This window comes from Fibrobacter succinogenes (genome assembly GCF_902779965.1).
Lineage (GTDB): Bacteria > Fibrobacterota > Fibrobacteria > Fibrobacterales > Fibrobacteraceae > Fibrobacter > Fibrobacter succinogenes_F.
Map to the genome: position 1 here is coordinate 1 of NZ_CACZDK010000011.1, position 57671 is coordinate 57671.

The 57671-nt window shown below is 46.9% G+C and carries 50 protein-coding genes and 1 riboswitch (1 of these 51 running past the window's edge); of the genes, 35 read left to right on the forward strand and 15 right to left on the reverse strand.

The genetic code is table 11. The features are described from left to right. Positions 1-135, reverse strand: a 135-nt coding sequence (locus HUF13_RS06855) for an AAA family ATPase (protein WP_304038934.1), incomplete at its 3' end; no start/stop codon positions are given. A gap of 400 nt (positions 136-535) precedes the next feature. Between HUF13_RS06855 and HUF13_RS06860 the strand changes: the two genes are divergently transcribed. The 16 genes from HUF13_RS06860 (at position 536) to HUF13_RS06935 (ending at position 16030) form a co-directional block, all read left to right on the forward strand. Next, positions 536-946 carry a NifB/NifX family molybdenum-iron cluster-binding protein gene (locus HUF13_RS06860; protein WP_014545824.1) on the forward strand — a complete coding sequence of 137 codons (411 nt, stop codon included), beginning with the start codon at positions 536-538 and terminating at the stop codon, positions 944-946. Position 947: 1 nt separating this feature from the next. Continuing rightward, the gene (locus HUF13_RS06865; RefSeq protein WP_085491309.1) at positions 948-1448 is read left to right on the forward strand and encodes a GNAT family N-acetyltransferase; all 501 of its coding nucleotides are present in this window, start codon (positions 948-950) and stop codon (positions 1446-1448) included. Between the two features lie 15 nt (positions 1449-1463). Beyond that, entirely contained in the window at positions 1464-2450 is a 987-nt protein-coding gene (locus tag HUF13_RS06870; RefSeq protein ID WP_173474433.1) for a PLP-dependent cysteine synthase family protein, read from the forward strand. Between the two features lie 243 nt (positions 2451-2693). After that, positions 2694-3446, forward strand: coding sequence for a hypothetical protein (locus HUF13_RS06875; RefSeq protein WP_173474434.1), 753 nt, complete (start codon positions 2694-2696; stop codon positions 3444-3446). A 17-nt stretch (positions 3447-3463) separates the two neighbouring features. After that, entirely contained in the window at positions 3464-4561 is a 1098-nt protein-coding gene (locus HUF13_RS06880; RefSeq protein ID WP_173474435.1) for an ABC transporter substrate-binding protein, read from the forward strand. A gap of 168 nt (positions 4562-4729) precedes the next feature. After that, entirely contained in the window at positions 4730-5815 is a 1086-nt protein-coding gene (locus HUF13_RS06885; protein WP_173474436.1) for an ABC transporter substrate-binding protein, read from the forward strand. 84 nt (positions 5816-5899) lie between these two features. Beyond that, positions 5900-6886, forward strand: coding sequence for a PLP-dependent cysteine synthase family protein (locus HUF13_RS06890; protein ID WP_173474437.1), 987 nt, complete (start codon positions 5900-5902; stop codon positions 6884-6886). A 69-nt stretch (positions 6887-6955) separates the two neighbouring features. After that, a complete protein-coding gene (locus tag HUF13_RS06895) occupies positions 6956-7918 on the forward strand; it encodes an ABC transporter permease (RefSeq protein ID WP_173474438.1) in 963 nt (320 codons plus the stop codon). Next, positions 7912-8715 (forward strand): ABC transporter ATP-binding protein, encoded by an 804-nt coding sequence (locus tag HUF13_RS06900; RefSeq protein ID WP_173474439.1) that lies wholly within the window; start codon positions 7912-7914, stop codon positions 8713-8715. The genes HUF13_RS06895 and HUF13_RS06900 overlap by 7 nt, the downstream gene beginning before the upstream one ends. A gap of 116 nt (positions 8716-8831) precedes the next feature. Beyond that, entirely contained in the window at positions 8832-10043 is a 1212-nt protein-coding gene (locus tag HUF13_RS06905; protein WP_173474440.1) for a MalY/PatB family protein, read from the forward strand. A 145-nt stretch (positions 10044-10188) separates the two neighbouring features. After that, on the forward strand, positions 10189-11133 hold the full coding sequence (locus HUF13_RS06910) for a LysR family transcriptional regulator (protein ID WP_173388713.1): 945 nt from the start codon (positions 10189-10191) through the stop codon (positions 11131-11133). Between the two features lie 43 nt (positions 11134-11176). Beyond that, on the forward strand, positions 11177-12007 hold the full coding sequence (locus HUF13_RS06915; RefSeq protein WP_173474441.1) for a ThiF family adenylyltransferase: 831 nt from the start codon (positions 11177-11179) through the stop codon (positions 12005-12007). Between the two features lie 283 nt (positions 12008-12290). Further along, complete coding sequence (locus tag HUF13_RS06920; RefSeq protein ID WP_173388715.1) at positions 12291-12719, forward strand: DUF4418 family protein; 429 nt, start codon at positions 12291-12293, stop codon at positions 12717-12719. Continuing rightward, positions 12700-13890, forward strand: coding sequence for an ABC transporter permease (locus HUF13_RS06925; RefSeq protein WP_173474442.1), 1191 nt, complete (start codon positions 12700-12702; stop codon positions 13888-13890). Before HUF13_RS06920 ends, HUF13_RS06925 begins: the two co-directional genes overlap by 20 nt. Beyond that, a complete protein-coding gene (locus HUF13_RS06930) occupies positions 13890-14573 on the forward strand; it encodes an ABC transporter ATP-binding protein (protein WP_173474443.1) in 684 nt (227 codons plus the stop codon). Before HUF13_RS06925 ends, HUF13_RS06930 begins: the two co-directional genes overlap by 1 nt. 17 nt (positions 14574-14590) lie before the next feature. Then, positions 14591-16030: a sodium:solute symporter gene (locus tag HUF13_RS06935; RefSeq protein WP_173474444.1), complete on the forward strand. Its 1440-nt coding sequence runs from the start codon at positions 14591-14593 to the stop codon at positions 16028-16030. A 92-nt stretch (positions 16031-16122) separates the two neighbouring features. Here the strand turns inward: HUF13_RS06935 and HUF13_RS06940 are convergent, their stop codons facing one another. Continuing rightward, positions 16123-18240, reverse strand: coding sequence for a glutamine synthetase III (locus HUF13_RS06940; protein ID WP_173474445.1), 2118 nt, complete (start codon positions 18238-18240; stop codon positions 16123-16125). 291 nt (positions 18241-18531) lie between these two features. Here HUF13_RS06940 and HUF13_RS06945 point away from each other — a divergent pair, with 291 nt between their 5' ends. Then, positions 18532-19671 (forward strand): sigma-54-dependent Fis family transcriptional regulator, encoded by a 1140-nt coding sequence (locus tag HUF13_RS06945; RefSeq protein ID WP_173474446.1) that lies wholly within the window; start codon positions 18532-18534, stop codon positions 19669-19671. A 69-nt stretch (positions 19672-19740) separates the two neighbouring features. On the opposite strand, the gene HUF13_RS06950 is transcribed toward HUF13_RS06945, so the two are convergent. Then, the gene (locus HUF13_RS06950; RefSeq protein WP_173474447.1) at positions 19741-20823 is read right to left on the reverse strand and encodes a YncE family protein; all 1083 of its coding nucleotides are present in this window, start codon (positions 20821-20823) and stop codon (positions 19741-19743) included. 70 nt (positions 20824-20893) lie between these two features. Continuing rightward, positions 20894-22939, reverse strand: a complete 2046-nt coding sequence (locus HUF13_RS06955; RefSeq protein ID WP_304038936.1) for a TonB-dependent siderophore receptor — start codon at positions 22937-22939, stop codon at positions 20894-20896. Between the two features lie 71 nt (positions 22940-23010). Beyond that, a riboswitch (cobalamin riboswitch) is annotated at positions 23011-23227 on the reverse strand. A gap of 107 nt (positions 23228-23334) precedes the next feature. On the opposite strand from HUF13_RS06955, the gene HUF13_RS06960 reads away from it, so the two are divergent. After that, on the forward strand, positions 23335-24456 hold the full coding sequence (locus tag HUF13_RS06960; RefSeq protein WP_173474449.1) for a radical SAM protein: 1122 nt from the start codon (positions 23335-23337) through the stop codon (positions 24454-24456). A gap of 29 nt (positions 24457-24485) precedes the next feature. Then, the gene (locus tag HUF13_RS06965; RefSeq protein WP_173474450.1) at positions 24486-24710 is read left to right on the forward strand and encodes a hypothetical protein; all 225 of its coding nucleotides are present in this window, start codon (positions 24486-24488) and stop codon (positions 24708-24710) included. Between the two features lie 4 nt (positions 24711-24714). Here the strand turns inward: HUF13_RS06965 and HUF13_RS06970 are convergent, their stop codons facing one another. Then, positions 24715-25671: a DMT family transporter gene (locus HUF13_RS06970; protein ID WP_173474451.1), complete on the reverse strand. Its 957-nt coding sequence runs from the start codon at positions 25669-25671 to the stop codon at positions 24715-24717. A 35-nt stretch (positions 25672-25706) separates the two neighbouring features. Beyond that, positions 25707-26849, reverse strand: coding sequence for a hypothetical protein (locus tag HUF13_RS06975; protein WP_173474452.1), 1143 nt, complete (start codon positions 26847-26849; stop codon positions 25707-25709). Between the two features lie 241 nt (positions 26850-27090). Here HUF13_RS06975 and HUF13_RS06980 point away from each other — a divergent pair, with 241 nt between their 5' ends. Further along, positions 27091-28368, forward strand: a complete 1278-nt coding sequence (locus tag HUF13_RS06980) for an O-acetylhomoserine aminocarboxypropyltransferase/cysteine synthase family protein (RefSeq protein ID WP_173474453.1) — start codon at positions 27091-27093, stop codon at positions 28366-28368. 121 nt (positions 28369-28489) lie between these two features. Continuing rightward, entirely contained in the window at positions 28490-29485 is a 996-nt protein-coding gene (locus tag HUF13_RS06985; RefSeq protein WP_173474454.1) for a bile acid:sodium symporter family protein, read from the forward strand. A gap of 98 nt (positions 29486-29583) precedes the next feature. Here the strand turns inward: HUF13_RS06985 and HUF13_RS06990 are convergent, their stop codons facing one another. Next, positions 29584-31092 (reverse strand): hypothetical protein, encoded by a 1509-nt coding sequence (locus tag HUF13_RS06990; protein ID WP_173474455.1) that lies wholly within the window; start codon positions 31090-31092, stop codon positions 29584-29586. A 243-nt stretch (positions 31093-31335) separates the two neighbouring features. Then, positions 31336-33000, reverse strand: a complete 1665-nt coding sequence (locus HUF13_RS06995; protein ID WP_173474456.1) for a putative transporter — start codon at positions 32998-33000, stop codon at positions 31336-31338. 307 nt (positions 33001-33307) lie between these two features. Between HUF13_RS06995 and HUF13_RS07000 the strand changes: the two genes are divergently transcribed. The 5 genes from HUF13_RS07000 to HUF13_RS07020 all read left to right on the forward strand — a co-directional run bounded on the left by HUF13_RS07000 (position 33308) and on the right by HUF13_RS07020 (position 38130). After that, complete coding sequence (locus tag HUF13_RS07000; protein WP_173474457.1) at positions 33308-33856, forward strand: NUDIX domain-containing protein; 549 nt, start codon at positions 33308-33310, stop codon at positions 33854-33856. A gap of 92 nt (positions 33857-33948) precedes the next feature. Further along, a complete protein-coding gene (locus tag HUF13_RS07005) occupies positions 33949-34815 on the forward strand; it encodes a patatin family protein (protein ID WP_173474458.1) in 867 nt (288 codons plus the stop codon). Between the two features lie 167 nt (positions 34816-34982). Then, positions 34983-35849 carry a TIGR02147 family protein gene (locus HUF13_RS07010; protein WP_173474459.1) on the forward strand — a complete coding sequence of 289 codons (867 nt, stop codon included), beginning with the start codon at positions 34983-34985 and terminating at the stop codon, positions 35847-35849. Continuing rightward, the gene (locus HUF13_RS07015; protein WP_173474460.1) at positions 35846-37171 is read left to right on the forward strand and encodes a carboxypeptidase-like regulatory domain-containing protein; all 1326 of its coding nucleotides are present in this window, start codon (positions 35846-35848) and stop codon (positions 37169-37171) included. Before HUF13_RS07010 ends, HUF13_RS07015 begins: the two co-directional genes overlap by 4 nt. Then, on the forward strand, positions 37171-38130 hold the full coding sequence (locus tag HUF13_RS07020) for a methyltransferase domain-containing protein (protein ID WP_173474461.1): 960 nt from the start codon (positions 37171-37173) through the stop codon (positions 38128-38130). Before HUF13_RS07015 ends, HUF13_RS07020 begins: the two co-directional genes overlap by 1 nt. Before the next feature lie 54 nt (positions 38131-38184). Here HUF13_RS07020 and HUF13_RS07025 read toward each other — a convergent pair whose 3' ends face one another. Continuing rightward, the gene (locus HUF13_RS07025) at positions 38185-39396 is read right to left on the reverse strand and encodes a hypothetical protein (protein WP_173474462.1); all 1212 of its coding nucleotides are present in this window, start codon (positions 39394-39396) and stop codon (positions 38185-38187) included. An 84-nt stretch (positions 39397-39480) separates the two neighbouring features. Continuing rightward, on the reverse strand, positions 39481-41073 hold the full coding sequence (locus HUF13_RS07030; RefSeq protein ID WP_304038910.1) for a hypothetical protein: 1593 nt from the start codon (positions 41071-41073) through the stop codon (positions 39481-39483). Between the two features lie 368 nt (positions 41074-41441). On the opposite strand from HUF13_RS07030, the gene hisE reads away from it, so the two are divergent. The 9 genes from hisE (at position 41442) to HUF13_RS07075 (ending at position 48404) form a co-directional block, all read left to right on the forward strand. Then, the gene (gene hisE / locus HUF13_RS07035) at positions 41442-41702 is read left to right on the forward strand and encodes a phosphoribosyl-ATP diphosphatase (RefSeq protein WP_014545870.1); all 261 of its coding nucleotides are present in this window, start codon (positions 41442-41444) and stop codon (positions 41700-41702) included. Next, positions 41699-42538 carry an ATP phosphoribosyltransferase gene (gene hisG, locus HUF13_RS07040; RefSeq protein WP_173474464.1) on the forward strand — a complete coding sequence of 280 codons (840 nt, stop codon included), beginning with the start codon at positions 41699-41701 and terminating at the stop codon, positions 42536-42538. The genes hisE and hisG overlap by 4 nt, the downstream gene beginning before the upstream one ends. Positions 42539-42719: 181 nt before the next feature. Then, a complete protein-coding gene (locus HUF13_RS07045) occupies positions 42720-43628 on the forward strand; it encodes an EAL and HDOD domain-containing protein (protein WP_173474465.1) in 909 nt (302 codons plus the stop codon). Next, the gene (gene recR, locus HUF13_RS07050; RefSeq protein ID WP_072829507.1) at positions 43625-44221 is read left to right on the forward strand and encodes a recombination mediator RecR; all 597 of its coding nucleotides are present in this window, start codon (positions 43625-43627) and stop codon (positions 44219-44221) included. The genes HUF13_RS07045 and recR overlap by 4 nt, the downstream gene beginning before the upstream one ends. After that, the gene (yihA, locus tag HUF13_RS07055) at positions 44218-44865 is read left to right on the forward strand and encodes a ribosome biogenesis GTP-binding protein YihA/YsxC (RefSeq protein WP_173474466.1); all 648 of its coding nucleotides are present in this window, start codon (positions 44218-44220) and stop codon (positions 44863-44865) included. Before recR ends, yihA begins: the two co-directional genes overlap by 4 nt. Beyond that, the gene (locus tag HUF13_RS07060; protein WP_173474467.1) at positions 44846-45724 is read left to right on the forward strand and encodes an ABC transporter permease; all 879 of its coding nucleotides are present in this window, start codon (positions 44846-44848) and stop codon (positions 45722-45724) included. The genes yihA and HUF13_RS07060 overlap by 20 nt, the downstream gene beginning before the upstream one ends. Before the next feature lie 3 nt (positions 45725-45727). Next, on the forward strand, positions 45728-46552 hold the full coding sequence (locus tag HUF13_RS07065; RefSeq protein WP_304038912.1) for an ABC transporter ATP-binding protein: 825 nt from the start codon (positions 45728-45730) through the stop codon (positions 46550-46552). 46 nt (positions 46553-46598) lie between these two features. Then, entirely contained in the window at positions 46599-47627 is a 1029-nt protein-coding gene (gene pyrC, locus HUF13_RS07070) for a dihydroorotase (protein WP_173474468.1), read from the forward strand. Between the two features lie 162 nt (positions 47628-47789). After that, a complete protein-coding gene (locus HUF13_RS07075) occupies positions 47790-48404 on the forward strand; it encodes an OmpA family protein (RefSeq protein ID WP_173474469.1) in 615 nt (204 codons plus the stop codon). A gap of 144 nt (positions 48405-48548) precedes the next feature. On the opposite strand, the gene HUF13_RS07080 is transcribed toward HUF13_RS07075, so the two are convergent. From HUF13_RS07080 to HUF13_RS07100, 5 genes are all read right to left on the reverse strand, one after another. After that, positions 48549-50579 (reverse strand): tetratricopeptide repeat protein, encoded by a 2031-nt coding sequence (locus HUF13_RS07080; protein WP_173474470.1) that lies wholly within the window; start codon positions 50577-50579, stop codon positions 48549-48551. 2 nt (positions 50580-50581) lie between these two features. Beyond that, positions 50582-52228, reverse strand: coding sequence for a hypothetical protein (locus HUF13_RS07085; protein WP_173474471.1), 1647 nt, complete (start codon positions 52226-52228; stop codon positions 50582-50584). A gap of 59 nt (positions 52229-52287) precedes the next feature. Continuing rightward, positions 52288-55815 (reverse strand): AAA family ATPase, encoded by a 3528-nt coding sequence (locus HUF13_RS07090; protein WP_173474472.1) that lies wholly within the window; start codon positions 55813-55815, stop codon positions 52288-52290. Between the two features lie 9 nt (positions 55816-55824). After that, positions 55825-57093 carry an exonuclease subunit SbcD gene (gene sbcD / locus HUF13_RS07095; protein ID WP_173474473.1) on the reverse strand — a complete coding sequence of 423 codons (1269 nt, stop codon included), beginning with the start codon at positions 57091-57093 and terminating at the stop codon, positions 55825-55827. A gap of 102 nt (positions 57094-57195) precedes the next feature. Continuing rightward, on the reverse strand, positions 57196-57671 hold the final stretch of the coding sequence (locus HUF13_RS07100) for a DNA recombination protein RmuC (protein ID WP_173474474.1). 661 nt of this gene lie beyond the right edge of the window; only the last 476 of its 1137 coding nucleotides appear in the window; its start codon lies off the right edge, out of view; the stop codon is at positions 57196-57198.

The window sequence follows — 57671 nt, forward strand, 5'->3', positions numbered from 1 at the left end:
CTTGGGGTCGCAACCGACAACAAGAACGTGTTTACCTTGTTCTACAAGGCCTGCGGTCAAATTCTGAGTCGTAGTAGATTTACCGATGCCGCCCTTACCGTAGATTGCGATCTGACGTAAACGTTTTGCCATAATGAAATGTCTCCTTAGGTTTAATTACCTACAGAAACGCTAGGTTTGCGGAATTTTAGAATTTGCGACTACCCTTTTCAATACTTTTTTAGCCCATTCCGTTCAAAAAATTCCGATTTACAACATTGTTATAGTTTCATCTTATCACCCAATTCATTTAGTTTCTATCACAATCAAGAAAATCGAACTTTATTTATTGTTCAAACAGGGTTTTATATTGCATTTACCTATTACGCTTTTTAAATTATGCGGGACTTCGGAACAGAAGCAAAAATTTAAAAGAATACAGAACGCTAGGTAACCGTTCTTTTATATAAACTAAACCGGTACGCCGAGAGTTTAGCCACGTAGAAAATTCATCTTCGTGGTTCATTTTACATCTGCGTTAAGGAGGCTTTTTTACATGGCTAAATACAAAGTAGCAGTTGCCACGAATGACGGAGTAAATGTCAATGTTCACTTTGGACACGCAGCCGCATTTGACATCTATGAAGTTGACGAAGCAAGCGGAAAATATGAGAAAGTCGAAGTCCGTTTAAAGCCGGAACATTGCGATGGTTCTTGCGGAGACGGCACTTGTGGTCAGCGCGAAGTTCAGCATTCATCGATGTATGCAGCAGCCAAGAATCTAGCCGATTTAGATTACGTGCTTTGCGAACAGCTTGGTCCGCAAGCGATCCAGTCATTGGCCCGCTTCAATGTACGCGCATTCGATATCGCGCTCCCCATCAGCGAAGCCATTGCAAAAATCAACATTTACAGAAACAAAATCGCAGAACGCGCATTACGATTCAAATCAAATCACAACGACTAAAATGAGTCTAAGCAAATTTACGATAAGAAAAGCGACGCTATCCGATTGCAATGCGATTGCCGCAGTGGAAGCAACATGCTTTCCGCCAGCAGAAGCTGCAAAACATGAAGATTTCCAAAAGCGTCTGGAACGCTATGCGGACTATTTTTTGCTGATGTTCGATGGCGACAAGCTGATTTCATTCGTAGACGGATTTGTAACGGATATTCCCGATTTGAACGACAAAATGTACGAAGACGCCGGTATGCACAATCCAAACGGAGCATGGCAAATGATATTCGGAGTCAACACTATCCCCGAATACCGCCATCAAGGTTGCGCAGAAAAGCTATTGAGATTATTCGTCCAAAACGCAAAAGCAGAAAGCAGACGTGGCGTTGTTCTCACTTGCAAAGAAAAGCTCGTACATTATTACGCCAAAATTGGTTTTGTCGATGAAGGTATTTCGGCAGATTCGACTCACGGAAACGTTGTCTGGAATCAAATGCGACTGACGTTTTAACAAAGAGAGGTAAACATGTCACATATCCACCATTCTATTACAGAACTTATTGGGCATACACCGCTTCTTGAACTTCACAATTTCGAAAAGAACCACAACGCCCAAGGCCATATTCTTGCCAAGCTCGAATATTTCAACGCTACAGGTTCTGTCAAGGATCGCGCCGCCCTTAGCATGATCGAAGAAGCCGAACGCACGGGTAAATTGAAACCGGGTGGAGAAATCGTTGACCTCACAAGTGGTAACACAGGCATTGCACTTGCCGCTATCGCAGCCGCAAAAGGTTATAAAGTCACGATATTCTTTGAATCCGGCGGTTCCAAGGAACGCGTTCAAGTTATCAAGACTTATGGCGCGCAGCTTTTCGATTACAAAGATATTCCCGAATTGAAAAAAGCACTTGAAGACGGCACAATTTGTGACAACATCGTTATCGAGGCCATCACAAAGTACACCAAAGAGCACAACGCATTTTTCATCAACCAGTGCGAAAACGAATACAATCCCCTAGCCCATTACAACACGACAGGCCCTGAAATCTGGGAAGATACCGATGGCAAAGTAGATTTCGTTGTTTCGATGGCAGGCACAGGCGGAACACTGAACGGACTTTCAAAATATTTCCGCGAAAAGAATCCGAATGTCAAAATCGTCGGTGTGCAAGCGACTCCGGACTCCCGCTATTTCACGCCAGAAGCCGAAAAGAATGGCGTTATCGACGGTGTCGCACCATTTGCAAATGTCGCAGAACCTCCCACGTTCTTGACGGATTCCTCGATTTACGATGAATACATCGAAGTTTCTACATTACAGGCAAAGGCCGTAGCGCACGAGCTCGCCGAACACGAAGGGCTTTTCCTGGGCACATCAAGTGCAGCAGGCGTTTACGCAGCCTCAATTGTCGCAGCGCGTCCTGAAAATAAAGACAAGAACATCATCGTCATCACAGCCGACAACGGATTCAAATACCTTTCCACAAAAGTTTATGCTTTGAATAAGTAAGACTCATCGCATAAAACTCCTAATACTCCTTCTCGTTAACGCGGGAAGGAGTTTTTTATAAGTTCCGATAACATAAATCAATACGTATAATCGCGAGCGATAGCACCCAATACTCAAACAAAATTAGAACAAAATATTTTCGAATTATTTTGTCGTTCCACTTGAAAAAACTCTTTGACTGCGCAAAAGTGCTTTTTACCTTTAATCCGACATTAAAAAACAAAACAAACAAGGAGTTTATCAATGAATATCAATGCAAAAAAAATTATTTCCGTTATTGCTCTTGCCTCCGTCAGTTCATTTGCTGAATGGGATTATTACACTGTTCTCGACGAACATCAGGGTCAAGCACGAATCAAGGCAAACTACTGGTACAATGGAGATTTCCATTCCACATCTTTTGACTTGAATGCCCGCTATACAGTCGTCAAAGGATTAGAATTGAGCCTCACCGGTCTCGGCTACCAGCTTTTTGCCGATCCGAATGACAAAACAAAAGAAGGTGACGGATTCAAAGACTTCAGCGTGGGTGCAAAATACGCATTCAATCCCAACTTCTCCGTTTTCTTGGACGCCAACATTCCTGCAGGCAAAAAAGAAATTTCCAGCCAGGAATTCAGCCTCAAGGGCGGCGTTCAATGGTTCTTGCCCATCTCCGAACAGTTCGGTATCGGTAATGAATTTGGCTTGACCGTTCCTTTCAAGCATGATGGAGTCCAACGCGGTCTCGTTGCTGATTATGGTTTTGAATTCTATTATGCATTCAGCTCCGGTGTTTCTCCGTTTACAGGCTTTGTATTTACGAGCCAGTTGACAGATTCAAAGAACGAAGACAAATCCGAATCCGGAACAGGAGCTTCCAACATTTCTTTCTGGGCCGGCATTTCTTACAACGTTAACAAGAACGTCAATCTGACGCTCTACACCGATGTTGAATACGCCGCACATGGCGCTTATCAATCCGGCTACATTTTCCAAACAACATTCAGCTTCTAAAAAAGGGGGCGGCAATAATGAATTTTAAACACCTCATTGAAACAACACTTATAAGCGCTCTGCTTTTCGGAGCAAGCGCTTTCGCCGAAATTAAAACTGTTCGAATCGCCCATTACACAGGAGTGTTGTGCAGTGCTCCGGTTCATACCGCATGGCTCAAAGGATTTTTCGACGAAGAATTTAAAAAGATCGGGCAGAAATACGAAATGGTACCAATTGCCGAAGGTTCCGGTTCCGTCAACGACTTGATTGTCGCTGGGAAAGCGGACGCAGGTAATGAACTTCTCGCCACAGAACTTCAGCCTATCCAAAACGGACTCCCGATTATCTTTGTAACAGGCGTACACACAGGCTGCACCAAGTTCTACGTCACAAAGCAATCGACCATAAAAAAGCTCAAGGACCTGAAAGGGCGCAAAAGCAAAATTGGCGTCATCGGATTATCCGACAGTTCGATTATGACATTCAAGCGAAAACTCCGTGACCTTGGCGTTGTCGCCGATGGCCCCGAAGCGGATGTCGAATTCGTTGTCTATGGCGCAACTGACTTGCCATTGGCACTCCAAAAGGGAGCCGTGGACATTATCGCCCTTCACGATCCGACCGCTACAACAGCCGAAGAAGAATACGGTTTCCGTAAGCTTCTGGACACCGCCACCGATCCGAAATTTGCCGTAGAATACTGCTGCATCGCATTCGTGAGCCTCAAACTTTGGAAAGAAAATCCGGAAGGTGCAGCCGCATTCACACGTGCAGTCGCTCGCGGTTCCGCATTCGTCAACGCTAACCCGCGTGAAACAGCAAGACTCCAGCTTGCAAAGGACATCGTCCCCGGAAGCGAAGATTTCAACACCAAACTGCTTGAAAGCTACACCCACATTCCATCCCGCAAAGCAACGATTCGCACATTCAGAACCGTCGCCACGGAACTCCAAAAAACGGGCGTACTCAAGAAAAAGTTGAACATCGAAAAGTTCATCACAAGCCACTTTGCCAATTTTGCGTCTAAGGGGATTCACGTTCCTGACGGTTACAAGTACGATAAGGATACAGGCTCATTTACAGAAACGACCGAAGAACCGAAAACCTTAGCGAAAAATATCGTTGAGAACTAAAAAGTAGGAGCGCAACTAGGTTTATATAACCATAGCCTATAGCGCCCAATATACGAATAAAATTAGAACAAAGTATTTTTGAATTATTTTGTTTTTCCACCTTTAAAACATCTTTGATTTAGAAAAAGTGATTTATACCTTTTCACAATCAAAAATAGGGAATTAAAAATGAATTTACGAAGCATCATTAAGACTACGCTCATAAGCGCCCTCCTCCTCGGAACAAGCGCTTTTGCCGATTTCAAACCAGTCCGAATCGCACACTATACTGGTGTGTTGTGTAGTGCCCCGGTTCATGTCGCTTGGCTCAAAGGTTACTTTGACGAGGAATTCAAAAAGATTGGTCAGAAATTCGAAATGGTTCCTGTTGATGCCGGAAAGAATTCTGTGAACGAGCTCATCGTCGCAGGCAAAGTCGATGCAGGGAACGACTTGCTCGCCACCGAACTTCAGCCCATTCAAAACGGGCTCCCCATCGTCTTTGTCACCGGTGTTCATACGGGTTGCACCAAGTATTACGTCACCAAGAAATCAACGATTCAAAAGTTGGAAGACCTGAAGGGACGCAAAACCAAGGTAGGCGTTATCGGTTTATCCGATAGTTCCGTGATGTCGTTCAGACGCAAACTCCGCGATTTAGGTATCGTCGCAGACGGCCCGGAAGCGGATGTTGAATTCATCGTCTATGGCGCAAGCGACTTGCCGATTGCCCTTGAAAAAGGCGCTGTTGACATTATCGCCCTTCATGATCCAACCGCAGCAACCGCCGAAAAAGAATACGGCTTGCGCAAGTTGCTCGACACCGCAATCGATCCGAAATTTGCCGTAGAATACTGCTGCGTCGCATTCGTGACACTCAAGCTCTGGAAGGAAAATCCAGAAGGTGCCGCCGCTTACACGCGCGCAGTCGCTCGCGGATCCGCATTTGTGAACAGCAATCCGCGTGAAGCCGCAAGACTCCAGCTCTCGAAGGATGTCGTTTCTGGCAGTGAAGAATTCAACGCCCAGCTGCTCGAAAGCTACGGACACATTCCGTCCCGCAAGGCCGCGCTCCGCACGTTCAATATCGTTGCTGCAGAGCTTCAAAAGACGGGAGTCTTGAAGAAAAAGCTGAACATCGAAAAGTTCGTCAAGAGCCACTTTGCAGACTTCGAATCAAAGGGTATCAAAATTCCGGATGGCTACTCCTATGATAAGGCCACCGATAAATTCACAGAAAATTTCGAAGAGCCGAAATCATTAGTGAAGAAATAAACATAGGCGCCCCCAGCATGGTTCGGTAGGCTCACCAACCTTAGGCGGGGTGACAAAAAAGTTTAACAGAAAAGAGAGGTAACAATGTCCAATATTCACCATTCCATTACCGAGCTCGTCGGCCACACTCCGCTGCTGGAGCTCCACAATTTTGAGAAGAATCACAATGCCAAGGGCCATATCCTGGCAAAACTCGAATACTTCAACCCGTCCGGCTCCGTGAAGGACCGCGCTGCCCTCAGAATGATTGAAGAAGCCGAACGCGAAGGCAAGCTCAAGCCGGGTGGAGAAATCGTTGAAATCACAAGCGGTAACACGGGCATCGGCCTTGCCGCTATCGCCGCTGCCAAGGGCTACAAACTCACCGTTTTCTTTGAACCGGGTGGTTCTGAAGAACGCGTACAAGTGATCAAGACCTATGGAGCAACGCTCCTCGGTTACGACGCCCTTCCGAACGTAAGCAAGCTTCTGAAGGAAGGCTCCTTCTCTGTTGCCGTCTTGCTCTCCGACGTCCGCAAGTATGCCGAAGAACACAATGCATTCTTCATCAACCAGATTGAAAACGAAAACAACCCGCTCGCCCATTACTACACCACCGGCCCGGAAATCGTTGCCGATACGGATGGCAAGGTAGACTTTATCGTTTCCATGGCAGGCACGGGCGGTACGCTCAATGGTCTTTCCAAGTACTTCCGCGAACACAATCCGAACGTGAAAATCGTCGGTGTGCAGGCCACTCCGGATTCTCGCTTCTTCACCCCGGAAGCTGAAGAACATGGCGTGATCGATGGTGTTGCCCCGTTCGCAAACGTTCCGGAACCGCCTCCTCTGCTGAACGATTCTTCGATCTATGACGAATACATTGAAGTCTCTACGCTCCAGGCTACAGGCGTTGCCCACGAACTCGCCGAAAAGGAAGGCCTCTTCCTCGGAACATCCGGTGCAGCAGGCATCTATGCCGCCTCCATCGTGGCTGCACGTCCTGAAAACGAAGGAAAGAACATTGTCGTTATTACAGCTGATAACGGATTCAAGTACCTTTCCACTAAGGTGTACGCATTGAAGAAGTAAGACTCATTGTGTACAAGCTCCTTCCCGTGACCTCACAAGGGGAGGAGCTTTTTTATTCAAGGAGTTTAAATGAAGAATAAACTAATAAACACATTAAGAAGATTTTTACCCTTTTTAGGTGTTATTGTCGCACTTGCCATCCACTTGCTTATCGAAGACAGCGACGAACACCCAGAAGCTGAAGAAGCTTACTACACCTGGATTTTGTATTTCTTTTTGGTCACTACATTCATCCTCGGCATCGTCTCCACCTTTGTCAAAAAATTGAAGAAAGGCCTGGAATATTCCGGTGCGTTTTGGGGAGGCGTCGGAATCGTCATCGCCATCATTGACATTGTCATCGGAAAGCTAGCCCTCTTCCCCGTCTTGTTTTTCCCGAAATACGACAACATTCTCGCCCAGTTTTTCGAAGGCTACGAAATCATCCTCAAGTGCATTTGGCACTCGACAAAACTTTTAGTCACAGGATTCCTCTACGGTGCCGGATTCGGCTTTATCACAGGCGTTCTCCTTGGATTCAACAAAAAGTTCAATTATTGGATTAACCCTTACATCAAGCTAATAGGCCCGATTCCCGCAACAATCTGGATTCCGATTTCGCTGACGATTTTTCCGACAACTTTTGGCGCAAGCGTTTTTATCATTGCACTTTCCGTCTGGTTCTCGGTTGCGCTTATGACGAGCTCTGCAATACAGGCTGTCCCCAAAACCTATTTTGAAGTTTCACGCACGCTCGGCGCAAGTAGCGCTTTCCAGATTTTCCGAGTCGGCATCCCGGCCGCCATGCCCTCCATTTTCCTTGGCGTATTCTACGGCATCATCAGTGCATTCTTGGCGCTCATGACCGCAGAAATGTTCGGCGTCAAATACGGTATCGGCTGGTACATCTCCTGGCAAAAGGCCATGCTCGTCTATAGCGGTGTTTATGCAGGAATCATCGTCATTGCAGTTTACTGCATGCTCATACTCACCTTGCTCTTTAAATTGCGCGATAAAATCTTGAATTGGCAAAAGGGAACTTTGAAATGGTAACAGAAAATATCGAAAACGTAAAAGGCGCAATCCACATTGAAAATCTTGTAAAGACATTTATCAGTAACGAAGGCGAAACCGTCGCCGCACTGAGCGGAGTCAATCTCGACATTCCCGCAGGCAGTTTCGTGAGCCTTATCGGTCCATCCGGCTGCGGAAAGACAACGCTCTTGAGGCAAATCGCAGGACTTGCCGAACCCACTTCGGGCGGCGTATTTGTCGATGGCAAAAAAATTACGAAGCCCGGTGCCGATCGCGGTTTTGCATTCCAGCAAGCAACACTTTTTCCATGGCTCAACATCCGCGACAACATTTCGCTTGGGCTCAGGGCCCGCCACGTGTACAAGGAACACAAGCAAGACGTTGACGAATTCATCGAAACGGTCGGGCTCAAGGGATTCGAAAAATCATACCCGCACGAACTTTCCGGCGGCATGAATCAGCGAGCAAGCCTTGCAAGAGCGCTTGTCGGCCACCCGGATATTCTCCTTTTGGACGAGCCCCTTGGTGCACTGGACGCTTTCACGCGCATGGCGATGCAAGACGAAATCCACCGCCTTTGGAAAAAATATAAAACCACCATGGTGATGGTCACGCACGATGTTGACGAAGCGCTTTACCTCAGCAACTACGTTGTCGTGATGAAGGCCCGCCCCTCAAAAATCGAGCAGGTCATCAAAATCGACTTGCCATTCCCGCGCGTGCGCACTCAAGACACCTTTGTGCTATACCGAAAGAAGATTCTTGAAATTCTCAACTTTGCAGGAAAAATTCCAGAACCTGAATACTACTTATAATCAAAATCTATAAAAGGTGCTAGAAATATAATATTGGACAATAATATCAATTCCTTCTATATTATGTGCCGGCGTGAAAAGCCTACAACTGCAAAATTTTGCAAGGGAGACTCGCCATGTCAGAAGATATAGAACGAAATTTAGACTTTGATACCGTTATCGAGCGTCGCCACACGAACTCTATCAAATACGACTTCGCGTTGGAACGGCGTGTAGTAAAGCCTGGCGAGGATCCTTATAGCCTTCTCCCGCTTTGGGTCGCTGACATGGATTTCAAGACATCTTCATTTATCCAAGATGAATTGATTCGCATTGCCGAATATGGAATCTTCGGGTACAGCGAACCCAAAGAAGACTACTACGAAGCTGTCAAAAATTTCTACCGCCGCCGACACCACTATGATATAGAAGACCGCAAATCGATTATCAAAATTCCCGGTGTGATGTTCGCGCTTGGCATGGCCATCAAAGCCTTTTCAAAAGAAGGCGACGCCATACTCATTCAAGAACCGGTGTACATGCATTTCATTGACGCCATCGTCGATAACGACCGCAAAGTCGTAAGTAACGATCTTATTTACGGAGAAGATGGACGATATCACATTGACTTTGAAGATTTCGAAAAGAAAATCGTCGAAAACAATATCAAGCTCTTTTTGCTTTGCAGCCCGCACAATCCCGTTTGCCGCGTCTGGACTCGCGAAGAACTTACACGCCTCGGAGAGATTTGCCTCAAGCATAATGTAATCGTCGTGAGCGATGAAATCCACAGCGATTTCGTCTTTGAAGGTACGCACACCGTATTCGCCTCCATAAGCGAAGAACTGGCCAACAAATCCATCATCGTCACGGCGCCAACAAAAACATTCAACTTGGCAGGCATCCAAATCGCACACGCCTTCATAAAGAATCCATCAATCCGTCGCGCGTTCCGCAAGCAAATCTTTGCCACCGGTTATAGCCAAGTCAGCATCCAGGGAATCGTCTCGGCGCAAGCCGCCTACAGCAAAGGTGAAGTCTGGCTCGATGCCCTTCTCAAGTACATCAAAGGCAACATCGAATTTACAGACAAATTCATTAAAGAAAAACTGAAAGGCATCAAGCTTGTGCCAATGGAAGCGACTTACCTCGCATGGATAGACTTCAACGGGACAGGACTTTCGCCAGACGAAATCCAAGATCGCGTCCGCAACAAGGCACGACTGTGGCTCAACAACGGGATTTTTTTCGGGAACAACGGAGAAGGATTCCAGCGGCTTAACCTTGCTTGTCCACGAAGTATCCTGGTCGAGGCACTCGATAGACTAAAAGTTGCGTTCAATACATAGGCTACGCACATCGAGAAGCCCCCAGGAAGCCTAGAATCCACCTGGGGGTTTCTTCTATTTTTAATATTCCTACAACACATATAGGATTAGAAACCAAAAATTTTTATATTTACCGTGTCACATCAATTTTAGGGATTAAAAAACCATGACATTACAACAATTACGCTACGCCATCGGGATCTCTAAAGTCGGTTCCTTCAACAAGGCTGCCGAATCTTTATTCATTTCCCAGCCTTCTTTGACGACAGCCATCCACGACCTCGAAGACGAAATCGGCATCACGATTTTCAATCGCACGAGCCGCGGTGTGACACTCACGCCCGAAGGCGAAGAATTCATCGCCCGTGCAAACGAACTTTACAACCACTACACTTCCGTTATCGAACGCTACAGCAAAGAAGAACAGAAGAAAAAGCGCTTCGCCGTTTCAACGCAGCACTACTCTTTCGCTGTCAAGTCTTTCGTGAACATGGTGAAAAAGTTCAACATCGACGACTACGAATTTGCCCTCCGCGAAACCAAAACGAAAGAAGTCATCGACGATGTGACAAGCCTTCGCAGTGAAATCGGCATCATCTACTTGAGCGATTTTAACCGCAAGTACATCACCTATCTGCTGAGAGAACACGATCTCGTTTTCCAGAAGTTGATTGATTGCAACGCATATGCTTACATGTGGAAAAACAATCCGCTCGCCAAGAAACCTTACGTCAATCTCGAAGACCTTTCGGAATACCCGTGCCTTTCTTTTGAACAGGGCGAAAGCGGCAACTACTACTTCGCCGAAGAAATCTTAAGTACGAACGAATACCACAGAACCATCAAGGCGAACGATCGCGCCACCATGTTGAATTTGATGGTGGGCCTCAACGGTTACACGCTCTGCTCCGGCATCATCAGCGAAGAAATCAACGGCTCCGATTACGTGGCCGTGCCCTTTAAGGACGCCAAGGGAGAAAATGACCGCAAGATGGAAATCGGCTACATCACTAAGAAGAACTTCATGCTCAGCACAATCTGCCGCATTTACATCCGCGAGATGGAAGAATACCTAAGCGCTTACACTTCTGAACATCGTTCGGAACAATAGCATTACCCCGGTTCTATGAACCGGGATTTTCTATAATTGTTTTATGTCCCTTAGCTCTAGCATTTTCAACCGTACATCGCTCCTGCTCGGCGACGATGTCATGGAAAACATCTATAAAAAGCGAGTCATCATTTTTGGACTCGGCGGTGTCGGTAGCTGGTGTGCCGAAAGCCTTATCCGTTCAGGAATACAAGAACTTGTTCTCGTTGATTCAGACCGAGTTTGCATCACCAATGTAAACCGCCAACTGATGGCAACCCCCAAAACCGTTGGCCAAGTCAAAGTCGAAGTCCTCAAGAAACGCCTTCTCGAAATCAATCCGCACGCCAAAATTATCGCGCTGCAAGACATCTACGAAGCTGCGAATACTGAAAAATTTGAGCTAGACACATTCGACTACATCATCGACGCCATCGACAGCCTCGAAAACAAGATGCAGTTGCTGTATCACGCGTCCAAAACTAAAGCAACCGTATTTTCTTCGATGGGAGCCGCCCTCAAGATGGATCCCACGCGAATCAAGGTCGCCGAATTCTGGAAAGTTTCCGGATGCCCTCTCGGACGCGCTCTCCGCGACAAGTTCAAGCGCAAAAAACTTTTCCCGAAAAAGAAAATCATGTGCGTCTATAGCGACGAACTCCTGAAAAATCGCGGGAAAAGCACCTCTTGCGGAACTGACGCTTGCATGTGCCCCAAAGTCCGTCACGAGCGCAGTGAAGCGGAACTCCAAAATGAAAACCTCGTCGATCACGAATGGTGCAGCACCAAGGCGCAAATCAACGGAACCATGGCGCACGCCACCGCCATTTTCGGATTCATGATTGCCGGCCTTGTGATGCAAGACATTTATCAAAAAGCAACATTACAGCAATAAAAATTGTCTTCCTGGATTCTATTCCGAAAACAGTATTAACGTCATCCTGAACGTAGTGAAGGATCCAGTAATATTCTTACAACATTAACTGGATTCCGCTCCTACGAACCTAACTCTACTAGGGGGCTAAAGCCCCAAGTATCGTATATCGTCCTTTCAGTCCTCGGAATGACGAAAGTACTTAGCTATAGAAAAATTCTATAAAACGTCCTAAAAACAAAGTATTGGACAAACTCATAAACGCCTTCTATATTTGGCATCGAACAAAGACTAGGAGGCATTTATGACAAACGGCATATTTTTTGGAACTATAACAGTTTTATTAGGCACCATCACTTCGTTACTCTCATTCGTTTTGCTTCCTTTTTGCAAGCCTACGGAGGATTTCGTCATGCGATGCCATTACACCTCCATCACTGACGGATTCGTAGGCATCGCAATCGCTCTTGTCGGCATCGCTTACCTGTTGTTACCCAAAGCACAGAAAGCATTGTCATTTGTAGTAATCGGTCTGGGAGTTTTAACATCGCTCGTCCCCACAGTCATTGTTGGCGTTTGTTCGCACCCGCACATGCACTGTCATTCCATCTCGTCCCCAGTCCTTCAGTTGATTGGAATCGCGATTGCACTTTTCGGAGTCGCAAACATCGCATTTTTGGCAAGTCGCAACTTTGAATCGGAGAATTTCACTAATGAAATATACAACGCTTAAAATTATATATACCAATTTTTGGAGCCATCCTGTACGTAGCCTCGGCCTCGTGATTTTAACAGCCATCGCTTCGGCAACATTGCTTTCAGGTGTCATTTTTTCAAAAAGTCTTGACGCCGGATTCGAACAACTTTCGTCCCGCATGGGCGCCGATTTGCTTATCGTCCCATTCGGCAGCGAAGCTAAAAATCAGTCCGTTCTTTTGCAAGGCGACTTGAGCCACAAAACGCTCCCTCGCGAAGTATTGGACTTCACCCGCAAACTTCCAGGAGTAAGCGCCGCATCACCACAATTCTACTTTACAACGCTCAGCGCCAGCTGCTGCGACAAAAAAGTGAACATCATCGGTTTTGACCCCAAGACGGATTTTACCATCAAGCCATGGATCCGTAGAACCTACAAAAAAGACTTTGTTCCCGGTTCTGTCATCGTTGGTAACGACATCAACATTGAAGAAGGTGGCTTCATCAAATTTTTCGGCAAGGAATTTATCGTTGTCGGAACGCTTGAACCGCTTGGCAACAAGTTGGACCAAGCCGTTTTCGCCGATGTCGAGACTATCGAAATTTTACGCAAGGCAGCCGCAGAAGTCGGATACAATTTCATCTCCGAAGGCGAACCCTCCGCAATTCTCGCCAACCTTGAAAAAGGTGCTGACTTCGAAAAAATTTCGCAAACGATTCACGAGCATTTCGACAACTTGCATGTCATTCCGCGCAAAAACATGTTCGATAGCGTTATAGCAACCGCAGGCTCTTTCAAAATTGCAGTCTGGATTATTTCTGGATTCTTCTTGCTCATCGTGATTGCCGTGGTCTATATTGCATTCTCGGTTTCGACAAACGAACGCAAACGTGAATTTGCAACGCTCTTGGTTATCGGGGCTACACGCAAAAAGCTCACCAACATCGTTCTTGGAGAATCCTTGATCGCCAGCGGGAGCGGAGCCTTCGCCGGAACGCTATTCGGAACGGTCGCAATCCTCTCCTTCCGTTTTTTGATTCAAGAAAACTTGCAAATACCCTTTTCACTCCCTAACACATCAACCATTCTTTTAACGATTGTCGGAGCTTTGTTCATCCCCGCCATTGCAGGGCTTGGAGCTTCATACCACATTGCTAAAAAAGTCGGAAAAATCGATGTTTACACCGCATTAAAGGAGGACGCTTAATGATACTTAATGGAAACAACATAACAAAGCAATATACACGACGTGGCGAAAAATTTAATGCGGTCAACAACGCTGATTTCTTCGCTTGGTCAGGGGATTTCACCGTCATCTTCGGAGAATCCGGAAGTGGCAAGAGTACACTCTTGAATGCACTCGCAGGCGTTACCGCCCCCACATCAGGGAACGTCGAAATTGACGGGCAGCCGCTCTTCAACTTGAACGACGAGGATCTTGCTCGTTTGCGCAACGAGCGCATCGGGTACATTCCGCAAAATGCAGCAAGTCTTTCTGCATTCACCGTGGCCGAAAACATCACTTTGACATCGACCTTATACAACAAGAAAATAGATAAGGAACATATCAAAGCGCTGTTAAACAAGCTCGGCATTGCGCACCTCGCCAACGAACACCCGCAAAATCTTTCCGGTGGTGAATTGCGTCGCGTTGCAATCGCACGCGCTCTCGCCAACAAGCCTGACTTGATTATTGCCGATGAACCGACAAGCAATCTCGACGAAGAAAACAGCCGTAAAGTCTATAGCCTTTTTGCAAGGCTTGCGCGCAGCGGTGTCGCGGTCGTTATCGCCACGCATGACAAAAATGCATTCGGCTACAGCAATCGCATTTACCACATGAAATCAGGCTCGCTCGTGCCTGATATCGGAGAATACGGTAACCTGTAAAATTCTAACTTTAGGTCATGAAACTTCTCATCATCTACTTTCTTGTTCTTGGATTCATTTGCATCCGCGACTTGTTCAAGGTCAAGAATTTCGACGATTACGTTGTTGCAGGCCGTAAGCAGAGCAGTCCATTCGTTTTCATGAGCCTCATGGCCACAGTCCTTGGGGCGTCAGCTACGGTGGGCATTGCCGCACGTGCCGAAAGCATCGGCTTCGCCGCATTTTGGTGGCTCGGCGTCGGAGCTATTGGATTCTGGTTCCAGGCCGCATTTCTGAGCAAACCGGTTCATGACCTTGATGTGAGAACGCTCCCCGAAATTGCAGAAAAGACCGTCGGGAAAACAGGGCGAAAGCTTGTCGCATTTATCATCGCTATTTCGTGGATTGGGATTATCGCAGCGCAATTTGCAGCCGTCGCAGGATTCATCGGGCTTGTGCTAGGGCATGATGCAGGCACGCAATCGGTTTTGATTACCGCAGTCATCGTGATTGTCTATACGCTATTGGGCGGGCAGCTTTCAGTTGTTCGTACCGACGCACTGCAATTCGGAATTTTGACACTCGGATTTTTTGCAGCCGCCATTTACCTGTTCGGTGGATTTTCCGGCGCGGAAAATGCGGTACTCCAAACTGTGCAAAACATCGTTGACGGAGCAGCCGCAATTGCGAATGGAACCGCCGCGAACTCCGCAATCGCAACAACATCCGCAGGCCTCGCGACCTTCGGCGACTTTTCGCTATTGAACGAAAAATTCGGTTTCGCCGATTTAGCGATGATGCTCTTCACCGTTGGCGGCGCGTACTTCCTCGGCCCTGACGTGATTTCAAGAAACCTCGTTGCCAAAGATTCTTCATCTGCACGCAGGGCTGTTGTTGCCGGTAGTTTCGCCATACTCGTCTTTAGCGTGGTAATCGTTTTGCTTGGCATGTGGGCAGCCACTTACGCCCCGAATGCCGCAGGCACCAGCGTGAATCCTTTGTTCCGCCTCGCCTCCGGCGTGCTCCCGCTTCCACTTGCTGCCCTCCTATCCGTTGGGCTTTTGTCCGCGCTACTTTCGTCGGCAGACACATGCCTTATCAATTCCGCCGCCATTTTCGGAAGCGACATTCTAAACACGCGCCGCATTTCCATCGTGCGTTTGCTCGTCGTTGTTATCGGCATCATCGCCACATACCTTGCGCTCCAAGGCAAAGACATCATCGGGCTTTTGACGATGGCGTATTCCGTTTACACGCCGGGAATTGTGGCCCCGCTCGCCGTCGCCATCATTGCACATAAAAAATTCAACATCAAGAAATCGCTGTGGTACGCAGGCGTTGTTATCGGCGGGCTCTTCGGGCTCATTCCAGCAATCCTCGCCTCCACCGCAAAAATCCAAAGCCCTGCTTACTTGCCGCTTGTCGGGATTGCAATATCGCTAGTGTTCGCGCTGGCGAGCTTAAGAAAGAAATCCTAAAGGGAGATGCCCGATCGGTGTCGGGCATGACATAAAAAAGTCGCGAGCATTCCCGCGACTTTCCCTGTCTACTTCTAACTTCCTACTGTCTACTAATAAATAAACAGCATCTCCCTGTACTTCGGCAAAGGCCAAAGTTCGTCGGAAACGAGCTTTTCCAAGCTATCCACTTCCTTGCGGAGAGCGGCAATCGCATCGACAATGCCTTCGTGGAGTCCACCGAGAGATTTTTCCATCACATCGATGGCAGCCGTCAAACGAGTCAAGCCTTCGCCAAGCGATTTTGCGTAACCATCGAGGCCCGGGAAGCCTTGGTTCAAAGCCATTTCATTTGTCTTGAGTGCTTTAGAATACGCTTCGACAACCTTCGGCAAAATGATGTTCTTTGCCATATCGCGAGCGATTTCGCCTTCGATGTGAATGCGCTTGTGGTAATCTTCTACATTCACTTCGTAACGGGAAACCATTTCGGCACGGTTCATCACGCCATACTTTTCGAAGAGCGCGATATTTTCTTCCTTCGTCAAAGCCTTGAGCGCTTCCATGGACGTACGGATATTCGGGAGGCCGCGCTTTTCGGCTTCCTTCACCCATTCTTCCGTATAGCCATTTCCGTTGTACAAAATGCGTTTATGTTCCTTCACGATCTTTTGCAAGATCTTTTGCAAGCCCGTGTGGAAATTTTTATCATCAAGCTTTTCGAGTTGTTCAGCAATCATATCGAATGCTTCAGCGACAATCGTATTTAGAACAACATTTGGTTCAGAGCAGCTTTGGCTAGAACCCGGTGCGCGGAATTCAAACTTGTTACCTGTAAATGCAAACGGCGAAGTTCTGTTGCGGTCCGTAGCATCACGCGGGAGCGGCGGAAGTGTATCAGAGCCAAGTTTCATAGCGCCAGCTTGCTTGCTAGACTTGGGCACACCTTGTTCGAGCTGTTCAATCACGTCCATGAGCTGATCGCCGAGGTAAATGGAGATGATTGCCGGAGGAGCTTCATGAGCGCCAAGACGATGATCGTTACCAGCACCAGCGCAAGTCATACGGAGCAAATCAGCATGCGTATCAACGGCATACATGATGGCGCAAATGGCAGTGAGGAACACAGCATTTTGATGCGGGTCCTTGCCCGGATTGAGCAAATTGCCCTTGCCATAAGAAAGGCTCCAGTTGTTGTGCTTGCCAGAACCGTTCACACCTGCAAACGGCTTTTCGTGCAACAGACAAACGAGACCGTAGCGGTCAGCCACATTGCGGAGCGTTTCCATCACGAGCATGTTGTGGTCGCAAGCGAGGTTCACTTCTTCAAAAAGCGGAGCAAGTTCGAACTGCGCCGGAGCCACTTCGTTGTGGCGGGTCTTTGCCGGAATACCAAGCTTCCACAATTCCTTTTCCACATCGTTCATAAAGTTCAAGATGCGGCTCGGGATGCTGCCAAAATAATGATCATTCATTTGTTGATGCTTTGCTGGAGTAGCACCAAAAATCGTGCGGCCGGCCTGATACAAATCCGGGCGTTGCAGATAAAATCTCTTATCGATCAGGAAGTATTCCTGTTCGGCGCCGAGCGTAACGGTCGTCTTTTTCGGACCGGCCTTGAAGCAAGTCATGAGACGGCGAGTCGACTTCGAAAGAGCTTGCAAGCTGCGGAGGAGCGGAGTTTTCTTGTCGAGAGCTTCACCCGTGTAGCTGCAGAATGCCGTCGGGATGCAGAGCGTAGCACCATTGCCGTGACGCTTGATAAATGCAGGGCTCGTCGGATCCCAAGCGGTATAACCGCGGGCTTCGAACGTAGAACGGAGTCCGCCGCTCGGAAAGCTTGAAGCATCAGGTTCGCCGACAATCAAGTTCTTGCCGCTGAATGTCATGATAGCCTTGCAGCCAGACGGTTCAAGGAAAGAATCGTGCTTTTCAGCAGTAGAACCGGTCAAAGGCTGGAACCAATGCGTAAAATGCGTTGCACCGCGATCCATCGCCCAGCGCTTCATAGCATGAGCGACATCGCCAGCGATGCTCGGGTCAAGCGCAACACCTTCGTCGATCGTTGCGAGCAACTTTTCGCAAATGTCTTTCGGGAGGTAAATGCGCATGGCATCGGCATTGAAAACGTCTTCGCCATAGAAATCGACATTGGCAGGAGCGGCAGGCAGCACGGCACTCACCGGAGCAGTTGCGATATCATAAATGGCTTTATTACGACTACTATTCATGTTTTTTCCAGTCTTTTTAAAGTGATTACTTAACGTCATGCTGAGTGAAACGAAGCATCCAGTGACATTTTACTTAAGCACACAGAAAATTAGCAACCCAAAACACGCTTTGCATTGAAAAAATCGCCAATTTTTCGCACTTTTCATTACATTTTTGTAAAAATAAATCAGTTTATTACATTTTTGTAAAGCATATGACAAAATATTTACTATATTAAACCCGTTCATCTCTCCTAGAGCTGCGTCGGGTTACAGCAGGCCCGGCGCAGCAACAGGGAATCTGGAATAAACATGGATATACAATCCCTTGAAAACACGACTTTCGCGGCCATCGTCGAGAAAATCCAAAAGGTTCGCAAGCGTGGCGAGCTTCTTGAAAGCATTCAAGGGATTTTAAAGAAAAACTTCGAATCCATCGAAAACGAGCACCAAATCGAGTGCCAAAAAATCCGCAACATCATCGAAGGAATCCCGGGAGAACTCATCGGCAACACCCGCGAAATGCGTGAAGTGAGCAAACTCGTACGGCAAATCGCCCCCACAAGCGCAACAGTGCTTATCCGCGGTAAGGCAGGAACCGGTAAAGAATACGTTGCCCGCAGTATTCATGAGCTTTCGGACCGCAAGCAAAGTCCATTCATCGCACTCAACTGCGATGCCCTCACCGAAGGCGCGAACTCTTTCGAAAGCGAACTCTTCGGCTTTGAACGAGGAGCGTTCACAGGCGCCACCAACAGGCACATCGGCAAGGCGGAACAAGCAAACGGCGGCACGCTATTTCTAGATGAAGTCGCCGACTTGCCGCTCCCCGCGCAAATCAAGCTACTGCAATTTATTCAAGAACAAAGTTTCAAGCGCCTCGGCAGCAATATCGAGCAGCGCTGCAACGTGCGTCTCATCGCAAGCACTGGCAAGAATCTCGAAGCAATGATGCAACACGGCACGTTCCGCGAAGACCTTTATTACCGCCTAAACATTTTCCAGATTTCGCTCCCTGAGCTCATACAACGTAAAACAGATATTTTGCTTTTAGCGGACCATTTCATCGAAAAGATGAATTACAAATACGGCAAGAAAATTTTGCGCTTAAGCTCACCCGCCATCGACATGCTCATGAGCTACCATTGGCCGGGAAACGTGCGCGAACTCGAAAACTGCATCGAACACGCATGCCTTGCCACAACAGACGTCTGCATCAACGCCTACGACTTGCCGCCCACGCTGCAAACCGACGTCACATCTGGCACATCCGTGCTCCCCGAAGGCAACAGCCCGCTTGCCACGCTGATGGACAGCTACGAACGCGAAATTTTAAGCGAAGCGCTCCGCCGCCACGATGGCAACATGAGCGCCGCCGGGCGCGACCTTTCCGTGAGCCCGCGCATGATGCTATACAAAATAAGGCGGCTAGGAATAGCCGCCTCGAATTAGCCCCTCGATCAGGTCGAGGATGACAAAAAGTCATTCCCGCGTAAGCGGGAATCCATTATTTCTCGTTACTTATCTTACGATTGTAACACTGTAGACCGGGAGCATATCCTTCGGAGCTTCAATCTTATTCAGCTTGCCATCTTCGTATGCATAAAGCGCAGCCTTGGAGCCACGATCACCGATGTAGAGCACACCAGTAGCTTCATCATAAGCAAGACTTTCAACGTCATCCACGCCAGAAATCTTTTTCACAGACTTTTCAGCAAGATCAACTTCAGCAAGAGACACACTACCCCACTGTTCAATCACAGGAGCATAGGCAATGCCATCTGCAAGAACGATCGTATTCCAGACGCCGCCACCCAACTTCTTGCCATCAACAACCATCGAGGAACTCTTCTTGGCAAAGTCAACCACTTCGATACCACGAGTATCATCAGCATCCATCTGATAGGTTGCGCTCCATTCACCAGCGGATGCCACATAAAGCTTACCCTTGGTAAAGCCCATTGCCATCGGATTTTTCTTCGCAAGTCTAATTGTATCCAGCAAATCGCCATTATCAAGCTTATACATAGCAAGGAGAGCCGGAACCTTAAAATTATAATTTTCAGAACGGCCAAAGAGTGCGAACAAGGTATCGCCACTCACTTCAAGATCCACAAGATTCGGGGACAAAGCTTCGCCCTGGCAGAACTTATCCGTATTAATAGTCTTGGTAATTTCTCCATTCTTTACGGACACCTTTACAATTTTAGCGACATTTTCATACGAGACCCAAACTTCATCTTTATTGGCCTTTACAAGGTCGCTCGGGTTGGCTTCTTTATCCAATTTTTTCTGCCATTTTGCCTTATTTTCAGAAACATCAACAAGCGTAAGGTTGTCCTTACCCTTTCTTTCAAGGACGAAAAGATTACCATCAAGGCCAATTATCTTGGTATCTTGATAGAATTCAAGAGACGTTCCGGACAATTTGTCGTCATCCACTCCATAGAGTTCGCCAACGTCACCCGCATATGCATCAGACGCAAATGCATAAACAGAACCCGGCTTAAGCGGTTCATCATCAGCAGAAGTGGAGTTGTCCGAGCAAGCCGTCATATAGAGGGCAAGGGACGATGCCGTTGCAAGCATAAGAAATTTTTTCATAGTGGTTCCTTTTTATGTTTTTCGCAGACGATGTGAATTACAGATTTTGCAAGTCCCATTCTGCGCGGGGTTAAAACCCCTGTGTTAATGTTAATTTGTATTCTCGCCCCGGTGTCGGGAATGATATATAGGGATTTCTATAAGTTTCATCCGTCAAGTTCCTGAGCGCAAAAACAAGTCGAGTTTTTGAAAACGGCGTATAGCCCAACGCAAAGTGGTGCAAATCAACAGCAGGCTGTTTTATGCGATTTGCACGGTCATCAAAGATGTCGGTACGATATTCCGAAGTCCATGTCAAATCGAGATGGAACGGCAAATCAAATCGAGCCTCCGCATAATACGAACGCGCAGGTTCATTCGGGAGTTGTTTGCCATAGTAATACTTTTCATCGCTACGATCTTCAGCATCTTGGAATGTCGCTCGTAAAACCACGGAAAGCCATTTTTTCGGCCTACTTTCGAGTTCCGCTTCAAGCCCACGAATATGCGCTTCTCCAACATTCTTCGGTTTTGAAATACCTGCACTCACCAACCAATAAATTCCATTATCCAAATCGGTTTCAAAATACGTTGCGCGAATTGCGGTATTGCTTTTGGGAATCATATAATAGCCACCGACTTCAAAACGCAACGCCGATTCATCCTTCAAATCAGGATTTGAGAGCATTCCTGGATAAACACCATAAAGCTCCATCAATTGAGGCGTACGAACAAATCGTCCAAAACTCAAGTTGCCACCGAACCGAGAATTCGGTGCATCATAGCGCACAAAGCCTCGTCCAGACCACGAAACATTACGGTCTTTCGCTGTTTTCAGCACAACCGATGTCGTAGGCTGAACAAATTTTCCACCATGAATATCATCCTTGACAATTAACGCCGAAGCTTCACCGCCTACAGAAAGGTTTCGAACAACATCATAAGAAACATCACCAGAGATATTCGTCGCAACACGCATCAAGTTCCATTTACTCGACGACGTCCCCCGCTTTTCATAATAGGACGCATCCAAGGATAAACGCAAATTCGCTTCTAGCCGTTCTCCCAAATAACTGGCAACGATTTCAGGGGCGAGGCTATAACCCGCAGCACCATATTCCTGCATTCCAGACATCGTATAGCCCAGATGATCCAATGGATAATACGAATGCGAAGTCGCCTTTTCATACTTTCCCGTCAGCGAAAGTTCCAACCAAAGCCAACCGAGCAACTGCGGAAGTTCTGCACGATACGTCGTCTGTACAAACTCGCCCTTGTAGCCCGCCACAGACGTTTGGTCGTCATCGCGTCCTGGGTTACCGCCTTCAGAACGGCTAAAGTTAAAATTCAAAGTCGAAAACACACCATTCGCATGCAAGACGCGAACTTTGGCAAGCCCAGAATATTCCGTAAATTCAGCGTTCCTGCGCGTATCCGTAAAATCGTCATCGGGATTGTACGGCGTTCCGTTCTGGCTATCAAATTCGTAATCGTTATCGCTGTGCCGCGCCGACAAAGACGCACTCACCGAGGCGCTATCCGTCAAACGAGAGAGCAACTGCGTCGAAGCTTCCCACGTGTTGTGGCTACCATAACTCAAAAGCACACGACCCGACTTTTTCTCTTCAGGCTTGAGCACTGCTTCGGCAGGTTTCGAACCTTTCGTGATAAAGTTGATGGCTCCGCCAATGCCGCGACCGCCAAATTTTGCAGGAACTCGATCCTTGTAGACTTCAATCTTTTCAATCTGATTCAAGTCAATCGTTCCAAAATCAACCGCACCACCCGACGCATCGTTCAACGGGATTCCGTCCATGCAAACGACAATGTTCTTTGCCGAAACTCCACGAATACTCACGGTCTGGAAGCTCCCGACACCGCCCTGACGCGTGTACTGCACGCCCGGAAGCGAAGCCAAAACTTCAGCCGCAGAAAGGCCGCGACCTTCCCATGCCTCCGGCGTAATCTCGGCATAGCTCGAAGACGCCTGCAACGGCTTTACATTTTCTGACGCTGTTCCGAAAACAGACGACTCGCCTAAATCCTGAATAAACTCTTCGGAAAAACTAGAAACGCTCGCAAGCAGTACGGCCGCGCACACGCGAACGCCAACACGACTGTAAATGCCTCCGCACACAGTCAAATACCTACGCAAATGCGTGGCTATGCAAAGCGATGTCTTTCGCACCGTTTAACAACCCGTGGCGCAAAGCGCCCGTTGTGCCTTACAGTTCTTCTGACTCGGGGATCACTCTACTTCCAGCCCCTTCACACCCGCCTTTGCAAAACAGAATTTCCGACTTGCGACGAGCATTGGTTTACGCTAGTTTCGTCCTCCCTTACAGCGGCGAGACCGTTCCCGGCTTTCACGGGATTCTCTTATAAAGCTTTCTTCACGAAAGCCATACAGCGTTTTACCGCATAAGGCAATTACAACACAAAATATAGTAATAACGGCAAGGGTATGTAACAAATATTTTTCAATTCTACTTTACAACTATTCTTTTATAATTTCTCGTAAACGAGGAATTTATGAGAGTTTTATTAAGTTTAACCGAAAAATGCAATCTTAGATGTACCTATTGTTATTATAACGAAAGTCAGAACGAACGATGCGCCGATATGAGCGATGAGGTCAGAGAAGCAAGCCTCCGCTACATTTTAGATAAGACAATTGAGTTCAAACACGATTATTTGTCCATCACATTTTTCGGAGGAGAACCTCTCCTAAAGTTTGACGCCATACAAAAAAGTGTTTCCTTTCTCAAAAATCTCGTGCAAAGCCGTTTTTCCGAACTCCCCAAAGGTTTCGCATTGGTTTTCGCCATCAATACAAACGGCACCTTATTAAATGACGAAATTCTCGAATATTTCAAAAAAGAAAAATTCACAATATATGTATCAATCGATGGTCCTGCATCACGGCACAATCTTTCAAGACGAACCGTAAACAACAAGGGGAGTTTCGATGCCTTAGCACCATTCATTCCAGAATTGGTCAAACAAGACGCTTTCGTGATTTCAGTCACCAACAGAAACAACATTAAGGGATTAACCGATTCCGTCAAGTGGCTTAAAGCGCAAGGTTTTAAAAACGTTCAAAATGCAGTTGACTTCGACGGGCGCTGGACTTCAGAAGACATGGATGCACTCGCAGCCGAGTACACCAAACTTGCAGAACTTTGGTACAATCTCAAAAAAGAGAAAAGTGATTTTTACATACAAACAATACAGGACCATATTCTGCTCCACGCTCTCGACCTAAAGGTAAAACATTGTTCTTGCGACATTCTCAAAGGATCCATCGGCATCGCAACGAATGGAAACGTATTCCCATGCAGCCGATTCATTTCCAGCAAGCCCAATGCCCCCTACTTACTTGGTAACGTTCTAGATAAAGAAGACCACATATACGATAGCCCTGCAGCTCAAGAAGTTTACAGGTTCCTCGAAACTGAAAAAAAGGAATGCATTGGATGCGCCATCCAACGTCGCTGCGCCGCACATGAATGCGGTTGCACCTCATTTTACACAACGGGAAGCCTATTCGGGGTTTCACCAGAAGTATGCACACACGAGCGCATCCTCAGTGCAATTTGCGATGAATTTGCCGTCAAACTTCAAAACGAAGGTAAGGCGGAAGACATCCTATAAATTCAATCCACCTACAACAAGGAGAAATAATGGATAAGAAAACAATCAGCATCAATAAAGTCGCTGCCACAGCCGACTTGAAAAAACCGAATACAGACGGCATCCAAGGTCGCATCAAGCCGCTTGAAGGTGACATCGCTCCGGGTTATATCCCGAAAGGACCGAAGGAACCCATCGTACCGCCCAAAATTACAACAGGCGGCAAGACTCCGCTGAAAGATGCAATTAAGGACAAAGTCAATCTCAGAAAGTAATTCTTTACTTTTTCCATTCCGCGAGCACCATGCCCGCAACAATAGCCGCCGCGCCCGCAAGGGCGACGGCTGTTATTTTTTCGCCAAGCGCAATCACAGCCGTAATAATCGTCACAAGCGGAATCGCATAGATATAATTGCTCGCCAAAACCGTTCCAAGTTGCTTCAGTACCTTATTCCAGATGAGGTATCCAAACATTGACGAGAACACCGTGAGGCAAAGAAAATTGAGCGACACGACAGGTTCCGCAAAGTTCTGCCACAGGACTCCGAGGAAAAGCCCTGCACCCGCTTCATTTGGAGCAAACGCCGTTTCGCCCAGCATAATGATTATTGACGAAAGCGCGCCATAGAAAAACATCTTTCGAGTTATAAACAACGTAGAATATTTTTCATTGAGAGGTCGTACAATCAACGAATAAATCGTCCACATGCAAGCCGAGCAGAACGCGAGCAAATCGCCCACCGGCGAAAGTTTTAGAATAAACTTTCCATTCAGCACCACAAGCACCATGCCAACAAACGTGACAAGGCACCCGATAATTTGCCGTTTGCAAAGACGTTCGCTCTTGTAAATAAGCCCGCCAAAAATCATCGTCAAAAGCGGGTTCGTGCAGACAATCAGCGAAACATTGCTCGACGGCGAAATCGAGAGCGCCGTGTTCTCCGCCCAAAAGTAAAGCGTGCAACCCGTCAGCCCGCACAAGCAAAGAATCAGTTCGTGCTTCCAGTTTTCACAACGGAATTTTTTATGCGTCATGGCGAGCAGCAGCAAGTACGTCACCGTAAAGCGCAACGTAAAAATCTGCACCGCCGAGAACCCGTGATTCAAAAGCACCTTCGTGCTCACAAAACTCGTGCCCCAAAATGCAATTGTTCCAATCGCAAGGATATGCCAAAGTGCAAGACCACGCGAGGTGTTTGCTGTAGATTCAAAGGCTTTAATCGGAGCAGGTTTCATCGACCGCAAAGATAGTTTTTTATAAAGCCAGTAGTCTATAACGGGGCCCCATATCGCAAAGGTTCCACACTGTTAACATCTTTATTCGACAAAAGGCAATCGATCGTTTCGCTCGTGGCGGTGCCAAGAATGATAGATCTATCTAATGCGACATCCTCGCCTTTGCAAGTTTTCACAATTTCTTTACAAGCATCCATTGGAATATCATCCCAGCAGCCGACAACAATTTCAAGAGACACATCTTCAACAACCCAATGCGCCCCCGTGTAGTCAAATTCCAGCTTCGTCGTATCATCGACACTGAACGTGTTATACAGCCCATCAATACGAGAATCAATAGCCACCTTTTCAATATCCTTTTCTGATTTCGCAAAGCAAATGTTCATATCTAAGTTATCCGTATAAAGAGCTGAACAATTCACAATATCAATGCCTACACCCTTTAGCGACTCGCGTTCAGCCTTTTCCATTGGGTAATCCTTGATAATCCAAAAACGTCCTGCCACTTGCGTCATAAGCGAATCATCATCAATCCTCTTGACAAGAGTTTCTTTACCGCGAGAACTATATACAATACCATCCGCAACAGACTCATCAGCATCATACGTATTGTACACCTCCTCAACTAAAGACATGATGGTCATTTTTTCAACATCCTTATCAGCTTTCATCAGACAAAGATCCATATAGGAATATTCACTTCTATAACCACTATATTCAAAAAGATAATGAATGGAACCGCTGTAGCAACGCAGTCTATGAATTCCAATTTTTTCAAGAGCTTCTGTTTCGGATTTATCAAGATTGCCTGACATTAACAACCAAAAACGTCCGGCAGACTGCGTCATTTTAGGATCCGCATCGAATCTTTGGACAGTCTTTTTTTTGTCTCCATTTTTTATGACAATACCACTGACTGTAAACGATGAACTCGATTTGGCATCGGGAGCACTCGATGATAACAATTCACTCGATGAAGAAAGGACACTTGAAGAAGAAATCTCTAGAGACGAAACTCCCTCGATAGAACTGCTAGAAGATATTACCGTCTCAGAAGACATTGAACCGTTCGATTCAGGCTCCGTCAAAAAATTACTCGACGATGCGGAATCATCCCCACAAGATGCAAAATAAAATGCAATACAGAATAATGAAATTGCGAGTTTAACGTTCCGCATACGGTCTCCTTTTCTTGTTCTTAATATACAAACAATATGGAAAGAACGAAAAACCGTGTTAAAGTCCAAAATGGCAAAATCGATTTTCCACATATAGTTTTTAATTATTACTATCTATAACTTTTACCTAATTTCGCCTATACTTTCTTACTTTCAGACATTTTCGAAAACCATTTTACTAGACCATGCTATAGAATCTAACTATATTACAAGCCATAAATAATTTATAAAGGATTACAAAATGTCTAAAATCGAAACTCTTTGCATTCAGGGCGGCTGGCAGCCGAAAAACGGCGAACCGCGCGTTCTCCCCATTTACCAGAGCACCACGTTCAAGTACGAGACCACCAATGACATGGCCGACTTGTTCGACTTGAAGGCTTCCGGCTACTTCTACACCCGTCTGCAGAACCCGACCAACGACGCCGTCGCTAACAAGATTGCCGCTCTCGAAGGTGGTGTTGCCGCGATGCTCACGAGTTCCGGTCAGGCAGCAAACTTCTATGCCGTCTTCAACATCTGCGAATCTGGCGACCATTTCATCAGCACTTCTGCTATTTACGGCGGCACGAGCAACCTCTTCTCCGTGACCATGAAGAAGCTCGGCATCGAATGCACGTTCGTTGACCAGGATGCCTCTGACGAAGAAATCGAAAAGGCTTTCCGCCCGAACACCAAGTGCGTCTTCGGCGAAACAGTCGCAAACCCGGCTGGCAAGGTTTTGGACCTCAAGCGCTTTGCTGATCTCGCCCACAAGCACGGCGTTCCGATGATCGTCGATAACACCTTCCCGACTCCGATTCTCTGCCGTCCGATTGAATTCGGCGTCGATATCGTGACGCATTCCACCACCAAGTACATGGATGGCCATGCTACTGCTGTGGGCGGCTGCATCGTCGATAGCGGCAACTTCGACTGGGAAGCAAACCACGACCGTTTCAAGGGCCTCACCGAACCGGATCCGAGCTACCACGGTCTCGCCTACACGAAGGCATTCGGCAAGGGCGCTTTCATCACGAAGGCTACCGCACAGCTCATGCGCGACTTTGGTTCTATCCAGTCTCCGCAGAACGCATTCCTCTTGAACCTCGGTCTTGAAACTTTGCACCTCCGCATGCCGCGCCACTGCGAAAACGCTCTCGCCTGCGCCAAGTTCCTCAAGAACCACCCGAAGGTGGCCTGGGTCAACTACGCAGGCCTCGAAGGCGACAAGTACTATGAACTCGCCCAGAAGCAGTTCAATGGCGGTCTCCCGTGCGGCGTTCTCACGTTCGGCATCAAGGGTGGTCGTGAAAAGTCCATCCAGTTCATGGATAGCCTCAAGATGATCTGCATCGTGACTCACGTGGCCGACGCCCGCAGCTGCGTGCTGCATCCGGCAAGCCACACGCACCGTCAGCTCACCGACGAACAGCTCATCGAAGCAGGCGTTGCACCGGACCTCATCCGTTTCAGCGTGGGTATCGAGAACGTCGAAGACATTATCGCCGACCTCACGCAGGCTTTGGACAAAGTGTAAACAATCGTATTACACCTCAATACATCAAAAACGGCGCTGACCAATCAGCGTCGTTTTCTTATATAGCCATATCCCGCATATATGCCTATATTTAGGGAACCTCAAAAAGAAGGATATAACAATGCTTAATTTAATAAGGGCTGTTAGCCGCTTTTTATCGACATACACATCGCTTTTCGTTATCGCATGTGCGATCATCGCGTTTTTCATCCCGACGCTTTTTGGCTGGGTTCACGGCAACACAAGCTCAATTATTCTCGGCATCATCATGCTCAGCATGGGTCTCACCATCACCATGGACGACGTTCGCAACTTGATGAAACGCCCCGCCGACATTTTCCTTGGCGCCGTAGCACAGTACACCATCATGCCGCTCGTTGCGTTTACGCTCACGAAGATTTTCGGACTTGACCCGTATTTGGCTATCGGCATTGTCCTTGTCGGTTGCTGCCCAGGCGGCGTTTCGAGCAACGTCATGAGCTTTTTGGCTAAAGGCGACGTCACATACTCCGTAAGCATGACCATGGCAAGTACGCTCCTCGCCCCGCTTATGACTCCGCTTTTAGTCCTTTGGCTCGCCGATACAAGCATCGAAGTGAACGCCGTGGGCATGTTCCTCAACATCCTTTACGTGACGGTGTTTCCGATTCTCATCGGTTTCACTTGCAACTACTTCTTCGGCAAGCGAGCAGGCTTCAAAGAATTCCAATCGAACATGCCTGCCGTAAGCGTCATCGGCCTCGCGTTAATCGTCGGTGGCGTCATCGTGACCGTGCGTCCGCAACTCTTAACGAACGGCATGGGGCTTATTGCACTCATCCTCGCAGTAGTCTTTTTGCATAATGGCCTCGGCTATGTGCTCGGCTATAACGTCGGTCGTTTGTTCAAATTTAACACCGCCAAAAAGCGCACCATTTCCATCGAAGTCGGCGTGCAGAACGCAGGCATGGCAACAGTCCTCGCCGCAGCATTCTTCGCCAACCCAGAAAATCTCGCTCTCCACCCGGAAGCAGCCCTTTGCGTTGTTCCGTGCGCCATCAGCTGCGCCTACCATTCCATCAGCGGCACAATCCTCGCCGGAATTTTCGCGCACATGGATAAAAAGAAGTCTCAGTAGCAAGACATCCATTTTCACAACACAAACAACCCAACATTACCCATAGAAAAAGGTCTTCCCCCAAGGAAGACCTTTTCTGCTAAAGATCTGATAAATTATTAATCATCATTAAAACTATCTTCAAAATCCTTCAATTTCGATTCAAAAGCATCACTAATTGTTTTCTTATCGTCATCATTAAGGAAACTATACTTGATACTATTTCGTGCAATCATCTTTACTTCATCATAAGTTAAATTATACCTGTAAACAGCACGAGAAAATTCTTCCGTAATAGAAGTGCGAAGAATCCCCGGATCATCAGTAGATATAACTATCGGAACTCCACTCTCTTTATAAAGGTTAAACGGATGAGAATCTCCTTTGACACCGAGAATAAACTCGTTACTTGTGAGATTTATCTCAATCGCAATATCATTTTCCTTCATCAAATTCAAAAATGAAGCGCTGTCATGTTCAAAGACGATATCAACACCATGACCAATTCTTCTTGCACCTCCAACCATTACAGCATAAAAAACGTGATACGTAAGGTGTTCTGGTGGAACAAGCCCCATAGTCAACTCACCTGCATGAAGAGCAATATTCGGACCCTTGCCATATTTTTTTTCGAAATCTTTTCCTAATTCAGAGAGCATCAACATATGCACCACATAATACTGCATAGAGTTCTCAGAGTTTTCCGCAGCAACAAGATTACAACCAACAATATTTTTAGCCCCTTCCTGTGTAGTCATTGCCTTCAGAACGATATAAAGCTGGCAAAGCACAATAAGCGGATCTTTATCTCGTGAAGCGTACCCCTGCAATTTAATGAGGACATCATCATCTGATACAATGGTTGTATCAAATTTACTTGTTATAAAACTTTCTATTTGCAGCGGGGTCTTAAGTATTGCTACGTTATCTGCTACATATTTCTGAACAGTTTGGTAGAGCTCCGAATTAGTATCTTCATATAGTCTATCATATTCGCCAATAATTTTTTTTACACTATTACGGATATTATCTTCATAGGTTACTATATCTCGGCTCCATTTTTCAAAATCATCTGCATAGCCTTTACGATCTTTTTCTGATAAAAAAACAGAGTTAGGAACTGTAGGTGAGATACCGATAGACTCGATATACTGTAGATTTTCCTCCTTAGCTCTAACCTTTAGCTGATGAACAATTTCAGGCAAATACTTATTACCTGCTGCAGCTATGAAATTTCCGAACAGCGAGAAAAAATACTCGTCAGCACCAAGAGGATACTTATAAGGGTGATAATTCCTTACACTCCATTTATCAATCAGAGACATGCGAGTAGAATGGAAATCATATTTTTTACACCCATATTCATCCGCTTCGAAAGTTTTTGCTGTCAATTGGATGTATTTGTCCGCATCATGATACTTTTTAGGATCTGGAGCACCATCACTCAATCTCCCGGTATCTGGATTAACATAAAGCTGTGCATTATATGCGATAGCAAATAACGTCTCAGCATAAGCAGCACCGGTAAGATGATGGTGCAAGTCAGCTCCTTTTGGCATATCGGCAAAAAACTGACGTAATTTCGCTTTATTATGCTTGATTGATTCAAAGTATTCATTTACCGGCATTGTTTTTCTCCTTGATTAGTTCGTCTCTATATTATTTATTGCCATTATCCTCCCTTTTACTCCGTAACATCTTATTTACACAAACACAGTGCTCAACATTTGAAAAGGGCGGCCCTTTCGGGTCGCCCTTTGTTATGACCAGGAAAACGTATGTCAATACAACAAAACCAAAAATCCTCAAGAATCTCGCAGCATTTCATGAACAAACTTTATTCATCAAAGCGTCGCGTACAAACAATTCCGTCAAGAGATCAGCAGTATCGCAAGCACCTGCCCGCTCAAAATTCTTAGCAACATCGTAAGCGGGTAAACAGAGGCGTAACCGATGTTCGTTGCTTCGGAATTGCTGAGCCCGTTTGCGAACGCGAGCGCCGGAGGGTCTGTCGTTGCACCAGCAAGCACACCGCAAAGCGAGAGGTAATTGACCTTGAACACGGCCTTACCCACAATCGCCACAATCATCAGCGGAACAAATGTGATAATCGCCGAAAGCGCCATGTAGTAGAATCCGTCGCCGTTCAAGAGCACATCAAAGAACTTGATACCGGCATTGAGACCCACGCAGCTGAGGAAAATCGTAATGCCGAGTTCACGCAGCATAAGGTTCGCGCTATTCGCCATGAAAAAGTTGAGCGGACCCATCTTTCGTTTACGGCTAAGGATAATCGCGACAATCAGCGGACCGCCAGCAAGCCCGAGCTTGAGCGGAGTCGGCATGCCAGGAATCGCCACCGGGATACTTCCGACAATCACGCCGAGGAAAATTCCGAGGAATGCCGGCAAAATTTCCGGATGGTCAAGCGCCGTGAGCGAGTCGCCCAATTCCTTTGCCGCAGCAGCAATTGCATCCGGCGTACCCACAACAAGCAATTTGTCTGCAAACTTCACGCGGATATCGAGGCGCCCGGTGAACTTGAACCCGCCACGCGTCACACGGCTTACCGTCACACCAAAGCGATCGTTAAGCGCAAGCTGCTGGATACTCTTGCCAAGAATTTTCTTGTTCGTCACGAGAATCGTCTTGACGGCCAAATTCGATTTCTGGAGCGTAATCGGCGTAGCCTGTTTTTCGCCAATAATCTTTTCCAAGCCCTCAATCGCCTCGGGCATACCGACCACATGCACCAAGTCGCCAAGTTCCAGCGTCATATCGCCCTTTGGCATGTTAATCACCTGGTCGCGAGCATGGCGCGTCACCACGGCTCCGGTCGAAATGAGCCCCGGAATATCCTTGATTTTGCACCCTACAAGATTTGCGTTATCGACCCTGAGCGTGCAAGACATGATTTCCTTGGACTGCTCCGCAATTTCTTTTTGGTACTCAGCAGCAGCAGTATCCGGTTTCTGCTTAAAGAACACGCGCACAAGAATCATCACAAGGATAATGCCAATCACACCGAACGGATACGCCACCGCATACCCCACGCCCGTCAAAGAAGCATCGACACCAGCCGCCGTAAGCGCCGAATTTGCAGCACCAAGCGAAGGAGTATTCGTCACCGCACCGCAAAGCATACCGATAAGCACCGGAACATTGCCGTGCATACTTGTCGTAAAATAAATAAGGACGGTAGCAAGTACGCCCAGAAGGACAATGCTTACTGCGAGAATATTAAGCACCAACCCATGTCTTTTTAGGGAGTCTACAAAGCCAGGGCCTACCTGCATACCGATTGTATAAACAAATAAAATAAGGCCAAATTCTTGCATAAAATGGAGTACGCTGGGCTCAATCCGCATTCCGATATGACCTAGAAGGATTCCTACGAAAAGAGCTCCAGCTCCTCCAAGGCTAACACCTTTAACCTTGATTTTCCCCACCATAATACCAATAGCTGCAGTGAGGGAAATTACCAACACCTGTTGTCCGACGGAGGGTTTAACGAGTAAGTCAATAAGCCATTCCATATACCATCCTTATTTTGCGCCCCAAATGTAGCATTGGAGATTGATAATGACTAATAGATTATTTATATTGTATTAATAACGAAAAATGATAGATAACGCACTTACGCCATCTGCTCCCCTTATAATGTTATTTACTAATATAATTCAGCCCGACAAAAACAGCAAATTTCAACCACTTTACTTTTAGCAACTTTCCAAAGAGAACGCGAAAAAAGCACTACATTTCTATATTATTTTGCAATTGAACCCGGTCTTTCGGCAAAATCAAGGCGTCGCAAAGGCTTGAGCAACAACACAGGTGGCACAAATGGCAGAAGAAATGATCGATATCCTGAACAGCGACGGAACTCCGGCGGGGTATGCCCGCGGAAGAACAGAAGTCCACGCCAAGGGACTTTGGCACCGCACGGTCCACATTTGGGCATTCGACACCCACGGCAGAATCGTTTTCCAGCTCCGTAGCCACCTCAAGGAAAACAACCCGAATCTGCTCGATACGAGCTGCGCAGGGCATATTACCGCAGGCGACGACAGCCGCAACGCCGCCATTCGCGAGCTCCACGAAGAGATGGGAGTTGACAAGCGCCCGGACGATTTCGAATACCTCTTTGAAGCGACCCACGAAAATGTCCTGAACAATGGGACGTATTTTGACAACGAATATTATGATACTTATAAGATTATTTTGTCCGATGAAGAGGCCACGCACTTAATTCCGCAACCAGGCGAAGTTGATGATTTCGTATGGATGACTCCCGCCGAATTTCTTGAAAAACACGCTAAAAACCCCGAAAAATTCGTAGACCACCCCAAAGATTACACGTGGATACAGTCAATACAACATACGCAAAAATAAGTATTAAATAGCTAAAGCAAGTTCATATTTTATATACATTCCTTTAATGGATTTGGGTAAATATTTTAGGAATTTCACGGGGGATGGTATCCATGAAGTACAAAAACACAGCCATTATTGTCGAAGGTGGCGGTTTACGAGGGGCGTATTCCGGCGGCATTCTCGACATTCTTGCAGATAAAGAAATAAAATTTGGAGGCGCAGCCGGCACATCTGCAGGCGCAATTCATTTGTGCAGTTTCTTGTCGGGGCAAATCGGGCGCAACTTTCGCGTCGACACAATCCACTCTAAAAGCCCTCGTTACATGAGCTTTAGAAACCTGTTGTTCACAGGCGATTATTTTGCTTTCGACTATTGTTATAAACAAATTCCATACAAAATCGATCCGTTCGAATTTGACAAGTTCACCGAGCAATGCCAAGAGACCGAATTCCATGTTTGCATAACGGATGTGGAAACGGGATTAGCCGAATACCCGCACATCACCGACTATCGCAACGAAGACGAGATGAACTACATCCGCGCCTCCGCGAGCATGCCGATTTTGAGCAAGATTGTCGAAATTCACGGAAAAAAATTCCTTGACGGAGGCGTTGCCGACAGCATTCCGTTCGAACAGATGTTCAAAAAGGGATTTGAACGCGCCGTGGTGATTCTGACGCGCCCGCTCGGCTACCGCAAAAAAATCAACAAAGCCCTCCCGCTTGTAAAACTCGCCTACCGCCATTACCCCAAATTCGTGGAAGCGGTTGCCACGCGCCATATCCGCTACAACCAGGCGCTTGACAAACTTGCACAACTCGAAGCCGAAGGCAAGGTATTCATTTTCCGCCCGAGCAAACGGATCAAAATTTCGGACATAGAATCGAATAAAAAGAAAATTGCGGAACTTTACGAGCTAGGAAAACAAGACGCCCACACCAAGATGCCGGAACTGCTGAAGTTCTTGGAAGGATGAACTAGACGATAGATTGACGAATCAAGGGTGCTACCGGGGTAAAAAGTTCCAGTAAAAAGCCGAAAAAACGCCAAAAACAGCTTTTTGTTGAACATGTTGCAACGAAAAACAACAGATTCTCAACACTGAATCTCAACGCTTTAGGACAACTATGGTAAATTTATAGTATGCCTGAAGTATTAGACTATTTGGAGTACCGTGAGTACCTGAAGGACTGGTTTGTCGAGACTAAAAAAGACAACCCGTTTACCTCGTACCGCTATCTCGGCCAGAAAACCGGCGTAGATCCGGCCTGGCTTGTCCGCGTTTTCCAAAAAGAAGGCCATCTGAACGAGAGCACGCTTCCCGTGTTCATCAGAATTTGCGGTCTCGATGACCGTCGCGCCGAATACTTCAAGACCCTTTACAGGTTCAACAAGACCAAGGCTAAGCAGACACTTTCCGAGCTCTATTACAAGCTCTTGGAGCTCCGCTCGCTCGAAACACGCGTGCTTTCGGAACCGGAACTCGCCTACTTTGGCAGCTGGGCATGTGCGGCCCTCCGCGCTCTCATCGGCATTACGAAAGACACAAGCGACATCGCAGGCCTTGGCAAGCATTTGAACCCGCCCATTTCGCAAGATGACGCCCGCAACGCACTTGGCATCTTGAAGCAGCTTGGGCTCGTAGTTCCTGACGGTACTGGCGGTTGGAACATTACAGACCAGATTATCAGCACCGGCGGCGAAGTCAAGAGTTCCGCAGTCCGCAGTTTCCACAGGCATACGATGGAACTGGCGCAAGAATCGCTCGACCGCCATAAGCCCGAAGAACGAGACATTTCGAGCGTCGTGTTCACTGCAGATGAATCCGACCTGCCCGAAATCAAGCATAAAATCGAGGAATTCCGCCGAGGACTCCTGCAATTTGCCCGCAAGAGCGAACGCGCCGACCGTGTTTATGCATTGAATATCGCCATGTTCCCCCTCTCCGACAAGGTAGCAGACCCGGCAACAGGCCCTACTTCGCCGCAAAATAACGGAGGTGGGAAATGATTTTCAGAAAGAAATTATATATTAAGGGTATGGAATTGAAGCAGAACAAAACCAGACGCGCACTTGCACTGATTGCTCCGATCGCAGTCGGGTTTTTGCTATGCGCCTGCGGTTCTGACAATGTTGCAGGTGGCGGTCCGAGCGGTACAGAAGCCGGTAACGCCATCACAGCCCAAATCCTTATTGCAAATGCTCCCGCAGCCAATGCCCGAGTCAAGCTTGTCGAACACAACAGCCTGAACGGTATCGAAGACGGCTTCACAGCCATTGCAAACGATAACGGTTTTGTGACTATCGAAAAAGTTCCTGTCGGCAACTACACAATGGAAGCCTCACTCAACGAGTCTGCCGTCCAATTGTCTGTTGATATCAAGGACACCATAAACGATGTCGATCTGGGAGCACACAGCTTGCAAAAGTCCGTCTACATCGGCGGTTCTATCGCAAACTTCGTTGACGATTCTATCAGCGAAAGCATTAAGAACATGACAGGCGTTCTCAAGTTCCGCGGCCTCGACCATTCTGCCACAATCAAGGACGGCAAGTTCGAAGTCAAGGGCCTCCCAGCCGGAAACCTGAACTTGGTGTTCATCCCGGATAACGCTATCGATACAATATATGTACCGATAAAAACAGATGCAGGCGATTCAATTACGTCAATCAAGCCTCAAGATTCCATCCCAGAAAACAAGAACGAAAGATTACTCATCGACGACTTTGAGGATGGAGACAACATCCATCTTTACGGTTCAGAATTCAGGAACCTGTTTAACCCATTTGACCCTAGCGGGGGATGGTCGATAATCACAGCCTCCAATTTCCAGGCGATGGCACCAGAAAATGAACAAATCAAAATTTATCCGGAAATTCCATTAGAAAACACTAGTCATCCATTCCTGTTAGTTATTCAACAAAATGACAACAGCGGCAAAGAAGTCCATTTGAACTTTGATTTCCCAGATACAGCAAGCTATGAATTATGGGCTTTGGTTGCATTGTACATCGGCAACCAATATACAACCTACGATTTAAGCTCAGTCGACTCAATAGCCTTTGACGCCTGGGGTTTTGGGGATGCAGAAATCCAAGTCATACGAAAGGACTTTACAGGTAACAGCTACACGACAGGGAAATACGCATTTACTCTTCCAAAAACGAAGACAAATCTCAAATTCGCTTGGGCAGATATTGTACCCAAAGCAGAAGATCGCAAGAGTGTAACTTTTATTTCTATCGTGTTCCACAACGATGCGGAACTCCACTTCGACAACTTTGAATTCATCGGCAAAGACCTGATGAACATCTGGAAAACAAAGGAATAATGCCGGGTGCAAATTCCGTAACATCGAATCAAGAGACGATTCACAAAGATCTTGAAGAAGTTGTCCGCAAGTATGCGCGGACAACTTTTTTGCGTCCCATCGCAGAGCATACGCGAGAGGCATTTGCCGAAGTAGAAGAATTCGTAAAAAAGTTCTACGATGCTAGAAATAATGGACAGCCCCAACAAGAGCAAAACGAGAAATTATGGATACACTCCCCTATCGCGCTACGCACTCCAGGGTCGAGAATGACGGCAGAGCCGAGTGATGCAGGGATTACACCGCTTGCGGTCATTCTAGATTCCGGTTGTGGCACAGGAGAAAGCACCATCCATATCGCCCGACGCTTCCCGAACATTCCGGTCATCGGGATTGACAAGTCCTGCGCTCGTCTCAACAAAGCAGGCAATCCTTCGCAAACATCAGGCGAAGAAGTCCCTGCAAATGCTTTTTGGATTCGCGCAGAGCTTTTGGATTTTTGGCGACTTGCGCTTGACTGCGTTAAAGCAGGCGAATGGGCAATTCCGTACCACGCGGTGTATTACCCGAACCCGTGGCCTAAACAAAGCGAAGCCACAAGGCGATTCCACATGCACCCGATTTTTCCGACGTTACTTGCACTCGGGAATACAATCGAGCTCCGCACGAACTGGGAAATCTACGCCCGCGAATTTGCAGAAGCCGCGAGAATCGTGATTGAAGAACGCACAAGCATAGCCTCGAAAGAACTTTATGGATCCCCTTCCTCGCTTCGTTCGGTCGAGGATGACAGCAAGAATGGTCATTCGGCCGAAGTGGACAAAAAGGGAGGTTCCCGCTTGCTTGGACTGCGTTCAACACAGGCTCTGGCGGGAACGACAATTAAGTGCGAAAGTTTCGACCCAAGCACCCCCGAAACAGCCTTTGAACGGAAATATAAAGATGCCCGCCAAGCACTCTGGCGGGTGGTTATTTGCTAATCGCGGCAAAGCCGCATCTTTCGTCTATAGCGAGCAGCGCGAGCGTTCTTTCGTCTATTTACGATCCTTCATCCAATTAGCGATGAACTTGAGGTTTCTCGTAAACTTGACATCCATTTCGGCACCGGGCACCACGATAAATTCCGTAAGTCCGTACTTGTCGCCCTTGCTACCCCAGTCATACGTATAACCCAGACGAGTCCACGGACGAGCATCCGGCCCTTCATAGCACTTCGCTGCACGAGCATCGAACCAGTTCTTGAACCACATGATGCGTTCAGAAACTTCGGCATCGTTTCCGTATTCACCTTCAAATGCGGTCCGCATATCAAAAGCCTTCACATCGGGCACATACGCCGGTCGCATCAAGTCATTCGGGCTTACCCACAAGAATGCCATGTGCGTTACGTTAGACGTTCTCGGTTCGCCAAACAACTGCTTGAATCTCAAATCCCAATTACGCACGCCTTCACTGTGATCATGGAACCAGCTCAAAAGTTCCTTTTCATTCACGACCCAGACAACGCTATCGGACTTGACCAGTTCGCCATCCTTATAAGTCTCGTCACCAGACGTAAGCGTTACCACGAGGAGTTTAGATTTATCCGCATTCCACGTGACCTTGTCGCTGTATTCATCAAGCGTCACAATCGTGTACTTTTCTTCTTCAAGCGCTTCGGCGGCATCCTTCACTGCAGCAGCAAATTTCACGTCCAAAATGGAATCGCGATTGACCATCGAGACTTTTTGGCCCTTGTTATCACGAATTTCGCAATACGGAATGCTATCCGTATTCACAGCGACCTCGGCCTTTGCAAATTGGTCGCTCAAAATATCTCCATTATATGAAAAAAGCTTATCCCCTTCCATAAACGAAATCACGACCTTGCAAAATCCCTTTTCTGGAATCACGACCGACGTGGGGAAACGTTCGTTTCCGGCACCAGCCGTATCAAGCGACATCTTGTTTTCATTTTCGCCGCATGTGTAATTGTATTCCGTAAGGGTTGCAACACCCGGCTTCATTTCGCTAAAGAACACATTTTCTTGTTCACTGCTAAAAGCCGGTTTTACTACGATGGATGTGCCACCAAGCATAATCGTATGCGGAATGCCCTCGCCACAGTAATATGCCGGTTGACGGAACACACCGATAATTCCCGTTTTTCCCTGAAAATTTTCAGCCTTGGAAACACCGCTCTTTGTGAGCGCACAGCCAAACAACGCAAGAGCAAAAGCGCTCCCCAATAAATAAATATTCTTCATCCGAATCCTCATCCTGCTAACGTCATGTCAAGCATCTAACCTATATTCGAAATATAGCTAACTCGCCATTTTTCGCAGGAATTTTTAACGGAACTGCACACGTTTTGCAAGCAAGAGACTGCCGTTCACATCAAGTTGTACAAAGGCGGAACGATTCCACCCAGAAACATCAATGATAGCAGATGAGCCCTCGAACGTATGCGCACCGAGATTATTCCCCAAAGCATCGTAAAAGCGGAGCGTCTTTTTGCCCGACATGGGGACATCGACATTCAGCATTCCACGAGACACGTGAATTTTCATTTGCGGCAAAGTAGTCTGCACTAGCGAAGTGATGCCACTGCTTGAAGAAACTGAACTTGACGATGCGATTGAACTAGAAGATGCAATAACTTTTTCAGGGCACTTGTCCAACTTTTTGGATTTGTTCACCGTAAAGCAAACGCGGTCATCACCGTCAAACACGAGATTGAAAACGCCATCAATCTTTGCCTTGCCATTTTTGTTAACAAAGTCAAATTTTGCAAAAGACTCCTGGTCCTTGCTAAGCACCGTGCGAACTTCAACACGCTGGTGACTTTCATCCCCGTTCGGGTCATTGCTGAAAAAGGCATTGAAATCATAGTCGATGTACCAAATCATGACTCCGTTCTTACCTTGTTTTCCGCTATAAGACGAGCTTCCGATTTTAGAATCAAAACCCACCGCCGGGCGATATTCAATTAAAAAATATTCATCGGGTTTATTCGGGTTCGACACCGCATACGCCTGCATTCCCGAAAGATTTTTCAGTTCATAAACGCTATCGGCATCTACGATTTCAGTCGGTTTGAGCCACCCCACCGCTTCGCGTTCAAAAGCAGAAAATGTCGGCGGATACCCGCCACTCCCGTTGCGCAGCCCAAGCGCCATCACGTCGTACGGCAAAGGACCAATAGTGGCATAGCCTCTGGAATCGTTGCTATACGTATCCTGAAGCCCAATCACATGGCTAAACTCATGGACAAAAGTGCCTAACATATTGACATCTTTTGAGCTAGTCGAAGATTCTTTTCCTTCTGCTTTTTGTGAAACGAATGCATAGTTATTAAACTTGTAGCCGTTTTTAGAATAAACTTGTTTTGCGCTATATTGAAGTTTATACTGATGGTTGAAAAAATCACTGCAATACGAAATAGCTTTATCTCTTGAAAGCGGATGCAAAATGATAAACGGAATTTCTTTTTCGTACTTGCTTGCACGCGCCTTGAAATCGGATCGTTCAACAAGGATATCAATTGCAGGTAAAATAAATTCGCTATCGCTTTTGTAACTGCTAAAATTTTTCGAAAGCGTTATGGGATAAATATCAAAAGTCGGTTTGAATTGTCCGCCAGAACTTTCGACAAAATAATCATGCACGCTGCCATAATTGCCATTGTCTTTGAAGCCTTTTTCATTGAACATTCTGTACATGAATGCAGAATCCAGCGCCTTGTAATCTGACGTTGACACAAGCATCACCGGAAAATAGCGTTCACCCGAAGAATATAATTCGGCATCGTTGCTGGAACGTATTTTCGACATGCCGCCTGGAGTGCGCGCAGGGAGCATATCTTCGGAGTAAATAATTTTCTCCATCACAATGTTTTCTTCAGACTCAGCCGACTGTGCCCACGCCAAAGATGCGCAGGACACGCAAGCCCCAAACAAACCCATCCCAAATGACGAACGTATAAACCAACTCATAGAAGTGAATATAAATAATAAAAACACAAAAAAGGAGAAGCCTCTAATACAAATGCAAACAAAACTGTATGGATCCTCCTAACGGAGGATGACTGGGCATGACATTTTGCTGAAGGATGCATTCGTTTGATGGTGGGCGTGACATTTTCCAAAAGGATGCATTCGTTTGATGGTGGGCGCGGCATTTTACAAAAGGTAGCGCTCGTTCGATGGCAAGCGCGGCAAATCGACGATTTACCAGTATTTTCACAGAATGCGCCGGTACAAGCGATTCCTAAATTTCTATCTTTACCTGCGTAAAACTAAAGAGGTCTAAAATGACGTTTGAAGAAATGTACGCTCTGGCTTGCCAGCGCAAAAAAGACATGCCGGAAGGCAAGGGCACCACGGAACTTTTCAAGAAGGGTCCGCATGGCATCGGCAAGAAGCTTGTCGAAGAAGCCGCCGAAAGCTGGATGGCCGCCCGCTTTGAATCGCGCGACGCCCAGTGCCTCGAACTTTCTCAGGTGCTCTACTACGTTGCCGTCATGATGGCAGAAAAAGGTCTCACCCTCGAAGAAGTGTACGCAAAACTATGATTAAGGTAGCTCTCCCCAACAAGGGCATGCTCTTTGAGCCCACCCAGGAACTCCTCAAGGCCTGCGGTTACAAGGCATCCAAGCCCTACAAAACTTTGACCCAAATCGATACCAAGAACGGCATCGAATTCTTCTTCCTCCGTCCGAGCGACATCCCGATGTACGTGGGTCGCGGTATCATTGACGCAGGTATCACGGGTATTGATTTTAACGCCGAAGCCAAGAGCCCGGCCGTCAAGGTTTTGGACTTGCCGTTTGGCGCTTCCAAGCTTTGCGCAGCAGTCCCGAACGAAAGCCCGATCCAGAGCCTCGCCGACTTGAAGGACGCAACGATTGCTACAAGCTTCCCGAACATCGTGGAAAGCTATTACAAGAAGAAGATGGACTTCGTGGTGCTCGAAGGCGCTGTTGAAATTTCCGTAAGCCTCGGTGTCGCAAACGCTATCGTGGACGTTGTCGAAACGGGTACGACGCTCAAGCAGGCCGGACTGCGCATTATTGGCGAACCGCTCTTCCGCAGTAACGCAGCCATTTTCTGCAACCCGCAGAAGACGGAACTCGAAGAAGTCAACACGCTCATCCGTCGCATCCAGGGCAAGCTCGTCGCACAGACGTACATGATGATCGAGTACGACTGCCCCTCCGAACTTTTGGCAAGGGCTTGCGAAATGACTCCGGGTCTCGACGCCCCGACAGTGACGAAGCTCCACGGTCGTGAATGGTACTCCGTGAAGGCCATGGTGCCGCGCGAAGAAGCCAACGCCATCATGGACAAGCTTTGGGACGCAGGCGCAAGGAGCATTCTCCTGTTCGGCATCGAAAGCGCAAGAATTTAACGCTCCGCGTTAAATTCAGTAGGCAGTGGTTAGTAGTCAGTAGACAGGATTGCAAAGAAAATTGCATTTGCAATTGAAATTGTGTATGCCTATCGCGACACATGACTGATAAATCAGCAACTAACCACTCGCCTCAAACAAACCACACTGCCTACTGTCTACTTCCTACCGTCTACTGCCCATGCAATCTCTCGCTTACTTGGCACGTCAACCGATTCTAGACCGCGATGGAAATATCTTCGCGTATGAATTGCTATTCCGAGACTCGCCAAATAGCGTTACCGCCATCATTGCAAGCGATGTGCAGGCTACCGCTCAGGTGCTAGAGAATGTCCTCAACAGCATCGGGCTTGAGCGTCTTGTCGGGGGCAAAAAAGCTTTTGTCAATTGCAGCCGCGAGATGCTTTTGGACAACTTGTTCGGGCTTTTAAATCCCAACAGTTTTGTCCTTGAAATTCTCGAAGATGTTACCGTCGATAGAGCGCTTATCCGCGCCATCGAACGGCATAAGTCTCGCGGTTTTGAACTGGCGCTAGACGATTTTATCATGAACGACGAGTTCATAAAGCGCTTCGAGCCATTGTTCAAGCACGTTTCGTACGTCAAGATGGACTTGGTCGATAACACGCCCGAAGCGATGGAAAAAGCAGCCAAGTTCTTTAAAGAAAAGAACATCAAGATTCTCGCCGAAAAAGTCGAGGACGAAGAAACGTTCAAGCACTGCAAAAATGCCGGATACGAATACTTCCAGGGATTTTTCTTTGCAAAGCCGGAACTCGTAACCGGACAAAAGATAGACGCGACTTCGGCCGCCATTCTCAAAATCATCCAACTGTTGCACACGCGACCGACACTCGAAAAACTCTGCGATGAACTCGACAAGCAGCCGGACATTGCAGCAAACCTCATGCAATTTGTGAATTCGGATGTGCGCGACAAACCCGCTATCGAAACGGTTAAAGGCGCCATCGTCTGGGTGGGCATGAAGAAAATCCAGGAGTGGCTAAAGCTCATGCTTTACGCCCGCATCGGAACGATTTTCGAACTGAAACTGAACAGCACACAACGATACGTAAGCACTAGCAAATGAACGTTGAACCGCAAAGTCTGGAAAATTTGATTTCCGAATTCGCCTCCCTCCCGGGGATCGGTTTAAAGACGGCTCGCCGCCTAGCCTACCATATGCTCTCGCGCCGCAAGAGCGATGTAGAACGCTTTGCCGACAGCTTGATGCAAGCCGCAGAAAAAGTCCACCCGTGCCCGCGTTGCCACGCTTTCACCGATGAAGAAATCTGCCCCACTTGCAGGGCTCGCGAAGGCGCCAAGTCCATTTGCGTTGTCGAAAAAAATTCAGATATTTTACCTTTTGAACGTTCATCCGTCCACAAGGGTCTTTACTTTGTCCTTGGCGGTGTAATTTCTCCGCTCGACGGCATTGGTCCCGAAGCGCTCCACTTGCCGCAACTCGTGGAACGCATCAAGCAAGAAAATATCGAAGAACTGGTCCTAGCCTTGGGCTCTAGCCCCGAAGCCGACAGCACCGCACTCATGATTGACCGCATGCTAGACGGCGTCAACGTCAAGCGCACTCGCCTCGCCCGCGGAATCCCGATGGGCAGCGATCTGGAATTCATCGACGAAGTCACCATGCTTCGCGCATTCGAAGGGAGAGTTTCCTTATGAGTACAAAAGAAAACATTCACCAAGCTCCCGTCGAGGTGGGCGGCTATACCATCCGTTCGGCAAAATTTGTCAAAGCCGCTGTCAATCTCAAAGGCCTCCCTGAAGAACGCCTCCCGCAGGTAGCATTCCTCGGGCGATCCAACGTGGGCAAGTCTTCGCTCATGAATGCGCTCATGGGTCAAAAAAAGCTCGTGAAAGTGAGCTCAACCCCCGGAAAAACGCGCGAAATCAATTTTTTCAAAGTCAACGAGGAATTTTTTCTTGTAGATTTACCAGGTGTAGGGTTCGCTAAAGTCAACAATGCCAAACGCGACCAGATGTCCGACTTTATCCGTGAATACGTCGAAAAGTGCAAGGACCTCAAGGGGCTTATCTACCTCGTAGATATCCGCCACGGAGGAACGCCGATTGACATCGAAACAGTCGAAAGCATCCGTGCCACAGGTTGCCCAGTCCTGATTGTCGCAAGCAAACGTGACAAGGTGAACCAATCCGAACTCGCCAAAGGGCTTAGGGATATCCAGCAACGCTTGGATCTAGACCACAAGCCGCTTTGCGTAAGTGCTCTGAAAAAATTTGGACTTGATGAACTCTGGACGGAAATTCTAGAAGCAATTCATAGCGATGCAAGAGAAGCAACTTAAAAACTGGCAAAAGATGACTCCCATCGGGCGTTTGTTCCACACGCTCGGGATTTTCATCTTGAAAAGGAGAATAGGGCAACTAATAGCCTTGTTCTTCCGTACAGTAGCATCTCTCTTCGACAAAAGCCACAACTTCAAGAGCGACACCCGCAATATCATATTGCAGACTTTCTTTACGGGCGTCGAAATTATTATACCGCTGTTCATCGTCGCCACGTTGTTCGGAACCGTCGTCATCATCGAAGTGCTTTCGCTCATGGGCAAAATGGGTTTCTCGGATATTGTGGGTAACCTCATGGTGGTGGTCATTATCCGCGAATTAAGCCCGATTCTTACAGCGTTTCTCATCGCAGGCCGTTCTGGATCTTCGCTCACGACCTACATTGGCAGCATGGTCATCGATTCCGAAGTGGACGCGCTTGCGACCATGGGCATCAACCCCATCCGTTATCTGGTCATGCCTAGCGTTATCGGCGGCACAATCGCAACGATTATCTCGAACATCATCTTTAGTGCAAGCGCAATCGGAGCAGGCTTCCTCGTCACGAAGGGAATCATCTTCATTACCGGTAACGCCCCCAACTTGCAAATCACCTGGAATTACCTTTCTACCGAAATCATCAAGGCGCTTACCATTCCCGACTTTGTCTTTGCGATTGTAAAACCGTTTGTCTTCGGAATCATCATCACCATCAACGCTTGCTACCAGGCACTGAATATCAAACGCGATATCCGCCTCGTGCCCAAAGCTACATCGCGTTCGGTCATTACCTCTTTCCTCTATATCGTTTTTGCTGACGTCGTGCTCTCGTTGTTCTACTTTATCAGTTACATGCAGAACCTCTCAACGATTATCTAAGATATGCTAGACGAAGCCCTAAGACTTGAAGATATATACCTTTCGACAAGCGAACTGTCGGGAACTCTGTTCTCGATCCCAAGAGCCGTTAGCTACTTTGAAAACATCAGATCGAGTGAAAGCAACGAGGACTACCAACTCATCGCAGGCGCTAATCTCTCATTAAAGCTTGGCGAAACGATTTGCATTGGCGGACCATCCGGTAAAGGTAAAAGCGCCATTCTCCGCATGATTGCGGGGCTTGCACGCCCCCTCAAAGGGCATATCTATTACTTTGGCGAATACATTCCGGCAGAACGCCTCGACGCACTTGAAGTCGCTAAACGTCAAGTTGGCTTTGTTCTCCAGAACGCCGCCCTTATTTCGAACCTGAGAGTTGTAGACAACATCGCACTTCCGCTTCGTTACCATAAAATGGGCACTGACGAAGAAATTACGAAAAAAGTCAACATGGCTATGGACTTGATGCGCGTCCGCAATTTTGCAAACATGTTCCCGCACGAACTGAGTGTGGGCATGCAAAAGCGTGTGGCCATCGCTAGGTCTTGGGCCATGGACCCGAAGCTTTTGCTCATGGATGAACCGACCGCGGGCCTCGACAACTACAACCGCCGAAACTTGCTGCCGTTGATTGACAACATGCGTACCATGTTCAAGACGACCATCATTATCGTTACGCATGATCTCATGATTGCAAAAGAACTGAACTGCAACCTCGTATTTTTGCACAAGAAAAAATTCACCGAACCGCATTCTTTTGACTACTGGCTCCACTCGGATAGTGAAATTTCGAAGGACCAGTTCCGCGATCTACAATCCAATGAATAATTCTGAATTCATATTCCAGAATTGACCATTTTTTAGAGAAAGCAAAATGACATCGACTCCAAACAACACCGAACTTACCCTTCCTTTACCTGACGATTTTCATGCCCATTTACGCCAGGGCGAACTCATGCCCGGTTATGTCCGCGATCTCGTAAGCCAGTTTGGTCGCGCCATCATTATGCCGAACACCGTGCCCGCCATGACAAGCGCAGCTGCGATTGCCGATTACAAAAAGCAGATTCTCGAAGCGGCCGCTCCCGTGCGTCCGGATTTTGAACCGCTCATGACATTCAAGCTGAACCCGAATTACACGGAACAAGACTTGAAGGACATGATGGCCGTAGGTGTTGTCGCCGGCAAATACTACCCCGCAGGCGTCACGACAAATAGCGCCGACGGCATCAGCGATTTTGAAGCGGTCTTCCCCGTTGTCGCCATGATGGAAAAACTCGGCCTTGTGCTGTGCGTCCACGGCGAAGAACCCGGCGAATTCTGCCTCGACCGCGAACCGGCATTTATCAAGCGAGTGGAAACACTTGCCGAAAAGTTTCCGAAGCTCCGCATCGTCTTTGAGCACCTGAGCAGCGCCAAATCCGTCGAAGCGGTAAAACGCCTCCCGGCAAACGTCGCTGCCACATTCACGGTGCACCATCTGATGATGACTCTCGACGATATCGTTGGCGATGCACTCCGCCCGCACCATTTCTGCAAGCCGCTCCCCAAGCGTCCTGAAGACCGCAAAGCCATCCGCGAAGCAGCCTTCAGCGGAAACCCGAAATTCTTCCTCGGTACCGATTCCGCACCCCACCAGCAAGGCAAAAAAGAATGCCCATGCGGAGCCGCCGGCGTTTACAGCGCCCCCGTCGCCATCCCGCTTCTGGTGCAGGAATTTGAACGCGCAGGCGCACTCGACAAGCTCCCCAACTTTATCGCAGGATTCGGCGCCGATTTTTACGGTTTACCGCGTACCACAAAGCAAATCAAGGTTGTCAAGGAATTGTGGACCGTGCCCGCCATCGTGAACGGAGTTGTTCCGCTCGCCGCCGGACAAACGCTCGAATGGAAGCTGAAATAACGTTTTTTTCGTTAAAAAAAGCCATTTTTTATACAAAAATTCGCCGTAAAAGGCGAATTTTTTTTATACATATAAAAAAATTTTTCCTTATTTACTTTTTTTACTTATATTAGAAAAGCTAATCCAAAGGAATCATACCATATTTCAATCGGAGGTTTCATAATGAATTTGGTAAAAACAATTGGTCGTTTTCTTCCGGTAGCTCTTTCTCTCGCAGTGCTCGTGGCCTGCGGCGATAAAAAAACTGAAAAACCCGCTCCAGTAAAGCAGCCCGAACCGGTCAAGGTCGAGGCTCCGGCACCGGAACCAGAACAGCCGGCACCGTTCGACTTCTCCAAGTTTGCCGCCATCAAGAACAACTCTCAGGTATTCTTGACCACCCGTGGCGAAGTGGCTGCATTCCTTAACGACGCTTTTGCCAAGGTTGAAAAAGGTCAGGCCTCTGCAATTGAATTCCCGAACGTAAGCAGCCTCTTTGAACTCGCCAGTGCAGAACTCAGCAGCGAAGGCCGCGCCATCATCGCAGAACTCGCACCCAAGTTTGCACAGACCAACATGGAAGCAACGATTCTCGTTGAAGGTTACACCTGCGACCTCGGTTCCGTGGCATACAACGATGAACTTTCTCAGCGCCGCGCCGAAACCGTCAAGGCTGAAATCGCCAAATACGTTCCGGCATCCAAGATCACAGCAAAGTGGTACGGCAAGCGCATGTTCAAGAAGTTCAAGTACGATACAAGAGACGAATACCGTCGCGTGAACATCCGCATCCAGTAATTCTTCTTTACGGATAAACGTTACAGAAAAGGTCCCGCTCGATGGCGGGACTTTTTCGTTATAAAATTCTGAGATAAATAAGGCGCGTGAACAAGACGCAGCACAGGCGCGCGAGAAGCCACGCTGGAGAATGCCGCAAAAGTACTAGTACTTAAACACCGACATTTTGGTAATATTACCTTCTGCATCGAAAGTGATATCGAAATAGCCTTTACCTTCAAGAGTGCTTATATATAGCGGGACCGTCTTTGATGCGAATGCCGATTGCTTATCAAAAGAGACATCGATATTTTCACCATTCAAAACCACCGACGACGCAAGCATCGCATCTTTACTATTCAACTCACCGAACGAGAAGAACGGATTTAACGCCACCAAGGATCTCGGAAAATGAAACACCATTTTCTTTGAGCCAACCATGCTACTCAACAAGCCCTCTTTTTCTTTCATTTCATAAGAACAACCTGTAGTGAGCTGATGGAGGGTAGCCTTGCTAAAGCGTTTAGCGCCCATCTTTTTCGAAATATTCGTACGCTTGATCTTATCTTCATCGACCCAGATAATCAAGCTATCCGTCATGATAATAGCTCTTGCAGAAACGATGTCCTCGACGCTATTCTTTTGTTTCCCGTACAATTCATAATTCAGTTGCAGCTTTCCGAAACTCGCCTTGGAATAAGGCTCGATGTTATTGATTGTCGTTTCCATTTTCTTCACCAAATAATCATCGGCATACATATCGGTCATATGCAAGCAGATAAACAGGCGAACATTCGAAAGGCGCTTGTCGGAGCGGTTTTCAATTTCAATGGCAAGCTTATCCGAAAACGAAAGCGTCGGATTGTACGTCTGCAAATCCAAGAAAGAATGTTCTTCAAAAATCATATCCAAAATTTTGGGCATATAGCGTTCCACAAACTTCATGTCAGAAATCAAGTAATCATACACTTCTTGATTTCCGCGACGGAAAAAGTGTTTTAAAATTTCTTCTTTAGCATTGGCAAAATTTCCTTTATTATAAGCGACCATTGCCTTTTGGAAGTTCGGCGAATAAAATCCAAAGCCTTCCATCATGGACTTATAGTGTTCCAAAACCACATGGCCTTCTTTGGATTTCAGAATGTAATTGCGGTAATTGTAGGAATTGTACATGTCCAATAATTTTTCCGCTTCGCGAGGATATTCCACAGAAGACTGATCAAACAAGGTTGCAGCCTTTTTATCGTCACCCAGCAATGTGTAATATGTTCCCAACAAAAGCAATGCTGGCGCCGCTCTATCAGGATGTTCCTTTACGTATTGATTCAGAATGTCGCGAGCGTTATCCGCATTATGCACATCACCGGAAACGCCTATACCTTGTTCCGCTTTATAAAGCAAGCAAAAAGATTTAAGCAGTTGCGATTCTGAATCAGTAGGATACTTCTGTAGCACCGCATTGAGCGATTCCAGCGCGCCATCAATATCGCCATTGTTGATGGCAAGGTACGCCTTATCACGCAACAGGCACATTTCATTCCACATTGCCAAATATTTCAAATAAAGTACTGTATATTCGCTTAAATAGCTTAAGTAAGCTTCTTTATTTTCTTCAAGAGCCTTTTTTGCGCTTTTTTCAATTTCATCATTTCTCTGGATTTCGGTATAAAAATTTGTTCCCGAAGCAAGGCTCATTGTCGCAAGTGATACAAATGCTGTAGGATCAAAACCTCCCGTTGCAGCGATTTGCGCAATCGGAGAAGTTACTGTTTTAAGATCGACAGAATTTTTTATAGCGCCCCAATAACGTCTCTTTTGCGTTTCATTCAAATCATATTCGGCCGTGCGAATGCCCTTATAAAGCGGGAGCAATTTCTTTTCCGCTTCGAGGACTTCATCCGGAATGCCGCTATAATCTTGAGCCGCCATGAACTGCAAGTACTCGAACATGCTCTTCGTTGTCGAATACCCATCGTTCAAAATATGGAACAGGCGGATTGTCTTTTCAAGATCAAGCGGTTTAGATTCTCGCGGCTCGGGAGATTTACGTTCCTCTTTTTCCGCATTTTCGAAAACAGTCTCGACCGAATCAATTTCTTTTTGAATCTCGACTTTTTTCGAGTGATTCGATATCAAAAGATACGCGACAGGAACCGCAATAGCAACAATCAGAAATAGCAAGCAACCTTTTTTCATTTTTACCCGTTCATAATGTACTCGGCATTTTCGAGGATGTACGAATCCTTCATTTTCAAGTCTTCGGGCAAGCGGTCAAACGGAATGATATCGTGACGCGTGAAAGTCTTTTCGTCAGTCGGGCCCGAGCGATAGCCCATCAAAAGCATGGACATCATCCAGCGTCGATGTTCCGCATCGCGCAACAGAGAATCATCATCCGTAATTTCAAAACAACGCTTACGGAGCGGCAAAGCATTGGCACAGTAAATGGCGGCAGTCTTGTCGGCTTCGCTCAAGCGGTACCACATTTTTTCTTCGGTGTCGCGAGTATCGGGATTTAAGCGACGTTCACGAACATAGTTCGCACGCTGCCCACGTTCCACGCGCCTGGAATGCACGAATTCCTTCATTTCGTCGATATCACCCATGATGCGCACATAGCCATACATTCCGCTTTCGTTGATATGCTTGATGATATCGTCATTCGCTTCGCGCCAATACACCGCAATATCGGCATTATCGTAAACAGCACGCGGCAAATGCACGAGCGTCGAAATTGCCTTGGAAGCATCTTCCTTGCAAATGCACACGACAAGACGTTCCTTGGGGCTCGCCGCCACAGCCGCAATAAAGTTACGTGCCAAATCCGCTTCGCAGTAGGCATCTACAAAATTCCATTCTACGTCAAGGTAATCGCCGCGCGTTGTCTCAGGGTCATGAGTTACTTTATTTCCATTTGCATCGACATACGTGTACTTTGAAAGTCTAAAAAGTCCCATGCGAGAGACCACCAAACGGTCCACCCACTTTTCGCAATCTTCATCAACAAACGTGATGCAAGTCTTCAAATTCGTCCGCTTAAAATTCGGGTAATGGCAGACATTCGCCACGGCAAATGCAACCGCCTGCGCAATCGGGCCTGTTCCAATCAGCACCACATGCAGGCGCTCATTTTCCGCTTCTCGAATAGTCGGCAAAAAATCCGTCCCGACAAGCAACTGTTCCGACATGAATTCGTATTCGTTAAAAACATCGACTAGCAAATGACCCTTGTTCTGTTCTGGAGCCTTCAAATACCGTAAAATTTCAGACGTAGAAGGTTCACTCAGCAACAAATGGCAATGGATATCGCGCAAAGCCTTTTCGCTGAGGCCACGTAACACTTCAATGCAATGCAAGTTACGGGAATCGCGTTCAGGGCCATCTTCGCCAATCACGAGAATCATATCCGCCAAAAGCGCACCCGCATAAAGCAAATCTTCTTCGTTCTCGTAATCCTTCTTGTAATGAATAAAACGCCCTTCAATATCGCGACGGCTCATCACAACGATCGGACGCTTATCGCCTTTGAGCGCACGCAAAATACTTTTGAGCTGGTGACCCGCGCCAAGTACAAGCACATGACCGCGAACATCAATATGCTTTTTGCCTTCGCGCATGGACTCCGACGTATTCTTGAACACATTGATCATGACGCTGATAAACAACACCGCAAAAACAACGTAGCCCGACAAAAAGCCTTTCCAGCCAAGCGACTTTTCGCCAAGCACCCACGAGCCAAGCATTACACCAATAACAAAAATAATGAGCGACAGGAACAACAAAATCAAAAGTTTCTTGGCGATTCCATTGGACCACGCGCCTGTTATTAGACTTTTAAAATTCATGATACGCCCCTAACAAATTTGATAATATTATTATAGCTATTTTTTTAGAACACAACACTTCAGCTTTTCACACCGGCGCCACTGAGGACGCTGCGGCCACCGCAAGGCGTAACTTCGATATGCGTGGGGAGTTCATTCTTGACCAAATCCACATGCGTAATCACGCCGAGAAGCTTGCCTTTCTCCTGCTGCATTTTCTGGAGCACAAAAACCGTTTCCTGAAGCATCTTGGCATCGAGCGTTCCAAAACCTTCATCAAGGAACATGGAATCTATGCGCACGTTGCGACTTGCGAGAGTCGAAATTCCAAGCGCAAGTGAGAGGCTCACAAGAAATCCTTCACCACCCGAGATGTTGTCAATCGGACGCACGACATCGCTGTTGTCATGATCGACAAGCTGGATGTTGAGCGTATTCGGCGCCGTTACCATTTCATACCGCGGGAACATATCGCGCAAATAGCCGTTCGCAATTTTTAACAAATTACGCAACGTAATCGTCTGGATGAATCGAACGAACACATCGCCATTACCCGTGTCAAGTCTGTTGCCATTAAACCAGCGTTGCATTTGCTCCCAATCAGCGCGCTTCGACTTGAGTTTTAAAAGTTCCGCCTGCATGTCGTTGAACTTTTGGCGGAGCAAATCATCACTCTTTTTCTGTTCTGTCCATGTCGCGAGATTTACAGTGCATTCGTTCAATTTCGCTTTTGCGGTGTCGCGATTTTGCTTTGCCGTTTCTTCGGATTCTTCAAAGTTCTGCTTCTCTAGATGTTTCGCCAACTGGTCATTAAAATTCTTGACCGAAGTCTGCGCGGTTGTCAAATTGTCGTCTACGTTCTTTTGCAATTGCTGGAGCGATTTTCGTTCCGCTTCGGGAAGTTTTGCAGCGGCAAATTCCTGCTCATCCGCAAAGCCTTTCATCGAAAGATTTTCCAAGAAATTCGCCTGCGATTGTGTAAGCTTCGGCTCGGCCTCGGCTATATGGCGGTCAAGTTCCGCAATGGAATTGTCAAGAGCCATTTTCGTTTCGCGCATTTGCTGTTCTTTGCGAAGCGATTCGTTCGCCCAACTTTCCGCGGATTCGCGTAAAGTTCGCGCCTTATTGCGTTCCATTTCTACAGACTTTTCACCAAAAATTTCTTTGCGCTTTGTATCGAGCGCATCCAGATTTTGCTGGATTTCATTTTGCTTGGCAGCCGCTTCGTCCAACCGCATTTTGGCCTGCGCAAGATTTTCTTGATGCTGAACTTTAGCGGAGCGGTCCATGTTCAATTCATTCTCGACCTTGAGCTTTTTCTCCTGCGCCTTTTTCCACCAGGAATTTTTCTTTTCTAGTTCGGCAAGCAGCGCATCAACATCTTCCATGCGGATGTTCGAGAACCATTCTGCAAGAGCAGTTTCAATTTCCTGAGAAACTTTTTGCAATTTAGATTGGGATTTTTTTAGCGATTCTTCGGCGGCATTTGCTTCACCCACAAGGCTTGCACGATTTACCGCAGCGTGATTGACTTCGTTCTGCAAAGCATCGGCTTTTTCTTTTTTCTGCAAGTAGGCGTTCTTCAATTCAGAAAGTTTTTGCAAAATTGCGCGCGCCGTTTCAAGCGTTGCAGAGATTTTCCAAGGTTCGAGTTTTGCATTCAGCTGTTCTAGCGCACTCGAATCCGCATCTGATTCTTCTTTTTGCTTTTGCGCATTTTCACTGAGCACTTCTTCAAAATGCTTCTGTTGCGTTGTAAAGCTATCCAATGAACGTTGGAGTTGCTCCATCTCGCTATTGATTTTGCGCAATTTATCTGCAAAATCATTAAGGCTATTTGTGCCATTTTCAATCTTTACGGAATCCTCGCAAGAGATGTGCTCGCGAGAACCGCAAACAGGGCAAGGTTCGTGAGGCTTCAAGTTACGGCGCAATTCCGCGACAACAACAGGAATATCTTCTTGAATAATCGTTTCTTTATTTTTTTGCAAAGCGGTTAGTTTTTCAAGAATTTGCGAACATTCGGCCTTCACATTTTCGAGTTGCTTTTGCTTTGCAGCGATTTCAATTTGCAAGCGCACCAATTCTTTATGATGGCGTTCCGCATCATTTGCCAAGCCATTCATTTCAGGAAGAACATTTACAAGTTCCGCATCTGCTTGATGTTCCGTCAAATATTCCTGCAACGATCGCAAATCCAACTTTTGTTTTTCAAAGTCCGCATCAAAATCTTGCAAAGCTTTTTTCAGAACTTCTAGTTTTTGCACTTCGACAGAAACATTTTCGCTTTCATTTTTCCATTCTGCAATCTGCGATTTCAAAAGCGAAAGTTGACCATCAATCGATTCGTCTTTCTGATTTTCGGCAATGTACTTTTCCACTTTTTCCAAAGCCATTTCATTATCAGAAAGCCGCTTGTCCGTGTCGCTAATTTTCTTTTGCGTTTCTTCGGCTTCGCCCGCTATCTTTGCAACAGCATCCTTTGCGTTCTTCAACTGCACACGAGCATTGCGAATATCAGCATCAATTGAAGAAACCTGTTCCCAAACAGATTCATTCGCAGAATATTCCGCCTTGCACTTTTCAAAAGCAGCCTGCGCCTCGCGATTTTGAGCAGAAGCCTTTTCAAGATTTTCCGCAGCAGCAGGGAGTTTCGTCTTATTCTCTTCGAGTTGCGATTTCATGCGGGCAAGATTATCGCGAACTGATTTAAATTCGACAAATGACGATTCCACTTCTTGCGCATGCAACGCACGTTCCAATTTTTTGCGATTCGGTTCGAACTCCGTTTGCGCGCTTTTCGCTTTTTCTAATTGATTTTTCGCATCCGACAAAAGCTTTTCAAAGCCATGCAGATTTTCAAACCATGTGCAAATATAAAGAAGGCGTTCCGCATCTTCGGCAAGCCTTTTCTTTTGCTGTTCGGCATCCGTAATTTTTGCACTCAATTCCGCGAGCTCTTCATCGCTCAACAAACTCACATCGCCAATTTTAACTTCAATATCCTCGACCGCACGATTTGCACTCGCATACAAATCATGAACGGCAACAGCAATCTTTCTGTAAATTCCATCGCCCGTGAGTTTTTCGAGAATTGCAGCGCGTTCATTCTCATTGCACTTTAGGAACTTGTTAAATTCGCCCTGCGCAAGCATCATCGACTTGGTAAACTGACCAAAATCAAGGCCAATCACGCGCGTCATCGTCGCTTCGATTTCAGACTGCTTCGAGAAAGAAGCCTCCACCGTTTGCAATGTTTCATTCGTCAGCACCCAAGAATATTTCTGGAGTTTATTCGTCCTTACAGAACGATGCTGGTCCCAACGCGCAGAATATACAGTACCTCCACATTCAAAAGTCACCTTGGCGTAGCAATTCTTGGCGCCATACGTCATCACCTCATTCGTATCGCCCACAATGGCGCCCAAGCGCGGCGTCTTACCATACAAACCAAGGCAAATGGCATCAAGAATCGAAGTCTTTCCAGAACCGGTCGGCCCCGAAATGCAAAACATACCGCTCTTCGCAAAATCAGGAGATTCAAAATCAATCGTCCATTCATGAGCAAGGGAGTTGATATTGCAAAATTCAATCTTCTTAATCTTCATCGTACTACCCTATTCGTGCGCCTTGCTTACAGCCTCATTGAACAAACTAATAAACTTATCGTATTGATTTTTTACAGCAGCCGATTCATCGTTTTCTTGAAGATTCGAAGCAATCAACATTCTAAAATAATCTTCTTTCGTGTACTGTTTTGTCGATTCAACACAATCATCAAAACTGGTTCCACTACGCAATACATCACGCGAAATACGGTGGCGCTTGACCACAAAATGCTTGCCCGTTTCTTCTTTTTCCAAAGCATCATTCAAGCTCACAAATTCACCTGATGTCAAAAGCAAATCGACATACGTTTCCATCGGATTCGCAACGAGTTCCTTTTCCAAGTCGCGCAATTTCAATTTGAGCGTTTCGAAATCACCCTTGAACTGTTCAAAACGAATCGCCTTCGGAACTTCAATTTTATCAACTGTAGGAACCGCACCTTGAGCCACATCAACCGCAAGCACATAGCGTTTGCAATTCGCCTCATCAAAGCCCATCACGAATGGCGAACCAGAATAGCGCACTTTCGGATTTTTGGCGACCATCGATGTATAGTGAATATGCCCGAGCGCTACATAATCCGCTTCACTCGGGAACGTTGAAACATCCACATTGCCAAGCGTCCCAACAACTTCACGAACACCGTCATCTACAGCAATTCCAGCATCGCGGCCCGAGAGATTCGATGCATACAAATGTCCCGTTGCAATAATGGGAATGTTGCGACCCCCACGCAATTCAACAGCACGACGATATACATCAGCATAAAGGCGCTTTAACAAATCATCTGAAGCAACATCCGCACATTCTCCACCAACAGGCTTTTCGGAATACTTGTAAAATTGTTCCAATTCCAAATCGCGCATGAACGGCACTGCGCAGCAAATGCCAATCGCATTCCCCTGGGCATCATTCAATTCAAAAACCAAATCATTAACTTCGCGATTATTGATGGAGCCAATCACTTTAATGTTCAACGCATCAAGGATGCCTGCAGGCGCATCCAAGAGCGTTCCAGAATCATGATTCCCGCCAATAACAACAACATTGGAGCATTTCGTCTTAAAGAGCGATGACAAAAAATTGTAGTACTGCGTTTTTGCCATGTTCGAAGGATTCACCACATCGAAGATATCCCCCGCAATGATAAGCGCCTGAGCGCCAACCGTTTCAATTTCCGATTTAAGCCATTCTAAAAACGCACCCGATTCTCGCGTGCGATCAATATCGTGCATCGTATTGCCAAGATGCCAGTCTGCGGTATGGATAAACTTCATTATAACGTGCCTCTATTCGTAGTAAAAATAAAATTTATTGAGTCTATAAATTTCCAATTGCAGTCGGAATGACGATAAAGTCGAGAAACACGAGTAAGTTGATTACTTTAACTTTTCATTGACAGTCTTGGTGCTTGTAATTCCAAGCTGTTTCATGGTTTCAAAGCGACTGAGAATATTTCCTTTGCCATCTTTTAATTGCGCAAGCGCATCGGCGTAAGTTGTCTGTGCCACATTCAACTGACGCCCCACCTTCACAAAGTTGTCCGTAAAACCGCAGAATTTTTCATAAAGGCCCTCTGCCGTTTTCATGATGTTCACACAATTTTCTTCTTGCCGCGTATTCTGCCACGTGAGCAAAATTAGGTTCAGCGCAAGCATCAAATTCGTCGGATTGATAATCAGTACACCCTTACGGTACGCCTTTTGCGCAATAGCCGGATCCTTATTCACCGCCAAAATGTAGCTACCTTCATTCGGTACAAACATGAGCACATAAGGCACCGCATGCGGCACCACCTTCGGATAATTCTTATTGGCAAGTTCATCGACATGTTTCACAATGCTTGCCAAATTTT

What these genes read in the sequence shown, in the direction of transcription:
- HUF13_RS06860 (WP_014545824.1), top strand. Translation starts at nt 536, where the DNA reads ATGGCTAAATACAAAGTAGCAGTTGCCACGAATGACGGAGTAAATGTC.
- HUF13_RS06865 (WP_085491309.1), top strand. Translation starts at nt 948, where the DNA reads ATGAGTCTAAGCAAATTTACGATAAGAAAAGCGACGCTATCCGATTGC.
- HUF13_RS06870 (WP_173474433.1), top strand. Translation starts at nt 1,464, where the DNA reads ATGTCACATATCCACCATTCTATTACAGAACTTATTGGGCATACACCG.
- HUF13_RS06875 (WP_173474434.1), top strand. Translation starts at nt 2,694, where the DNA reads ATGAATATCAATGCAAAAAAAATTATTTCCGTTATTGCTCTTGCCTCC.
- HUF13_RS06880 (WP_173474435.1), top strand. Translation starts at nt 3,464, where the DNA reads ATGAATTTTAAACACCTCATTGAAACAACACTTATAAGCGCTCTGCTT.
- HUF13_RS06885 (WP_173474436.1), top strand. Translation starts at nt 4,730, where the DNA reads ATGAATTTACGAAGCATCATTAAGACTACGCTCATAAGCGCCCTCCTC.
- HUF13_RS06890 (WP_173474437.1), top strand. Translation starts at nt 5,900, where the DNA reads ATGTCCAATATTCACCATTCCATTACCGAGCTCGTCGGCCACACTCCG.
- HUF13_RS06895 (WP_173474438.1), top strand. Translation starts at nt 6,956, where the DNA reads ATGAAGAATAAACTAATAAACACATTAAGAAGATTTTTACCCTTTTTA.
- HUF13_RS06900 (WP_173474439.1), top strand. Translation starts at nt 7,912, where the DNA reads ATGGTAACAGAAAATATCGAAAACGTAAAAGGCGCAATCCACATTGAA.
- HUF13_RS06905 (WP_173474440.1), top strand. Translation starts at nt 8,832, where the DNA reads ATGTCAGAAGATATAGAACGAAATTTAGACTTTGATACCGTTATCGAG.
- HUF13_RS06910 (WP_173388713.1), top strand. Translation starts at nt 10,189, where the DNA reads ATGACATTACAACAATTACGCTACGCCATCGGGATCTCTAAAGTCGGT.
- HUF13_RS06915 (WP_173474441.1), top strand. Translation starts at nt 11,177, where the DNA reads ATGTCCCTTAGCTCTAGCATTTTCAACCGTACATCGCTCCTGCTCGGC.
- HUF13_RS06920 (WP_173388715.1), top strand. Translation starts at nt 12,291, where the DNA reads ATGACAAACGGCATATTTTTTGGAACTATAACAGTTTTATTAGGCACC.
- HUF13_RS06925 (WP_173474442.1), top strand. Translation starts at nt 12,700, where the DNA reads ATGAAATATACAACGCTTAAAATTATATATACCAATTTTTGGAGCCAT.
- HUF13_RS06930 (WP_173474443.1), top strand. Translation starts at nt 13,890, where the DNA reads ATGATACTTAATGGAAACAACATAACAAAGCAATATACACGACGTGGC.
- HUF13_RS06935 (WP_173474444.1), top strand. Translation starts at nt 14,591, where the DNA reads ATGAAACTTCTCATCATCTACTTTCTTGTTCTTGGATTCATTTGCATC.
- HUF13_RS06940 (WP_173474445.1), bottom strand. Translation starts at nt 18,240, where the DNA reads ATGAATAGTAGTCGTAATAAAGCCATTTATGATATCGCAACTGCTCCG.
- HUF13_RS06945 (WP_173474446.1), top strand. Translation starts at nt 18,532, where the DNA reads ATGGATATACAATCCCTTGAAAACACGACTTTCGCGGCCATCGTCGAG.
- HUF13_RS06950 (WP_173474447.1), bottom strand. Translation starts at nt 20,823, where the DNA reads ATGAAAAAATTTCTTATGCTTGCAACGGCATCGTCCCTTGCCCTCTAT.
- HUF13_RS06960 (WP_173474449.1), top strand. Translation starts at nt 23,335, where the DNA reads ATGAGAGTTTTATTAAGTTTAACCGAAAAATGCAATCTTAGATGTACC.
- HUF13_RS06965 (WP_173474450.1), top strand. Translation starts at nt 24,486, where the DNA reads ATGGATAAGAAAACAATCAGCATCAATAAAGTCGCTGCCACAGCCGAC.
- HUF13_RS06970 (WP_173474451.1), bottom strand. Translation starts at nt 25,671, where the DNA reads ATGAAACCTGCTCCGATTAAAGCCTTTGAATCTACAGCAAACACCTCG.
- HUF13_RS06975 (WP_173474452.1), bottom strand. Translation starts at nt 26,849, where the DNA reads ATGCGGAACGTTAAACTCGCAATTTCATTATTCTGTATTGCATTTTAT.
- HUF13_RS06980 (WP_173474453.1), top strand. Translation starts at nt 27,091, where the DNA reads ATGTCTAAAATCGAAACTCTTTGCATTCAGGGCGGCTGGCAGCCGAAA.
- HUF13_RS06985 (WP_173474454.1), top strand. Translation starts at nt 28,490, where the DNA reads ATGCTTAATTTAATAAGGGCTGTTAGCCGCTTTTTATCGACATACACA.
- HUF13_RS06990 (WP_173474455.1), bottom strand. Translation starts at nt 31,092, where the DNA reads ATGCCGGTAAATGAATACTTTGAATCAATCAAGCATAATAAAGCGAAA.
- HUF13_RS06995 (WP_173474456.1), bottom strand. Translation starts at nt 33,000, where the DNA reads ATGGAATGGCTTATTGACTTACTCGTTAAACCCTCCGTCGGACAACAG.
- HUF13_RS07000 (WP_173474457.1), top strand. Translation starts at nt 33,308, where the DNA reads ATGGCAGAAGAAATGATCGATATCCTGAACAGCGACGGAACTCCGGCG.
- HUF13_RS07005 (WP_173474458.1), top strand. Translation starts at nt 33,949, where the DNA reads ATGAAGTACAAAAACACAGCCATTATTGTCGAAGGTGGCGGTTTACGA.
- HUF13_RS07010 (WP_173474459.1), top strand. Translation starts at nt 34,983, where the DNA reads ATGCCTGAAGTATTAGACTATTTGGAGTACCGTGAGTACCTGAAGGAC.
- HUF13_RS07015 (WP_173474460.1), top strand. Translation starts at nt 35,846, where the DNA reads ATGATTTTCAGAAAGAAATTATATATTAAGGGTATGGAATTGAAGCAG.
- HUF13_RS07020 (WP_173474461.1), top strand. Translation starts at nt 37,171, where the DNA reads ATGCCGGGTGCAAATTCCGTAACATCGAATCAAGAGACGATTCACAAA.
- HUF13_RS07025 (WP_173474462.1), bottom strand. Translation starts at nt 39,396, where the DNA reads ATGAAGAATATTTATTTATTGGGGAGCGCTTTTGCTCTTGCGTTGTTT.
- hisE (WP_014545870.1), top strand. Translation starts at nt 41,442, where the DNA reads ATGACGTTTGAAGAAATGTACGCTCTGGCTTGCCAGCGCAAAAAAGAC.
- hisG (WP_173474464.1), top strand. Translation starts at nt 41,699, where the DNA reads ATGATTAAGGTAGCTCTCCCCAACAAGGGCATGCTCTTTGAGCCCACC.
- HUF13_RS07045 (WP_173474465.1), top strand. Translation starts at nt 42,720, where the DNA reads ATGCAATCTCTCGCTTACTTGGCACGTCAACCGATTCTAGACCGCGAT.
- recR (WP_072829507.1), top strand. Translation starts at nt 43,625, where the DNA reads ATGAACGTTGAACCGCAAAGTCTGGAAAATTTGATTTCCGAATTCGCC.
- yihA (WP_173474466.1), top strand. Translation starts at nt 44,218, where the DNA reads ATGAGTACAAAAGAAAACATTCACCAAGCTCCCGTCGAGGTGGGCGGC.
- HUF13_RS07060 (WP_173474467.1), top strand. Translation starts at nt 44,846, where the DNA reads ATGCAAGAGAAGCAACTTAAAAACTGGCAAAAGATGACTCCCATCGGG.
- HUF13_RS07065 (WP_304038912.1), top strand. Translation starts at nt 45,728, where the DNA reads ATGCTAGACGAAGCCCTAAGACTTGAAGATATATACCTTTCGACAAGC.
- pyrC (WP_173474468.1), top strand. Translation starts at nt 46,599, where the DNA reads ATGACATCGACTCCAAACAACACCGAACTTACCCTTCCTTTACCTGAC.
- HUF13_RS07075 (WP_173474469.1), top strand. Translation starts at nt 47,790, where the DNA reads ATGAATTTGGTAAAAACAATTGGTCGTTTTCTTCCGGTAGCTCTTTCT.
- HUF13_RS07080 (WP_173474470.1), bottom strand. Translation starts at nt 50,579, where the DNA reads ATGAAAAAAGGTTGCTTGCTATTTCTGATTGTTGCTATTGCGGTTCCT.
- HUF13_RS07085 (WP_173474471.1), bottom strand. Translation starts at nt 52,228, where the DNA reads ATGAATTTTAAAAGTCTAATAACAGGCGCGTGGTCCAATGGAATCGCC.
- HUF13_RS07090 (WP_173474472.1), bottom strand. Translation starts at nt 55,815, where the DNA reads ATGAAGATTAAGAAGATTGAATTTTGCAATATCAACTCCCTTGCTCAT.
- sbcD (WP_173474473.1), bottom strand. Translation starts at nt 57,093, where the DNA reads ATGAAGTTTATCCATACCGCAGACTGGCATCTTGGCAATACGATGCAC.